Annotated in this window: 54 protein-coding genes, 1 pseudogene and 1 riboswitch (1 of these 56 running past the window's edge); of the genes and pseudogenes, 31 read left to right on the forward strand and 24 right to left on the reverse strand. The window is 41.9% G+C overall.

Annotated elements, in window-relative coordinates:
• Positions 1 to 756: 756 nt before the first annotated feature.
• Both QMG11_RS04085 and QMG11_RS04090 read left to right on the forward strand, forming a co-directional pair.
• The gene (locus QMG11_RS04085; RefSeq protein ID WP_281833658.1) at positions 757 to 1,614 is read left to right on the forward strand and encodes a hypothetical protein; all 858 of its coding nucleotides are present in this window, start codon (positions 757 to 759) and stop codon (positions 1,612 to 1,614) included.
• 103 nt (positions 1,615 to 1,717) lie between these two features.
• A complete protein-coding gene (locus tag QMG11_RS04090) occupies positions 1,718 to 2,344 on the forward strand; it encodes a hypothetical protein (RefSeq protein WP_281833660.1) in 627 nt (208 codons plus the stop codon).
• A gap of 47 nt (positions 2,345 to 2,391) precedes the next feature.
• Here the strand turns inward: QMG11_RS04090 and QMG11_RS04095 are convergent, their stop codons facing one another.
• Both QMG11_RS04095 and QMG11_RS04100 read right to left on the reverse strand, forming a co-directional pair.
• Positions 2,392 to 2,970, reverse strand: a complete 579-nt coding sequence (locus tag QMG11_RS04095) for a class I SAM-dependent methyltransferase (protein ID WP_281833662.1) — start codon at positions 2,968 to 2,970, stop codon at positions 2,392 to 2,394.
• On the reverse strand, positions 2,970 to 5,327 hold the full coding sequence (locus tag QMG11_RS04100) for a DEAD/DEAH box helicase family protein (RefSeq protein WP_281833664.1): 2,358 nt from the start codon (positions 5,325 to 5,327) through the stop codon (positions 2,970 to 2,972). Before QMG11_RS04100 ends, QMG11_RS04095 begins: the two co-directional genes overlap by 1 nt.
• A 260-nt stretch (positions 5,328 to 5,587) precedes the next feature.
• Between QMG11_RS04100 and gloA the strand changes: the two genes are divergently transcribed.
• Positions 5,588 to 5,977, forward strand: coding sequence for a lactoylglutathione lyase (gloA, locus tag QMG11_RS04105; protein ID WP_281833665.1), 390 nt, complete (start codon positions 5,588 to 5,590; stop codon positions 5,975 to 5,977).
• Between the two features lie 652 nt (positions 5,978 to 6,629).
• Here gloA and QMG11_RS04110 read toward each other — a convergent pair.
• Positions 6,630 to 6,980 (reverse strand): phosphatase PAP2 family protein, encoded by a 351-nt coding sequence (locus QMG11_RS04110; protein ID WP_496435331.1) that lies wholly within the window; start codon positions 6,978 to 6,980, stop codon positions 6,630 to 6,632.
• A gap of 70 nt (positions 6,981 to 7,050) precedes the next feature.
• Between QMG11_RS04110 and QMG11_RS04115 the strand changes: the two genes are divergently transcribed.
• Positions 7,051 to 7,335, forward strand: a complete 285-nt coding sequence (locus QMG11_RS04115) for a hypothetical protein (protein ID WP_281833869.1) — start codon at positions 7,051 to 7,053, stop codon at positions 7,333 to 7,335.
• Between the two features lie 45 nt (positions 7,336 to 7,380).
• Positions 7,381 to 8,259: a DMT family transporter gene (locus QMG11_RS04120; protein ID WP_281833667.1), complete on the forward strand. Its 879-nt coding sequence runs from the start codon at positions 7,381 to 7,383 to the stop codon at positions 8,257 to 8,259.
• An 88-nt stretch (positions 8,260 to 8,347) separates the two neighbouring features.
• Here the strand turns inward: QMG11_RS04120 and QMG11_RS04125 are convergent, their stop codons facing one another.
• On the reverse strand, positions 8,348 to 8,590 hold the full coding sequence (locus QMG11_RS04125) for an SHOCT domain-containing protein (RefSeq protein WP_281833669.1): 243 nt from the start codon (positions 8,588 to 8,590) through the stop codon (positions 8,348 to 8,350).
• A gap of 36 nt (positions 8,591 to 8,626) precedes the next feature.
• On the reverse strand, positions 8,627 to 9,064 hold the full coding sequence (locus QMG11_RS04130; RefSeq protein WP_281833670.1) for a hypothetical protein: 438 nt from the start codon (positions 9,062 to 9,064) through the stop codon (positions 8,627 to 8,629).
• Between the two features lie 180 nt (positions 9,065 to 9,244).
• On the opposite strand from QMG11_RS04130, the gene QMG11_RS04135 reads away from it, so the two are divergent.
• Positions 9,245 to 9,661 carry a periplasmic heavy metal sensor gene (locus tag QMG11_RS04135; RefSeq protein ID WP_281833679.1) on the forward strand — a complete coding sequence of 139 codons (417 nt, stop codon included), beginning with the start codon at positions 9,245 to 9,247 and terminating at the stop codon, positions 9,659 to 9,661.
• 128 nt (positions 9,662 to 9,789) lie between these two features.
• Here QMG11_RS04135 and QMG11_RS04140 read toward each other — a convergent pair whose 3' ends face one another.
• The 5 genes from QMG11_RS04140 to QMG11_RS04160 all read right to left on the reverse strand — a co-directional run bounded on the left by QMG11_RS04140 (position 9,790) and on the right by QMG11_RS04160 (position 15,081).
• The gene (locus QMG11_RS04140) at positions 9,790 to 10,176 is read right to left on the reverse strand and encodes a hypothetical protein (protein ID WP_281833680.1); all 387 of its coding nucleotides are present in this window, start codon (positions 10,174 to 10,176) and stop codon (positions 9,790 to 9,792) included.
• A 188-nt stretch (positions 10,177 to 10,364) separates the two neighbouring features.
• Positions 10,365 to 10,601, reverse strand: a complete 237-nt coding sequence (locus QMG11_RS04145) for an SHOCT domain-containing protein (protein WP_281833681.1) — start codon at positions 10,599 to 10,601, stop codon at positions 10,365 to 10,367.
• Positions 10,602 to 10,611: 10 nt separating this feature from the next.
• Positions 10,612 to 11,985 carry a multicopper oxidase family protein gene (locus QMG11_RS04150; protein ID WP_281833683.1) on the reverse strand — a complete coding sequence of 458 codons (1,374 nt, stop codon included), beginning with the start codon at positions 11,983 to 11,985 and terminating at the stop codon, positions 10,612 to 10,614.
• Between the two features lie 147 nt (positions 11,986 to 12,132).
• On the reverse strand, positions 12,133 to 12,693 hold the full coding sequence (locus QMG11_RS04155) for a manganese efflux pump MntP (RefSeq protein WP_281833684.1): 561 nt from the start codon (positions 12,691 to 12,693) through the stop codon (positions 12,133 to 12,135).
• Positions 12,694 to 12,813: 120 nt separating this feature from the next.
• Complete coding sequence (locus QMG11_RS04160; RefSeq protein ID WP_281833686.1) at positions 12,814 to 15,081, reverse strand: patatin-like phospholipase family protein; 2,268 nt, start codon at positions 15,079 to 15,081, stop codon at positions 12,814 to 12,816.
• Positions 15,082 to 15,343: 262 nt separating this feature from the next.
• Between QMG11_RS04160 and QMG11_RS04165 the strand changes: the two genes are divergently transcribed.
• A complete protein-coding gene (locus QMG11_RS04165) occupies positions 15,344 to 15,685 on the forward strand; it encodes an endonuclease domain-containing protein (RefSeq protein ID WP_281833688.1) in 342 nt (113 codons plus the stop codon).
• A 749-nt stretch (positions 15,686 to 16,434) separates the two neighbouring features.
• Here the strand turns inward: QMG11_RS04165 and QMG11_RS04170 are convergent.
• The 8 genes and pseudogenes from QMG11_RS04170 to QMG11_RS04205 all read right to left on the reverse strand — a co-directional run.
• A pseudogene (locus tag QMG11_RS04170) lies at positions 16,435 to 17,463 on the reverse strand (asparaginase); the annotation flags it as partial.
• Between the two features lie 25 nt (positions 17,464 to 17,488).
• Positions 17,489 to 18,610 (reverse strand): pyridoxal-phosphate-dependent aminotransferase family protein, encoded by a 1,122-nt coding sequence (locus QMG11_RS04175; protein WP_281833692.1) that lies wholly within the window; start codon positions 18,608 to 18,610, stop codon positions 17,489 to 17,491.
• A 138-nt stretch (positions 18,611 to 18,748) separates the two neighbouring features.
• A complete protein-coding gene (locus QMG11_RS04180; RefSeq protein ID WP_281833694.1) occupies positions 18,749 to 19,858 on the reverse strand; it encodes a sodium ion-translocating decarboxylase subunit beta in 1,110 nt (369 codons plus the stop codon).
• 10 nt (positions 19,859 to 19,868) lie between these two features.
• Entirely contained in the window at positions 19,869 to 20,231 is a 363-nt protein-coding gene (locus QMG11_RS04185; protein ID WP_281833696.1) for a biotin/lipoyl-containing protein, read from the reverse strand.
• A gap of 16 nt (positions 20,232 to 20,247) precedes the next feature.
• On the reverse strand, positions 20,248 to 20,565 hold the full coding sequence (locus QMG11_RS04190) for an OadG family protein (RefSeq protein WP_281833698.1): 318 nt from the start codon (positions 20,563 to 20,565) through the stop codon (positions 20,248 to 20,250).
• A gap of 249 nt (positions 20,566 to 20,814) precedes the next feature.
• A complete protein-coding gene (locus QMG11_RS04195) occupies positions 20,815 to 22,191 on the reverse strand; it encodes an oxaloacetate decarboxylase subunit alpha (RefSeq protein WP_281833699.1) in 1,377 nt (458 codons plus the stop codon).
• 157 nt (positions 22,192 to 22,348) lie between these two features.
• Positions 22,349 to 23,764, reverse strand: coding sequence for an aspartate ammonia-lyase (locus QMG11_RS04200; protein WP_281833700.1), 1,416 nt, complete (start codon positions 23,762 to 23,764; stop codon positions 22,349 to 22,351).
• Positions 23,765 to 23,775: 11 nt separating this feature from the next.
• A complete protein-coding gene (locus tag QMG11_RS04205; RefSeq protein ID WP_281833702.1) occupies positions 23,776 to 24,951 on the reverse strand; it encodes an NAD(P)-dependent malic enzyme in 1,176 nt (391 codons plus the stop codon).
• Positions 24,952 to 25,312: 361 nt separating this feature from the next.
• Here QMG11_RS04205 and QMG11_RS04210 point away from each other — a divergent pair, with 361 nt between their 5' ends.
• Positions 25,313 to 26,188, forward strand: coding sequence for a MurR/RpiR family transcriptional regulator (locus QMG11_RS04210; protein ID WP_281833703.1), 876 nt, complete (start codon positions 25,313 to 25,315; stop codon positions 26,186 to 26,188).
• Between the two features lie 50 nt (positions 26,189 to 26,238).
• Here QMG11_RS04210 and QMG11_RS04215 read toward each other — a convergent pair whose 3' ends face one another.
• Complete coding sequence (locus QMG11_RS04215) at positions 26,239 to 26,892, reverse strand: cyclic nucleotide-binding domain-containing protein (RefSeq protein WP_281833704.1); 654 nt, start codon at positions 26,890 to 26,892, stop codon at positions 26,239 to 26,241.
• 248 nt (positions 26,893 to 27,140) lie between these two features.
• On the opposite strand from QMG11_RS04215, the gene QMG11_RS04220 reads away from it, so the two are divergent.
• From QMG11_RS04220 to QMG11_RS04230, 3 genes are all read left to right on the forward strand, one after another.
• On the forward strand, positions 27,141 to 27,761 hold the full coding sequence (locus tag QMG11_RS04220) for a Crp/Fnr family transcriptional regulator (protein ID WP_281833705.1): 621 nt from the start codon (positions 27,141 to 27,143) through the stop codon (positions 27,759 to 27,761).
• 452 nt (positions 27,762 to 28,213) lie between these two features.
• The gene (locus QMG11_RS04225) at positions 28,214 to 29,398 is read left to right on the forward strand and encodes a reductive dehalogenase domain-containing protein (RefSeq protein ID WP_281833706.1); all 1,185 of its coding nucleotides are present in this window, start codon (positions 28,214 to 28,216) and stop codon (positions 29,396 to 29,398) included.
• Positions 29,399 to 29,408: 10 nt separating this feature from the next.
• Positions 29,409 to 31,331, forward strand: a complete 1,923-nt coding sequence (locus QMG11_RS04230) for an FAD-dependent oxidoreductase (protein WP_281833708.1) — start codon at positions 29,409 to 29,411, stop codon at positions 31,329 to 31,331.
• Positions 31,332 to 31,460: 129 nt separating this feature from the next.
• On the opposite strand, the gene QMG11_RS04235 is transcribed toward QMG11_RS04230, so the two are convergent.
• Complete coding sequence (locus QMG11_RS04235; protein WP_281833710.1) at positions 31,461 to 32,729, reverse strand: voltage-gated chloride channel family protein; 1,269 nt, start codon at positions 32,727 to 32,729, stop codon at positions 31,461 to 31,463.
• A 73-nt stretch (positions 32,730 to 32,802) separates the two neighbouring features.
• A riboswitch (Fluoride riboswitch) is annotated at positions 32,803 to 32,879 on the reverse strand.
• 160 nt (positions 32,880 to 33,039) lie between these two features.
• Entirely contained in the window at positions 33,040 to 34,728 is a 1,689-nt protein-coding gene (locus tag QMG11_RS04240; RefSeq protein ID WP_281833711.1) for an AMP-dependent synthetase/ligase, read from the reverse strand.
• A 533-nt stretch (positions 34,729 to 35,261) separates the two neighbouring features.
• On the opposite strand from QMG11_RS04240, the gene QMG11_RS04245 reads away from it, so the two are divergent.
• From QMG11_RS04245 to QMG11_RS04305, 13 genes are all read left to right on the forward strand, one after another.
• Positions 35,262 to 35,942, forward strand: coding sequence for a 4Fe-4S binding protein (locus QMG11_RS04245; protein ID WP_281833713.1), 681 nt, complete (start codon positions 35,262 to 35,264; stop codon positions 35,940 to 35,942).
• Positions 35,943 to 36,047: 105 nt separating this feature from the next.
• Positions 36,048 to 36,473 (forward strand): MarR family winged helix-turn-helix transcriptional regulator, encoded by a 426-nt coding sequence (locus QMG11_RS04250; RefSeq protein ID WP_281833715.1) that lies wholly within the window; start codon positions 36,048 to 36,050, stop codon positions 36,471 to 36,473.
• A 149-nt stretch (positions 36,474 to 36,622) separates the two neighbouring features.
• Positions 36,623 to 37,285, forward strand: coding sequence for a Crp/Fnr family transcriptional regulator (locus tag QMG11_RS04255; RefSeq protein ID WP_281833717.1), 663 nt, complete (start codon positions 36,623 to 36,625; stop codon positions 37,283 to 37,285).
• A 685-nt stretch (positions 37,286 to 37,970) separates the two neighbouring features.
• Positions 37,971 to 38,804 (forward strand): MurR/RpiR family transcriptional regulator, encoded by an 834-nt coding sequence (locus QMG11_RS04260; protein ID WP_281833718.1) that lies wholly within the window; start codon positions 37,971 to 37,973, stop codon positions 38,802 to 38,804.
• Positions 38,805 to 38,918: 114 nt separating this feature from the next.
• Entirely contained in the window at positions 38,919 to 40,364 is a 1,446-nt protein-coding gene (locus QMG11_RS04265; protein ID WP_281833720.1) for an SLC13 family permease, read from the forward strand.
• Between the two features lie 20 nt (positions 40,365 to 40,384).
• Positions 40,385 to 41,215, forward strand: coding sequence for a sugar phosphate isomerase/epimerase family protein (locus QMG11_RS04270; RefSeq protein ID WP_281833721.1), 831 nt, complete (start codon positions 40,385 to 40,387; stop codon positions 41,213 to 41,215).
• A 20-nt stretch (positions 41,216 to 41,235) separates the two neighbouring features.
• Entirely contained in the window at positions 41,236 to 42,177 is a 942-nt protein-coding gene (locus tag QMG11_RS04275; RefSeq protein ID WP_281833723.1) for a TonB-dependent receptor, read from the forward strand.
• Positions 42,178 to 42,338: 161 nt separating this feature from the next.
• The gene (gene pykF, locus QMG11_RS04280; protein ID WP_281833725.1) at positions 42,339 to 43,751 is read left to right on the forward strand and encodes a pyruvate kinase PykF; all 1,413 of its coding nucleotides are present in this window, start codon (positions 42,339 to 42,341) and stop codon (positions 43,749 to 43,751) included.
• Between the two features lie 254 nt (positions 43,752 to 44,005).
• The gene (locus QMG11_RS04285; RefSeq protein WP_281833726.1) at positions 44,006 to 46,387 is read left to right on the forward strand and encodes a fimbria/pilus outer membrane usher protein; all 2,382 of its coding nucleotides are present in this window, start codon (positions 44,006 to 44,008) and stop codon (positions 46,385 to 46,387) included.
• Positions 46,350 to 47,141, forward strand: coding sequence for a hypothetical protein (locus QMG11_RS04290; protein WP_281833727.1), 792 nt, complete (start codon positions 46,350 to 46,352; stop codon positions 47,139 to 47,141). Before QMG11_RS04285 ends, QMG11_RS04290 begins: the two co-directional genes overlap by 38 nt.
• Positions 47,142 to 47,229: 88 nt before the next feature.
• Positions 47,230 to 47,835 (forward strand): hypothetical protein, encoded by a 606-nt coding sequence (locus QMG11_RS04295; protein WP_281833728.1) that lies wholly within the window; start codon positions 47,230 to 47,232, stop codon positions 47,833 to 47,835.
• Between the two features lie 11 nt (positions 47,836 to 47,846).
• Complete coding sequence (locus tag QMG11_RS04300) at positions 47,847 to 48,344, forward strand: hypothetical protein (RefSeq protein WP_281833730.1); 498 nt, start codon at positions 47,847 to 47,849, stop codon at positions 48,342 to 48,344.
• Positions 48,345 to 48,426: 82 nt separating this feature from the next.
• Positions 48,427 to 48,891 carry a hypothetical protein gene (locus QMG11_RS04305; RefSeq protein WP_281833732.1) on the forward strand — a complete coding sequence of 155 codons (465 nt, stop codon included), beginning with the start codon at positions 48,427 to 48,429 and terminating at the stop codon, positions 48,889 to 48,891.
• Between the two features lie 69 nt (positions 48,892 to 48,960).
• Here QMG11_RS04305 and QMG11_RS04310 read toward each other — a convergent pair whose 3' ends face one another.
• Complete coding sequence (locus QMG11_RS04310) at positions 48,961 to 49,329, reverse strand: C-GCAxxG-C-C family protein (protein WP_281833733.1); 369 nt, start codon at positions 49,327 to 49,329, stop codon at positions 48,961 to 48,963.
• Between the two features lie 276 nt (positions 49,330 to 49,605).
• On the opposite strand from QMG11_RS04310, the gene QMG11_RS04315 reads away from it, so the two are divergent.
• The 7 genes from QMG11_RS04315 to QMG11_RS04345 all read left to right on the forward strand — a co-directional run bounded on the left by QMG11_RS04315 (position 49,606) and on the right by QMG11_RS04345 (position 54,706).
• Complete coding sequence (locus tag QMG11_RS04315; RefSeq protein ID WP_281833735.1) at positions 49,606 to 50,808, forward strand: iron-sulfur cluster carrier protein MrpORP; 1,203 nt, start codon at positions 49,606 to 49,608, stop codon at positions 50,806 to 50,808.
• Between the two features lie 138 nt (positions 50,809 to 50,946).
• Positions 50,947 to 51,321 carry a NifB/NifX family molybdenum-iron cluster-binding protein gene (locus QMG11_RS04320; protein WP_281833737.1) on the forward strand — a complete coding sequence of 125 codons (375 nt, stop codon included), beginning with the start codon at positions 50,947 to 50,949 and terminating at the stop codon, positions 51,319 to 51,321.
• An 8-nt stretch (positions 51,322 to 51,329) separates the two neighbouring features.
• Positions 51,330 to 52,184 carry an ATP-binding protein gene (locus tag QMG11_RS04325; protein ID WP_281833739.1) on the forward strand — a complete coding sequence of 285 codons (855 nt, stop codon included), beginning with the start codon at positions 51,330 to 51,332 and terminating at the stop codon, positions 52,182 to 52,184.
• On the forward strand, positions 52,174 to 53,034 hold the full coding sequence (locus tag QMG11_RS04330; protein WP_281833741.1) for an ATP-binding protein: 861 nt from the start codon (positions 52,174 to 52,176) through the stop codon (positions 53,032 to 53,034). The genes QMG11_RS04325 and QMG11_RS04330 overlap by 11 nt, the downstream gene beginning before the upstream one ends.
• A 5-nt stretch (positions 53,035 to 53,039) precedes the next feature.
• Positions 53,040 to 53,258 carry a DUF1858 domain-containing protein gene (locus QMG11_RS04335; RefSeq protein WP_281833742.1) on the forward strand — a complete coding sequence of 73 codons (219 nt, stop codon included), beginning with the start codon at positions 53,040 to 53,042 and terminating at the stop codon, positions 53,256 to 53,258.
• Positions 53,259 to 53,306: 48 nt separating this feature from the next.
• Entirely contained in the window at positions 53,307 to 53,798 is a 492-nt protein-coding gene (locus QMG11_RS04340) for a GDSL-type esterase/lipase family protein (RefSeq protein ID WP_281833743.1), read from the forward strand.
• Positions 53,799 to 53,857: 59 nt separating this feature from the next.
• Positions 53,858 to 54,706, forward strand: a complete 849-nt coding sequence (locus QMG11_RS04345; RefSeq protein WP_281833745.1) for an MBL fold metallo-hydrolase — start codon at positions 53,858 to 53,860, stop codon at positions 54,704 to 54,706.
• Positions 54,707 to 54,980: 274 nt separating this feature from the next.
• On the opposite strand, the gene QMG11_RS04350 is transcribed toward QMG11_RS04345, so the two are convergent.
• The gene (locus tag QMG11_RS04350) at positions 54,981 to 56,564 is read right to left on the reverse strand and encodes an L-lactate permease (RefSeq protein ID WP_281833747.1); all 1,584 of its coding nucleotides are present in this window, start codon (positions 56,562 to 56,564) and stop codon (positions 54,981 to 54,983) included.
• 119 nt (positions 56,565 to 56,683) lie between these two features.
• Positions 56,684 to 57,671, reverse strand: the 3' portion of a protein-coding gene (locus QMG11_RS04355) for an FAD-binding oxidoreductase (protein ID WP_281833751.1). 410 nt of this gene lie beyond the right edge of the window; the window shows 988 of its 1,398 coding nt (coding positions 411–1,398); its start codon lies off the right edge, out of view; the stop codon is at positions 56,684 to 56,686.

A 57,671-nucleotide genomic window follows, 5' to 3' on the forward strand; every position in this document is an offset into this window, starting at 1 on the left:
ATTGCGTAGAGCTCCTTTAGGCTCTGTAGAGAGTCCATGAGAGCAATGAAAAATCTGATTTAAACCTTTGCCACGAATTACACTAATTATCACGAATTTTTTCCCAAGTTCAAAAGCGTCCGAAGTAGTCGATATTACTTTGTACTCCCAAACTCACTAGGCCGTTATACATGTTAAGTTTATCGACTGCTATACATTATGTTGTTTTTCTCAAAAGGGAGATTGTAGCTGTGCTGGTAATCCGACCAAGATCTCATAAAACTTAAAACCCTTGCCACGAATTATCACAGATTTATGAATGGAGAATTATTGGGTTTATTTACACGAACTCTCTAATAAATTAAAGATATTTAAAGTAAAGAAAATCCCATAGCTCTCTTATTTTTATATTCATGGTCATTGGTGTAATTCGTGGTTCCTCTTTTGGATTATTTAGTTTGCTTTAGAAGAACGGTATATCGTGATAAGAAATGATTTTTTTATCCTTCAGAATTTTGAAATTTCTTTATCCATTAAAAAAGAAAGGTGGATTTTTTCATTAAAGTGGAATGTTAAAATAAAATTTTGATATTTTAAAGATATTTTAATTGAAATTTGTGAATTATTAAAGCTTGGAATAGTATAACTAACATGTGGATCTTTAGGCTAACTTCTACCCAACGATGGACTCCAATAGGATCCTTTATGGTTGGGGAGAAGTAGGAGTTCCACAGAGCAGCAGCTTATGTAGAATAGATAAGTGAGTAGGAGGAAAAAATGAAAAATCTATTTCTTTTTTTAGTGATCTTCACAAGCATTTTTTCAGAGGGCCCTCCTAGTGAGAAGAAGATAAGGAGAAGTGATTACTTCTGTCAGGACTATATAGAGGAGGAGGGAAGGTTTGGAGAGATGCTCCAGATGGGCAGCAGGGTCTATGACCTCAATGGAAACCCCCTGGAGGAAAACAGAAAGTACTATGGAACCATCGATGAGAAGATCAGGTATACCTTTGATGAGAAGAATAGACTAACCGAGGTGTTCATACTAAATGAAGCTACCGGCAGCAAGAGAAGGGAGGTATACCACTACAAGGGGGATAATCTCACTGGAAAGAGCATCTATAAGGACGGAAAACTTGTGGATGAGGAGACAAACATCTTTAACCCCAAGGGCAACCTGGCAAGAATTGAAAACAAGAGGGGAGAGATGGTGGGATACATCTACGACGATAAGGGTAGGGTGGTCATGTCCACCGACGGCGTGGTAAAAAACTACTACTCCTATGACAGTGCCGGCAGGATGAAGAGGGACAGGTGTGAGATAGATGACAAGCTTGTCTACAAGAGGGAGTATGAATACAACTCCTCGGACTACGTGGAAAAGGTAGTGGACTACAGACCCGAGGGTTTCAGAGGTCCAGAGTGCACCACAGTGACCCTCTATAAGTACAATGAGAGGGGAGATAAGACCGAGGAGAGATGGAAGAAGGGCGAGGAAGGCATCTGGTATATTAAGAGGCTGGAAAATAAGTACAATAAAAACGGTGATCTCGTAGCGGTGGTGGAGTATGAGACCAGAGATGATGGTATCGAGAGGCCCATAAGAGAGCATATCTACGTACATGAATACTTTTAATAGAAGGATCGGTGTAAAAACCGGTCTTTTTTCTTGTAAAAGAAATTAAAATTATGTTAAAATTTTAATTAAATTGACAGAGTAAACAAATAGAGGAGAGGGTATGCTACTTTATAGAAAGAAATACAGTTCGGAAAAGAGGGACGAGCAGGAGAATAGAGAGAGGGAGAAAAGGGCAGCCAGGGAGGTAGGGCTTCTGAGAGCAGAGCTTTCAAGCAGTGTCCAAAAGATAGAGGAGCTGGAGAGTGCTCTGAAAAAATCTGAAAATACAGAGAGTGGGGAAAACATCCAACCAGAAGAAGTTAAGGGAAGACCCGTAAAGAGGAGGAGGCTGAAGCACCTTCAGGAGTGGAGTATAGAGGACTGGGATCAGCTCCTTGAGTTTGACAGGGAGTATGGTCTCTTCTCTCCCATGGATAAGCAGAGGATAGGTAATATCTACAGTAAGCTGGAGATGGGGCTTACAGTGAAGATGTCCGTTCTCTCAGAGGGAGAGCAGTGCCTGAGAAAGGCCGTAAACAACGGCTATAAGCTCTACACCCTTGAAAAAGAAAGGTGGGAGGAGCTCCTTGCTGCAGCTGCAGAGGAAAAGCTTCTGCCTCAGTGGGACCTGGAGTTCTTAGAGGAACTTGCAGGGAAGCTTATGGTAGGGGAGATCAGCTCCAAGTTTGATATGGTAAAGGGGAAGGATCTTCTGAATATACTGGAAGAAAAACTGAGCAAAAGATAAAAAAGACCTGAGATTATCTCAGGTCTTTCTTACTCTTTAAAGAAACTTTATTTTTTCAAAACTACATTGAGCCAGAACTCATCTTCTCTTCCTGGTCTCACATCTGAAGTCTTCCAGAACTTTTCTACATTAAAAAGATCCAAGTCTTTCAACAATTGTGAAAATGAAGCCTCTGTAAAGTTGGAAAAATGTCTTCCCTTTCTCTGAATTTCCCCCTCACCATATTTAAAGCTTAGGTAAAGAACTCCGTTGGCTTTAAGGGCAGTATAACAATTTGTGAGAACCTTTGGTATCATCTTCATAGGGATATGAAGTACTGAAGCACAGGCCCAGATTGCGTCAAACTCATCCTTGAAATCCATTTCTGTCATATCCAGATGAATTACCTGCTGTTTGGTAAGCTCTGAAGCTCTCTTGACCATCTCCTCGGAATAGTCCGCCGATGTAACCCTATAGCCATTATCTATAAAATATCTGCTGTCTCTTCCACTTCCACATCCCAGATCCAGGATATGGGAATCTTTTTTCAGATACTCTTGAAATTTTTCATATGTCTCAGACATATCTGCCTCTACAGTGCCCTTATAAAATTCCTCAGCATTTTTATTGTAAAATTCAACTGACATTACTCCTCCTCTCCGTATTTCCTATTAAAATAATTTATGTTTCTATAATTAAGTCTTTCTCTTATCTCGCCTGCAAGCTCGTACTTTATTATCTCATTAAGGTAAGGTTCAGCTATACTGAATATTTTACTAGCTTTATCATACTCAAAGAATTTTCCCCTGCTAAGATATTTTACAGGGTTATCAAGTGCCAGTTTCTCAAAGTCGCCGGCCTGCCACTCCCTCCAGTTTTTATGCCTTTTATTGTTAAGATCCTTTCCATGAAGTTCATCTGAATAAAACTCCTTGAAAACCTTCCCTATTAAACCGCCTGAAGTATCTTTTTTAATTCCTTCTCCAGTGAGAAGGGAAAGTATCGCAGGAATCTTGTAGGATTTTGTCATGGAAGTTTTTTCCAGCTCATAGAGAAACTCTCCAGCAGGGGTATTTAAATATTCCTTTTGCTGAGGAGAGAGGTCATCCATTAGGCTTAGAAAATGCAGCCATCCCTTGAACTCCCTTATGTATGTACTCAACCCGTAGTTGGAAGACTCAAAAACTTCAGTGAGTGTGGGAACTCTTCCAAAATCTCTCTTGATCTCCAGGTACTCCTTCTTCAGCCTCTCCTTTAAATGAATCCTTGTATGAATTGTTTTAGCCAGATAGTCTATTATCCTAAGATCAAAACTTGCATTGCATCCAACGGGAAACTTCATCTCCGTTGGAAGAGATAAAACCTGTTTAGCATTTTTAGGGTTATATCCTCCGCTCAGAAACAGTGGTTTTAATTCAGCACCCTTATAGTTACCAACCATATCTATAACTGTGAGCTTTTCCTTGCCTAAGCTGGTCCTCAACCCCCTTCCCAGCTGCTGGATGAAGATAGTATATGAATTAGTAGGCCTTAAAAATAAAACAGTATCTATTCCAGGTATATCAACTCCCTCATTAAATATATCTACTGTGAAGATGACCTGCAGATCTCCCTTTTCAAATTCATCTATCACACTGCTTCTGCCACTGGTATTAGAGGTAATTGATTTAGCTTTTATCTTAGCCTTATTAAAGGCAGCGGTCATGTATTCAGCATGCTTGACACTGGCACAAAAAGCAACTGTCTTTTTTCTCCCATAGATCTTAAACTTACTTATAATCTGAGCTGTTCTCTCTTGAACCATAAGTTTATTTTCTAGTTCTTCCATATCATACTTTCCGCTTCTCCACGGGATAGCCTCATAGTCTACCTCATCATATATTCCGTAGTAGTCAAAGGGAACCAGCCATCCATTATTTATACCTGTTTTGAAGTTACACTCATAGGCTATATTGTAGTTGCACCATTTGTAGATATCCTTATTATCCATCCTGTCTGGGGTTGCAGTAAGTCCCAGAAGAAAACCAGGCTCAAAATACTCCATAAGTTTCTCATAGGATTTAGCTCCTGCATGGTGGAACTCATCCACCACAATATAGTCAAAGTGATCCTTGGGAAAGTATTTATCGTTAAGATACTCCTTCTTTCCTAGAGTCTGAATGCTGGCAAAGGTAATATCATTATCGATACACTTGGAATCGGCATTGAAAAGCCCAAGAGTTTTATCCCTATGGATAGTTTTAAAGGTCTTCATAGCCTGCTTTAGAATCTCCTCCCTATGGGCTACAAACAGTATCTTATTGTATTTGAGAGTGTCAAAAGCTGAGAGGTAGGTTTTTCCAAGTCCTGTAGCTACTATAACCATAGCTCTATCATACCCCTCCTCCCTCGTTTTGGAAAGTTCATAGAGAGCCGGCACCTGAAATTTTATGGGAGAAACTATCTTTTCTTCAGGAACAGCATCTATAATATCAGGATTTCTTTTATATGATTTTTCATACTTTCTTAGCCATTCTATACTCATATCAAAGCTGTTATTTTCATAGAGGTCGTTAAATTCATCTAAAAACTTTTGAAACTCATCCTGGTTTTGACTTTTCTTAAAGGCAAAGTTCCACTCTACTCCCTTTAATAGAGCTGAATATGATAGGTTTGAGGAACCAATCAGAACCTCCCCCTCTCCATTCTCATACTCAAAGATATAAGTTTTAGGATGGAAGGAAATAGAATTATTTTTATCGTTATCAAAGATCTTTATATCCTGCACTGCCTGAGATAACCTGTAGAGAGCATTGGGCTCGGTGACATTAAGATAATCACTGGTGATGACCTTAACTTCCTTTCCCTCCTCTACAGCTTTTTCAAGGGATTTTGTGAGAAGTTTTGCCCCACTATCCCTGATAAAGGAAACTACAAAATATATCTTCCTAGCTTTTTCTATACAGTGTTGAAGCTTAGGGAGTATCGGTTGTTTTTGACCTGTAAAAACAGAAGTATTTTCCATAATAAGCTCCTTTTTTCTTTTAATTCTATCAAATCAAAGGTTAAATTAAAAGAAACATTGTTTTACATGCTTAAGAATTAAAAATTAGTAGAAATTATAAAGTATTCTCATGGTTAAGCTTTATCTCTAAACCTTACTGGGAAGACTCTCATTAAAATTGACACTCCCTTCCGAAAGGTGATATTATCTTTAGTAAGATTGCAAGCCCTTCACCAATGAAGGAATGCGCAATTTAAAAAGCTGCAACTAGGAGGATATATATGAAGTATAAGTTAGAGCACGCATGTATCAGGGTAATGGACCTGGAAAAATCACTTGAGTTTTACAGGGGAGCCCTTGGACTTGAGGAAGTAAGAAGAAAGGATTTTCCAGAGTGGAAGTTTACCCTTGTGTATCTCAGCGATGAAGACAGAAACTTTGAGATAGAGCTGACATATAACTATGATCCTGAGAAGCCATATGAGCTGGGGAATGGATTCAGTCACTTTGCCCTTACAGTGGTAGATCTAGAGGGTTCTCACTCTGCTCACAAGGAAGCTGGATACACTGTAACAGACCTTAAGGGACTTCCTGGAGAGAAGCCTATGTACTACTTTGTTACCGATCCAGATGGTTATATGATCGAGATAATCAGAGGGGGATCCCTATAAAAGCAGGCTGAAAAGCCTGCTTTTTTTAATAAAAAGTATAGAATTTAAGGTATCTAACTGCAGATCATCGTCATGCTTCACTTATTATCCCTGCTTCACTTCTTCATACAGAATAGCTCCATTTTTTCTGCTTTTCCCCTATTTTACCTACTTTCTCCCTATAATCCTGTTTAAAAATAAAGCACTATATGACCTAAAGTTGTTTTTTAAAGGTACAGATGGTGGGCCCAAAGGGTTCTATAAACCCTTTAATATAAAATTCAACCGAACAGTTTTAAGTTATTAATTTCAAAGGTATAAACGAAGTCTTCATATCCATTTTAAGGGTTGTAAGGGTATAAACACAAGGGCACCCTTCTGGGTAAGGCTTAAATTCCAAATAAGAGAGGATTATTTTTTTGGACAACTGAAAAATCGGAGTTTATCTATTTTCTGGTTAGATTTCTTCCCTGGAACTTGTGAAATTCATGACTAAGGTAAGGTTTAAATAACCCGTTACAGACAGTCTTTAAGTAGCGCTCATCCCCTTTATTTAATTTTACCAAATTACACAAACTACTAAGCCCGCTCTGGGAAAGTATACTTACTAATAAAAACCTTATAAATTAGTGAATATTAGTGTAAATTCGTGGCAACATCTCCTTTTTTCATGTCATACCTTTCTATAGCGAAGGTAGAGCCAGCTAACTCCTCCTCCCAGTATGAGTCCTGCCGCCACATCCCTGAAATAGTGAAGGTGAAAGTAGACCCTGGAATAGGCCACTGAGACTACCATGAGGCCTCCCAGGATCCACGAGAGACGGTTTCTATACTTGAGGATATAGTAGCTGCAAAAAGCCCCTATTAGCTGGGAATGGCCGCTGGGGAAGGAATATCCCCCTGTCTTCTCAGTGAACCTGTTTGAAAGACTTTCATCCACAACAAAGGGTCTGGGAGCCTGAAAGAGATTTTTCAGAAGATGGTTCAGTGCCAGAGAAACCACAAGAACCAACAAAAGATCCATGGCTTCCTCCCTCCTTTTGAGTAAGAAATAAAGAGCTATTACAATAAAAATATATGAAATTGGCGATGTAATGGTGGTTATAGTTCCAAGGTATAGATCCATTGCCCGTGTAAATGTCATCATATGTCCTCCTGTTCTTTTTTCATATGATACCACAGATATTTTGAGAAAACCAAGGAAGTGTTATCTGCCAGGGGGGAATAGAATAAAAAAACAGGCTGACGCCCCTGTCCACAAAGGAGTCGAAACCACAAGGTATCTATCTGTTAAAAAAAGGATAAAGATCACTTTATGGGTGTTGGGAATAACCTCTTTTTACTACCTTGACTTAATAAGCTATGGAGGGATAATATAGAGTGATAGTGATAAATTTATTAGGGAGGGGATTAAGATTAATTATTTGGGAGAAGTAGCTGCACTGGGGGCAGCTCTGGGAATGGTGGTCTGCTCCATATCCTTTGAAGCAGCTGGGAAAAAGGTGGGATCGCTTACGGTGAATATAATGAGACTGTTGATGGGGTTTGGATTTTTAAGTATAACCGCCCTCTATACCAGGGGGATGCCGCTGCCCCTTGATGCCTCCATGAGGTCCTATACCTTTCTGGGGATATCGGGGTTCATAGGAATGTTTCTGGGGGACCTCTTTATGTTTGAAGCCTTCGTTGTGCTGGGGGCAAGGATTACCACCCTCATAATGACCCTGGTCCCTGTGGTAACGGCACTCTCTGCATGGCTTATCCTGGGGGAGACCCTTTCTCCCCGGGAGATCCTGGCGGTCCTTCTCACAGTGGGAGGGATATTTCTTGTGATGTATACAAAGGGAAGTGGAGGGGGAAGGGAGAAAAGCTTTCCTCTGAGGGGAATCCTCTGTGCAGCTGGGGGAGTATTGGGACAGGCTCTGGGGATGGTGTTCAGTAAGATGGGTGTTGAGAGCTATGATCCCATAGCAGCTACCCAGATAAGAATAGTGGTGGCCATAGTAGCCTTTATCCTCCTTATTACCTTTAGGAGAAGGTGGGGAGAGGTCGCAGATGGTCTGAAGAATAGAGGCGCTATGAAGTGGATAGGGGTTGGCTCCTTCTTCGGTCCCTTTCTGGGGGTGACGGCTATGCTAATAGCCCTTAAAAATGCCAGTGCAGGGATAGTCTCCACTATCTCCTCTACAAGTCCGGTTCTTGTGATCCCCTTCTCGGTCATGATCTTTAAGGACCGGGTATCCCCTGCTGAAGTAGCAGGAGCAGTTATCTCAGTAGGGGGAGTTTCCCTCTTCTTTCTCTGATAGCTTCTATTCTAAATATAGAGGTAGAATAAAGATTTTAAAAGGACCTCCCAAGGGAGGTCCTTTTAATTATTACGGAAAGTATAGATTAACCTCTAATCTCCTCCTTCATCCTCTGAAACTCCTCCCTAGAGATCTCTCCCCCGACATACCTCTCCTTCAGTATCTCTAAGGGATCCCTCTCACTTCTATAGCTCTGAACAGGAAGTAGGGAGTTCCCTCTACCGGTGAAAAACCTAAAAAGAATTAATATAACCATTAATGGAAAGACGAGGTGGATTACTCCCATGATCCATCCAAAGATCCCACTGCTATAATACATATGATGCATACTTTACCTCCTTATATCTTCTCAAAATAAAATATCTTAAATCCTTATAGTGATCAAGGACTTTATATAGTTGAACTGCTCCATGGAGACAACCGCATCCTCTACCTTGAACTCCAGAAGGTTGTAGGGTTTCTCAACACCTTTTTTGGAATATGTAAGTAGTAGCACCTCTCCCCTTCCCTGAACCATAACAATATTATTTCCAGAAAGGTCATCCATAAGGGTAACTCCAAGCTCCTCAGCCTCTGAAAGGACCTTCAGCCTCCCACTTCCATAAGCTATCTTAAGAAGCTCTGAGATATTCCCCTGCTCCTCCTCTATCCAGGAAAGAGTTGCCCTCTCCGTTTCCACCAGAGATATCCCCTGATACCTCTTTATAGCTGGAGAGTTGGTCTCATGGTCTGCCAGTACTATATCTTTAAGAAGAAGGGACACCCCCAACAAAAATAAACTTAATATTAACTTCCTCTTCATCTTTCTGCCTCCTAAATTTTTTATGTACTTAATTATAGATATTCTTTGTGGCAGAAGTGTGAAAATAGAAAGAAAAAGACGGAACTTCTTTTTTCATATCCCTGTCACAAATCTGACACATAAAATGAATACAATGACACTGTAAATAAAAAAGAGCAACAATAAATCAGGAGGATAACAATGAAGAAAATAGTAGCAATTTTAGCAGTAGTAGTAGTATCAGCAGGAGCTTTTGCACAGACGATGGATCACTCAGCCCACAGAAATATGGATAGGTCGGGACAGATGAATCACGGTGGAATGATGCAGCAGATGAACAACCTTACACCAGAGGAGCAGGCTGAGTTCAATGCCCTGCATGCAGAGCAGATGAGGGTAAAGCAGAAGTCCATGCTGGATATCAAGGAGATCAACCTTAAGATCCAGAGAGAGATGACAGCAGATATCCCTAATCAGAAAAATATCGATAAGTTAATCGACCAAAGAGCAAAGTTAAAGGCTCAGCACCAGAAGGATATGCTTAACTTCAGACTTGATATGAAGGAGAAGTTCGGTATCCAGATGGGTGGCGGTAAGAAGTGCGGAATGATGGGATAGATAGTCTCTAAAAAATACCCAATAAAAAGGGGATGTAGAGGACTCAACAGTTCAAGAATCACCCCCGAAAAGATAAAAGGTCTAAGTACAACTTAGACCTTTTTTAATAACTATAGAAAAATAAACTACTAGTAATTACTCCTCTGCATCTCAGTTCTCGCCTTAGCTTCCAACTTTGCGATCTCCTCGTTGAGTTTTTCTACCTTATTCCAGTTTGGTTTTTCATTCAATAATTCTCTCTCTACCTCTAATTGCTTCTGCTCTATCTGAACCCCGTACTTGTTATAGATTTCTACAGATCTTTCCCTGGCTTCCAGATACGCCTTCTCATCCTCTGGAGTTCTAACAGAGGCATTATATCCCCTTCCTCCCATATGCCATCCACCGCTCGATCTTCCCCAAAAACCACAGCCTCTACCATATCCATAACCTCTCCCCTGTCCGTAACCTCCCCAGGCAAGAGTTGTTGCAGAGATAACAATAAAAGCTCCCAACAGTAATGCACTCTTCTTCATCCTTTCTCTCCTTTCATTAAATAAATTTTTTAAAGAACCTCTATTTATGGTATACCCTCCCATTGTGTCAGTTTTGTGACAAAGTATCGATTAAATAAAAGTTTTAAAAAAAATAAAAGAAGAACTCAGCATGAAGGGGAGCTTGGAGAGGAAAAACTTCTTCAACTTAAAGGGGGGAATTAGCCAGGCTATCTGTCCAAATCCTCCTTCATCCTCTGAAACTCATCTCTTGTTATCTCCCCTCTGGCATACCTTTTCTTCAGTATCTCCAGGGAAGTTTCATGCTCTCTGTGGCAAACCCCTCTGCCCCCGAAAACACTCCTGATAATAAGGCAGACGATAACAATAAATATAATCCCCCCTGCCATATGCATCAGGGGCATAAACCACCAGATGTAACCTCCATGAAAAAATTCCGGATACATACTCCACCTCCTATCTGCTCACATTAAACTGACCCATCATGCCCATATCCTCGTGTTCAAGGATGTGGCAGTGATACATATATAGACCTACATGTCTGAACTCCACAAGGAGCTCTATGCTTTCTCCTGGAGAAACCAACACGGTATCCTTGTCACCCCTCTCCCACCTAGAGGGAGGTAACCCATTACGACTGAGGATTCTAAACTGGGTGTTGTGGATATGAAAGGGATGGGGTATATTCCCCATCATCCCCATCTGTCCTCCCATCATCATACCCATTCCCATATGGTGGGAGGAGTTGGTGACCACCCACACCTCCGTTTCACCTAATTTAACATACTCATCTATTCTCCTCATATCCATCTGCTTTCCGTTTATATTGACGCTCCTCCCCGTTCCCTGCATAACAAAGTACCTTCTCTTCAACTTAGAGGTGTCTATCGATTCAGCCCCTTTGACCAGTTCTTTTGGAAGCTTTTCGACTTCTCCCGGCTCCCTGCCCGGCATAAAGGTAAGAAGAGTATAATCCCCGTCTCTAAGTTGGAGGTCCTTATCGGAGGAGGTAAAGTTAACTATAATCTCCGCCCTCTCTCCAGGGGAGAGGATGAGCTCCCTTCTGCCCACTGGTTTTTCCAAAAAACCTCCATCTGTAGCTATCTGATAAAAGGTTCTGTTGTCGCTGAACCTCAGATAAAAAGTTCTTGCATTTGCTCCGTTTAATATTCTGAACCTGGTAACTCCCAGTCGCGGGCTAAATGTGGGAGCTAGAACCCCATTGACCACTCCTGTATCTCCAAGCATACCATCTATAATATCTTCAGGTCTTGTAAGATACTCCAGCCTCCCTTTAGAGTTGAACCTCCTGTCCTGAATAATAAGGGGAATATCATCTACCCCGTAATCCCTGGGAAGTTTTAGAGCCTCCGACCTCTCATCCTCAATTATAAGGAGACCTGCCAGTCCTCTATATACCTGGGGTCCCGTTCTATGAAGGAGGTGGGGATGATACCATAGGGTGGCTGCTCCCTGTTCTATGGGAAACCTCACCTTCCAGGTGGCGCCAGGAGGGATAACCTGGTGGGGGCCCCCATCCATTGCACTTATAACCCTCAGCCCGTGCCAGTGAACTGTAGTTTCATCCTCAAGGGTATTCTTTACATGGATCTCTACCTCATCTCCCTTTCTGACCCTCAGGGTGGGTCCCAGAATATCACCATTGTATCCCAGGGTTTCCTCCTCTATCCCCTGAAAAAATTCGTGTTTTCCCTCTACAACCTTCAGGTGAAATACTCCCTCCTCCCTTTCCAGCAGTGGAGGTATGGGAAGAACTTCCCCCAATGTAACTCTAATAACACATATAAATAGAAATATAATGACTTTCATATAATCCTCCCTATCCCTTAATATATCTTTTTTCGCAATAGACGGGAATAATCCTCCACACTAGATATTTTTAATAAATCCAGTGTGATTAAAAAACCTTTAGAAGTAAAGAAAAAAAAAGAAGCAGATCCAACGATCTGCTTCCACCTATGCTATATGTGAGGAAAGGATCCTGACTCCCATCCCTATAAGGATTATTCCTCCAGCATATTCAGCTCTGTAGCCCAGGAGTTCACCTGCTTTATTTCCTATATATACCCCCAGAGAGGAGATGATAAAGGTAATAACTCCTATTACAGTTACAGCTGAATATATATTTAGTCCTGGCAGCAGTGAAAAGGAGAATCCCACAGCCAGAGCATCGATACTTGTAGCTATTCCAAGAACAATAATATTTGATGCTATGTCACACTTTCCCTCTGTCTCACACTTCTGAGACTCTCTGGCTTCCCAGAGCATCTTCCCACCTATAAATGTCAGGAGTCCAAAGGCTATCCAGTGATCATATCTAGCGATCTTATCGTAGAACAATCCTCCCACTCCCCAGCCAATAAGGGGCATAATTCCTTGGAAGAATCCAAAGATCAGGGCCACCCTCAATATATGCTTCACATGGATCCTCTTAAGGGCAAGACCTTCACTGAGGGAAACAGCAAAGGCATCCATAGCCAGTCCCACAGATATGAAAAATAGTGATGTAAAGTTCATAAAAAACCTCCTGAAGAATTTTCTGCACAGAACATTATATCACAGGAGCGGTCTGAAAGATATTTGAAAATAATCTATCTTTCATCTACCATCTCTATTGGATCACCTGCTGCCCACCCATTAAAAATCATATCCCATAAATACCAGGAAGAGGACTCCTCCAGTATCCACATCATTGGAGAGGATAAACTCCATGGGACCTACAGCGGTATCCCATCCGATACCTACCCCTACTCCGTGCTTCCTGTCATCCCACACATCTACATCCTCCTCAGAGGTAGAGAGCTGATTGCTGTCATAGGTTACAACATTGTATCTCAGGTTGAGGTATAGGCTAGTAGCCAGCCTATATCTTCCGTTGATTCCTGCCATATAGAACTCATCTGTATACTTTCTCATGGCGTTCATTCCGTAGAAGGAGAACTGATTTATCTTCCAGTTACTTCTCACTCCACCTACCTTTAAATATTCATTCTCTGGAACAGTGTCCCCAGAGATCTTCCCTCCAGAGGCAAAGATCTCAAAGTTTAACTTCTCTCCCACTCCCAGATACCTCTGAAGCTCAAATACCGGACCGTAGAAGTCGGCTTCATCTCCTCCCCCCTTGAAGTATTCAAGACGATTTTTCACTCCGCTGTTGGGGAAGTATGAGCTGTCCCTGCTGTCGGAGACTATGAAGACCTTACTCTTGTAGTAGTCCCACTTGGATTCTGGCTCAAAGGCCTTACTACCGCTCTCATACTTATTGTTTACCTTGTTGTACCCGACCTGAGCTCCGATTACATAGGAGCTGAAGAGAACACTTCCCAGTGTTCCGTCGATATAGAGGTTGTAGTTGTTGTACTCCCCTATCTGATCGCTCTTATCGTAGATAAAGAGGGGGTTGGTTGTAAATCCCAATCCGAGGGATCCCAGGTACTGGGTTTCCCTCAGCCTATATCCCGTATAGCTTCTAAACTCCAGCTTTGGATACTTGGAGGCTTCACCTCTAACAGTGTAGTCCGTATCAAAGACTCCGTACCTGGTACGGTCAGCAGCAACTCCCAGGGCTGCACCAAAATCGGAGCTGTAGTTAAGCCCTGCCCTCACGTGCCTGGCCTCCCTCTCCTGTACCTCAAGCATAAGCTTGTTATCCTCTATGGTGTAAAAAAATCTGCTGATTATGAGCTGAGCCTTGAGCTTATCCATCCAGAGCTTTATCTCCTCCTGGGAGTATTCTCCAGGAACTTCCTTTCCAGAGAAGGCCAGTGCCTTCTCCTCTGTAAAGACCTTGTTCCCTGTGAGGACTACCTCATCTATCTCTATACTCTTCCTCTCTGGAAGCTCACTTCTCCTGCCTTGCTTACCTCCTAGCTTCGTGAGCTCCTCCTCATACTTTCTGGCCTCTGCCTCTCCCTTCCTTATTAGTTCCTCCAGACCTGTAAAGTCTGCTGTAGAGTGATCCTTTACGTCGGGAACGATGAGTATATCAGCCAGCTCGCTGGCCAGCTTAAACTGCTCCTCACTCCTGTAGGTAGTCATCTTGTCTATTACCTCAAGGAGGGTGGAGTCATCTGTAATCACAGTGGCATCTGCAGTTATATCCACGGCAATGACTATATCCGCACCCATCTCTATGACCTCCTGAACAGGGAGGTTCTGTACAAGTCCACCGTCCACATAGAACTCTCCTCCCTCCTCTACAGGATCGAGGATGGTAGGGATAGCCATACTCATAAAGGCTGCCTTTGCCAGATCTCCCTCTCCCACAACATACCTTTCTCCTGTATTCAGGTTGGTGGCCACAGCCCTGTATGGAATTGGCAGATCATCAAAATCAGTTATACCCTCGGTACGCCAGAGAAGGGATTTAAGCTTCAGGTAGAAATCCGTTCCGGTAAAAACCCCCTTGGGAAACTTCAGGTTAAAATCTTCATCTATCCCCATGGAAAGAAAGTACTTCTCATGCTGTCCCTTGGCAACTATTGAGGAGTGCTCCCTGGCCAGCTGATCCCCCTTGAAGGAATCCCAGTCCATGGTGAGGATTATCTCCTCCATCTCATCGGGGGTATATCCAGATGTATACAAGGCTCCAACTATACTTCCAAAACTGGTTCCAGTTATATAATCTATGGGGATCCCATACTCCTCCAGTACCCTTATTACTCCCACATGGGCAGCTCCCTTTGCTCCCCCGCCGCTCAGTACCAGTCCTATCTTAGGCCGGCTTTTATTCAGCCTAATGCTGCTGCTTATCTCCTCTCTCAGGAGCCTCAGCTCCTGCAGCTCACCTTCCAGCTTTTCTATACGCAGATCAACTGCCTCCAGCTGTGCCTGTTCATCCTTCACCTGGGCAAAGGAAAATAAAAAAATAATATTAAATACTAGGAGTACTGCCACTCTTCGCATAATACTCTCCCTCCTTCAGACCTTATCTCATTTAGAATATACTATAGATAGGGAAAATTTCCTAAATATATTGATATAAAGTTATTAAAATAATAGTATGGTAATCCTCCTGATTGAGATATAGTCTCCACCGATTATTTTTTACCTCCTCCCATATGGCTTTATAATCCGAGGGGAAATTTTATTGAGAGATCGATAACTTTAAAGGTTTTTTCTCTACACTTCCAATATTATATTTAAAGGAAACAGGGGAGGGAGGGCTATGAGGAATTTTCAGAAGGGCATAAGAAGAAGGGTCAAGAGGGAAACCTCTGCAGAGAGACTTCTGGAGAGGGAGTTGAGGAAGGTCTTGGGGGAGGGAGAGGTCATCAAGCAGTCTCCCATAGGTCCCTATATAGCGGATTTTTATCTACCAACTCCCAGAATTGTGGTAGAGGCAGATGGCAGGCAGCACTACACTGAAAGGGGACTTAAGCATGACAGGGAAAGGGGAGAGTATTTAGAGGAGCTGGGTATCAGAACTATGAGGTTTTCCAATAGGGAGATAATAGAGAGCACCGAGGAGGTTATTTTAAAGATAGTTAAAGCTGTTGAAGAATCCTGATCCTTTAATTTATATTTAAAAGTGTCCGAAGTAGCTGCTATGACTTTTTACTTCAAATCTTAACTAAACCGTCCAACAGACTAAGTTGCTGAAAATCAATGAAGATTTATCTGATTATGATTGTCAGTACTCAGACTTCTTCAGAAGCTCTGAGTTTTCTTAATTTACCAATATCTTGTAACTCTTAATAAGAAAGATTAGAGCTCTCAAAGGTCGTATATTAATATCCTGCTTATTAGACATTACGTAGGACTAGATTTTCTTTGGTTACTTTCTTACATCATGATAAGAAAGTAACACCATTAAATAGTTTATCTTCATACTAAAAAAGGGTCCTTTCTAGGACCTTTTTTTAGTTGTTACTATTAATTTTCAGAGTAGATGGAGAATGTTATAGATCCCCACTCTATCTTCCTGTCTGCCTTTAATCTTACTCTTATGGCCTCACAGTTGTCCACAAGCTTCTTGGTACAGTGATTGAAGCTCACGAGAATGTCATCTCCCAGATTATCCCTCGTCCTTCTTATCTCCTTGTGAGATCTGAAGTTTCTCAGGTTTTCCACTGGGATATCCCCTTCCAGCTCTATAGTGAGTCTTACGTCGGTAACCTCCTCCTCCAGAGGTACTATTCCCTTGACCCTTATGGAAGCCTCTACCAGATCATCCCCTACAATGCTCTTGGGGATATCAAAGGTAAAGGAACACTCCTCCTCCCTCTGGGTATGACTGTGCTCAAACTTATAATGGTTCAGAGTCTGCTCTCCACAGATATCTATCTGAAGCTGCCTCTTTACCTCCTCTACATCCTGAGTCTTCCCCAGAAGATGCATAAGCTTGGCTATAGCCGCTTCAGGAGTGAGATCCAGTCCGCTTACAACCCCTGCATCTAGAAGTCTGGCGCTGGCCTCATAGAGCCCCATCTTCACCCTTCCTGTGGTACACTGGGTAATATTCAATACCACTATACCCTTGGAGGTGATATATTCAATGACCTCGATAAACTCATCGCTTGTAGGGGCATTTCCATTTCCATAGGTCTTCAGGATTACTCCCCTTATATCCTCATTATTTTCAAAGATCTTCTTAATATAATTTGGCTTTAAGCCAGGGAAGATCTCTATGACAACCACCCTGTCCTCTAAAGAGGTGTCTATATGAAAGCCTTCGCTGCTCGGAGCAAGAATCCTGTTCTTCCTGATTTTCAGGTCTCCCCCTGCTTCCCCCAGACTTGGATAGTTGGGCGAGGAAAAGCCAAAGTAGTTGGTGGCATCCATCTTCCTGACCCTGTTTCCCCTTAAAAGAGTATCCCTGAAGAAGATACAAACCTCCGGCACCACACGGGCACCGTAGAGTTCATTTCCAGCTATCTGTATAGCCGTAACAAGGTTTTGAAGGGCATCACTCCTTGGACTCTGAAGAGGTACCTGTGATCCTGTAAGGACCACAGGTTTATCTAGATTCTTCAACATAAAGGAGAGAGCCGAAGAGGTAAATGCCATGGTATCCGTCCCGTGGAGCACTACAAAGCCCCTATAGGTATCATAGTTTTCAGCTATTACCTCAGCTATCCTTCCCCAGCTCTCAGGATGCATATCCGAGGAATCTATTAGGGGAGTAAACTGGTAGTAGTCTGTAGAAAACTTATTTAATATGGGATGCTCCTTGGCTATCTCATGCCAGTTTTCAGCTGGTCTAAGTGGGCTCAGGGGATTTCCCGCCTCACTGTTAACCATTCCAATTGTTCCACCTGTATTTATTATAAGAACCTTATCTAACATCTCTCCTCCTAAGTTGTTCATCCTTCTATTTCATCTCAGCCTTCATCTCATCGATTACTATCTTCATCTTAGAGATAAGGAAGTCGATATCGCTCTTCTCATACTTTCCTATATTTCCTACTCTCAGCATATGCGGCTGAAGGTGTCCATATCCTCCTGCAATTGTAATGTTGTGCTCCTCTGAAAGCTTCTTTCTCAGGTCGTTACAAGGAATTCCCTCGATTCCCCATACTGGCACCACTGTATTGGATCTTGTATCCTCATCCTCAACAAATAATCTGAATCCAAGGTTTATAAGCTCAGACTCTATATACTCTCTCAGCATCTTGTGGTGAGCTGTCATCCCCTCTATAGTCTTCCCTAACAGGTAGTCACATGCATAGTCCGTTGCTATTACAAGGTTAACTGCTGGTGTCTGTGGGTGTCTTCCCTGCTCCAGGAAATCAAAGTATCTCTGAAAGTCAAAGTAGAACTTAGGAAGATCAGATGTCTCCATAGCCTTCTTAGCCTTCTCAGACAGGGCAAAGTAGATAAGTCCAGGAGGAAGTAGGAATCCCTTCTGGCTGGCAGCCACTGCACAGTCGATCCCCCACTCATCAAACTTAAACTCATTTACAATAAGTCCGCTTATTGCATCTACAATAAGAAGCATATCTGTATCTCTTGTAAGCTCTCCTAGAGGTCTTACATCGTTAAGTACCCCAGTAGATGTTTCCGAGTGGTTTACGATAATTCCCCTTACATCGCTGTTTTCAGCTAGTGCCTTCTTTACATCCTCTAGCTTATATGCCTGTCCCCACTCATACTTTAGCTCCACTACATCCAGCCCGTAAGCATTACATATCTGTACATATCTGTTTCCAAAGTTTCCAGTATTAAGTACTATTACCTTATCTCCCCTTGAGAAGAAGTTTATTACAGATGTCTCCATCCCTGCACTTCCAGTTGCAGTTGTAGATAGTACATACTTTTCAGTTTTAAATACCTTCTTCAACTTGTCTGTAACTCCCCACAGTAGCTCAGCGTACTCTGGAGTTACGTGGTGGATAAGATCTCTCGCTACCTCTCTTCTGATATCCTCAGGTACATTTGTTGGCCCTGGGGCAAAAAGGTGTTTCTCACTTTTAGGTATTGTTAATTCAGACATGGTAAACCCTCCATTTTAATTTTATTTTTTGTAATGCTTTACTTTATATCTCTACAGAGTTGAAGAATAAACAGATATTGATTTAGAAATATCTGTTTAACCCCACTCCCTTTAAAATCAACTTACTTTAAAAAACTCTTAGAATACATTTAGAAGTACACCGGCTGCCACTGCAGATCCGATTACCCCTGCTACATTTGGTCCCATTGCGTGCATAAGAAGGAAGTTGTGAGGATTCTCATCCTGTCCCACCTTCTGTACTACTCTGGCTGCCATAGGTACTGCTGACACTCCCGCTGCTCCAATCATAGGGTTGATCTTTCCTCCAGTCGCTTTACACATTACCTTACCAAACAACACCCCGCTGGCTGTTCCTATAGAGAAGGCTGCAAGTCCAAGAGCTGTTATCTTCATCGTCTGTGGATTCAGGAAGGATTCAGCGTTAGCTGTAGCTCCAACTGTAATCCCCAGTAGAATAGTTACTATATACATAAGCGAATTTGTTGCTGCATCCACAAGCTTTGGTACCATTCCAGATTCCTTGATCAGGTTACCAAACATAAGCATTCCAACAAGCGGTGCCGCTGTAGGTAGTAGCATTACCACTAGGATAGTTACAATAATAGGAAAGGCTATCTTCTCATTCTTACTCACGTGCCTTGCCTGCTCCATCTTGATCTCTCTCTCCTCCTTAGTGGTAAGAGCCTTGATGATCGGCGGCTGGATAATTGGTACCAGGGCCATATATGAGTAGGCTGCCAGAGCTATTGGTCCCAGTAGCTGCGGCGCTAGCTGTGAAGTCAGGTAGATAGCTGTAGGTCCGTCTGCTCCTCCGATGATACCGATGGAAGCTGCTTCCGGTCCTAGGAATCCCATTGCGATAGCTCCAAGGAATGCAAAGAAGATTCCAAACTGTGCTGCTGCTCCAAGTAAGATACTCTTAGGGTTTGCTATAAGTGGTCCGAAGTCTGTACTTGCTCCCACACAAAGGAAGATAAGAGGAGGATATACTCCATACTTAGTTCCCTGATACAGATAATAAAATAGTCCGCCCTTTTCCATCAATCCTCCCCCAGGAAGGTTAACCAGTAACATTCCAAAGGCAATTGGGATCAACAGGTATGGCTCATATCCCTTTTTTACTGCTAGGTACAGGAACCCGCATGCAATAAGCATCATGATTACCTGCTGAATGGATAAAAGGGAAAATCCTGTACTGCTCATAAACTGAGCTATAATCTCTAACATTGCTTTCCTCCTATCCTAAAGATACTATTGCATCTCCTAAGTTTACTGCTGCTCCCTTTCCTACGTGGATCTCAGTTACAGTTCCCGCATCTGGAGCCAGGATCTCAGTCTCCATCTTCATAGCTTCCAGTACTGCCACAAGCTGTCCCTTAGCTACAGAGTCCCCTACTCTTACCTTAATGTCCACAATAGTTCCAGGCATTGGAGCTGTTACAGTCTCTCCCCCTACCATAGATTTCTTTGGAGTAGCTGGTGCCGGTGTCGTTTCTCCTAGGGTTGCAGGAGCTTCCACAGTCCCCTCTACAGTAGTTACCTCCTGTAACTCCACCTCATATGCCTTTCCATTTACCTTTATCTTATAGATCTTCTTCATCTCTTATAATCCTCCGTTAAAGCTTCGTTATTCTTGTTATCCTATAGTTTGTATCCTTATTCTCTCCTGCTGCTTCCATGGATGCCACAAGGGCTGCTACCATCATATCCTCATCGGCTTCCAGCTCGGCCCAGTCCACTCCTGCCGTCTCCACTGCTGGTACTTTTTGCACTGGAGCTGCCGGCTTTGTATCTGATTTCTTCTCCCCATGGGGAATGTGTCTGAACAGCTCTAAGGTTACCGATATGGCAAAGAGCAGTATAAATACTATACCCATGGCTATTGCTGTAAGCTGTAGACCCTCTGCAAAGGTCATTTGCTCTTGAAATATCAAGTTATTTCCTCCTTTTTCTTCTTCTTACAATGTCACACTAATGTCTATTTGAGATTTTTATCTGCCTTTAACAGTCGACGGTACTTTGATCAAGAGCGTTTTCTCAGCCGTTAAACAATTTAAGTTTCTGACCGAAGGAAAGACTGTAGCTCATAAAGGCGATAAAATTAATATTTAGCCATTAAGACATTGTTAAAGGATCTCTTTTCTTGGTTCGTTCTTTGGAGAAGCAAAGAATGAACTAAATTATTAAATTACAAGATTGATATGGTACTCCTCTACCTGAGGCTTTCCTCTGTTATCCAGGAACTTCTTGGCATTCTCCGGGAAGAGGGCATACATGAGTACATCCTCCTCAGATTTAGCCAGCTCCCCTATCTCTCCTGTGATCTTTTCAAACTCTGGCTCGATATCATCTGCAGGTCTGTGGTCGATGGGAGTTTCATCTCCGATTATTATCTTTTTTATCTCCTCGTCCACCGGTGCCGGGGATTGACCATACATTCCCATTACATAGTCCCTGATCTCCTTAGGTACTACCTTGTATCTGGACCCGGTAAGGACATTGAATACCGACTGGGTTCCCACCATCTGAGACAGTGGAGTTACCAGTGGTGGATAACCAAGGTCCCTTCTTACCCTGGGGATCTCATTGAGTACATCCTCATACTTGTCTGCTGCTCCCTGTCCCTCCAGCTGGGAAAGAAGGTTTGACAGCATTCCTCCTGGCACCTGATACTTCAGGGTCTTAGGCTCCGTGTCCATCACCTTGGGATTAAGTATTCCTTCTGCTCTATACTTCTCCTTGATTGGCTTGAAGTAGTCGGCTATCTCAGCGAGAATATCTAAGTCCAGCTTAGGATCCCTCTCATGCCCCTTGAATACCTGGGCAAACACCTCTGTAGATGGCTGGGCTGTTCCTCCAGAAAATGGAGATATTCCCGTATCTATAATATCCACTCCAGCTTCCACTGCCTTCATATAGAGCATAGACGCAATTCCCGAGGTACAGTGTGTGTGAAGCTGTACAGGAAGGTCCGATACCTCCTTGATCCTTCTTATGAGCTCATAGGCTACATTGGGAAGGAGGATTCCCGCCATATCCTTGATACAGATGGAATCTGCACCCATGGCTCCTATCTCCCTTACCTTCTCCACATAGTAGTCCACTGTGTGAACCTCACTTGTGGTATAAGCGATACACACCTGAGCGTGTCCCCCATACTTCTTTGTAGCTTCCACAGAGGTTCTTACATTTCTGTAGTCGTTTAGGGCATCGAAGATCCTTATTATGTCGATACCGTTTTCTATGGACTTCTCTACAAACTTCTCCACCACATCATCTCCGTAGTGTCTGTACCCAAGAAGGTTCTGACCTCTAAGGAGCATCTGAAGCTTGGTATTCTTTACCCTCTTCCTTATCTCACGGAGCCTCTCCCACGGATCCTCGTTGAGGAATCTGATGCAGGCATCAAAGGTAGCTCCTCCCCATACCTCCATGGCGTGGTATCCAGCCTGATCCATCTTCTCTAAGATTGGCAGGATCTCTTCAGTTTTAAGTCTGGTAGCTATGAGAGACTGGTGTCCGTCTCTCAGTGCCGTTTCCATTATCTTAAGCTTACTCAAAAAAACAACCTCCTGTTTTTATAGTCATTGAATAAATTATTAGTAAATTCTTTTGTCGATAATTCATATCACGAAAAGTTTATTCCTTTACCCTTTAAATAGATGGTAAAGGAATAAACTATATAATAAAACTTTTCTTTTTTTAATCGTCTAAATACTATCTTCTGAGAAGAACCTTCCCTGGGATACCAGGCCTTGTCATCTCAAATGGATTCAGGATAGTTTCAACCTCTGCCTGTGTCAGAAGTCCCTTCTCCACAGTAAGTTTTGCCACTGGGATACCAGTCTTCAGTGCTTCCTTAGCTATATCCGATGAGTTCTTGTATCCAATGTGTGGTGCAAGGGCTGTAATTATTCCAATACTTCCATCTACCATATCCTTACACACCTCTCTGTTGGCTGTGATACCTTCTATACAGTTAGTAGTAAGAGTCTTAACTCCATTTGTAAGTACCTCTATAGACTGGAATAGGTTGAAGAATAATACCGGCTCAAATACATTTAGCTCAAGCTGTCCAGCTTCTGCAGCCTTTGTGATAGTCTGGTCGTTACCAAATACCTGGAAGGAAACCTGGTTCATAACCTCTGGGATTACAGGGTTTACCTTTCCTGGCATGATAGATGATCCAGGCTGTCTCTGAGGCAGGTTGATCTCGTTGATTCCCGCCTTTGGTCCTGATGACATTAGTCTCAGGTCGTTGGACATCTTAGACAGGTTTACTGCTGCTATCTTAAGAGCTGATGACAGCCATACAAAGGAATCCAGGTTTCTTGTACCGTCTACAAGATCCTCTACCTGGTGGATATCGTAACCACTTACCTCTGCTAGGGTTCCAACGATGCTGTTTACATACTCAACATCTGCATTAAGACCAGTTCCCACAGCAGTAGCTCCCATATTTACGAACTTAAAGTCCTCCAATACATACTTAATTCTCTTTATATCTCTAGCAATAGGAAGAGCATATGCCTTGAACTCCTGTCCCAGTCTGATAGGGATAGCGTCCTGCAGGTGAGTTCTCCCCATCTTAATTACATCGTCAAACTCCTTGGATTTTTCCAGAAGGGCATTGTGGAGCTCTTCAAGAGCCTCTAGAAGTTTACCACTCTTCATCAGTACAGTAAGCTTTCCAGATGTTGGGATTACATCGTTGGTAGACTGACCATAGTTAGCGTGGTCGTTTGGGTGAACCCTATCGTAGGCTCCCTTCTCTCCCCCAAGGATCTCACCTGCTCTGTTGGCGATTACCTCATTTATATTCATGTTCATAGATGTTCCTGCTCCCCCCTGGATGGAATCAGTTATGAACTCGTCGAAAAATTTTCCCTCTAGTATCTCATCACAGGCCTCTACCATGGCATCTGCTATCTCCTTGGAGATCATCCCAGCCTTGAAGTTAGCAATAGCTGCAGCCTTCTTAACAGTAGCCATTGCTCTAATGAAGTCCTCAGATATTTTGTGCCCTGTAATAGGGAAGTTCATCTTACCTCTAAGGGTCTGTGCTCCGTAGTATGCTTCCTTTGGTACTTCCACTGCTCCCAGTGAATCTGATTCTATTCTATATCTATTCATTTTAATCACTCCTATTTTCTAATTAAGTTTTTTTCTACGGCAATTTTCTTTACTGAATCTGCTACAACCCTTGCAACCCTTTCATCAAAGGCATCTGGAAGGATGTAGTCATCCCTCAGCTCACCCTCTACAACAGAGGCTATTCCCTTGGCAGCGGCCATCTTCATCTCCTCGGTAATCTTAGTGGCTCCCACTTCCAGAGCTCCCTTAAATAGTCCCGGGAAGGCAAGCACATTGTTTACCTGGTTTGGGTAGTCCGATCTTCCAGTTCCTACTATTCTAGCTCCAGCCTCTAGAGCCTCCTCTGGCATGATCTCTGGTGTAGGGTTTGCCATGGCAAAGATTACAGCGTCTTTGTTCATAGTTTCCACCATTTCTTTTTTCAGGATTCCACCAGCTGAAACCCCTATGAAGATATCTGTTCCCCTTACTGCTTCTGCAAGTCCTCCAGTGATATTGTCAGTGTTTGTAATTTCAGAAAGTTCCTTAGTCAGAGGATCATACTCTCTGCTCTCATCTCCCCTGGAGATGATCCCGTGGATGTCCAGAGCCACAATGTCCTTAACTCCCAGGTCCCTTACCATCTTTATAATGGATGATCCCGCTGCTCCGGCTCCGCATACGACAACCTTGGCATCCTTCAGGTCCCTCTCCATAAGCTTGTAGGCATTTATAAGCCCTGCAGTTACAACTATAGCTGTTCCGTGCTGGTCATCGTGGAACACTGGAATATCCAGCTCCTCCTTTAGCCTTGTCTCTATCTCCACACACCTAGGTGCTGAGATATCCTCTAGGTTTATTCCTCCAAGGCCCGGTGCCAGAAGCTTACAGGTTTTCACGATCTCATCTACATCCTGTGTATCCAGGCAGATAGGTATAGCGTCTACTCCAGCAAACTCCTTAAAGAGGATAGCCTTTCCCTCCATAACAGGAAGAGCTGCTTCTGGCCCGATATTTCCAAGGCCCAATACAGCAGAACCATCTGTAACCACTGCTACAAGATTTCCCTTGGAAGTATATCTATAGACATCATTTTTATTCTCTGCTATCCTTCTGCAGGGCTCTGCTACCCCTGGAGAGTAAGCCAGGGACAGCTCCTCCCTGTTGGTAACCTTTACCTTAGATACAACCTCTATCTTACCCCTTCTGCTTTCATGCAGCTCCAATGCCTTTTCATAGACGCTCATTACTTCTTCCTCCTTGTTGAGTTCAAATCCGATATATTTATAAATAATTATCTAACAACTAAAAACGTCGGTTTTGTGACAAAAACTAACACAGTGAATTATTAATGCTTGTATATTATAAGATCTATTGGATAATGTCAATGAATTTTTGAAGGAATTTCTTCTTTTTTTTAAATTTGAAGAATTAAATTCTTCAAATCTTCAAATTGAGGGTATAATTGGATAGAGAAAGGGCTATATGGTGGCCCTCAGAGGGGAATCCTTGACAAATGGTGGGAAAGGTTATATCCTAAAATGAATGTAAATAATCAAAGGCCTTATTGGGTTAAGTCCTTATTTTATTGGTGATAAAGGAGGATACATGAAGAAGGATGAGTTTAGTTTAGCACATAAAATTCAAAGTATGGTGTCGGAGCTTCCCCCAAAACAGCGAAAGTTGGCGGGATATATTTTGAAGAATCAGAAGCAGTGCGCCTTCATGACCTCTACAGCTTTAGGAGTAGCTGCAGGGGTAAGTGAGTCCACGGTAATAAGATTTGCTTCCTATATGGGATACAAGGGTTATCCCGAATTTCAGTGGGAGCTGAGGGAATCTCTGAAGAATGAGCTCTCGGCTCTGGATAAGTTTTCCATAGAGAAGGTGGAGGATACAACAAATGCCTATCAGGATATCTTTGAGTCTGAGGTTGAGATAATCAACAGAACTCTGAAGGAACTCTCCACTGAAACATTTAACAGTGCTGTGGAGTCCCTCAATGAAAAGGAGAGTATCCTCACTGTGGGGTTTAAGGGGTCCTACTGCCTTTCCAGCTATGCAGGATACAACCTCAGCAAGATCCATCCCAAAGTGCAGATTATAGATGAATGGAATGAGAGGTGGTTTAACTACCTGAATGACCTCAACGAGAATACAGCTGCCATCCTTTTTGGGTTTCCAAGGTATCCTCAAAATGTAGTGACAATAGCTGAGATACTCAAGGAGAGGGGAGGAACCCTTATAGTTATTACAGACAGTGTGGTTTCACCTCTGGCCGAGCTGGCAGATTACCTCTTTATCATTCCCGTGAGGAAGGCATTTTTCGTGGACCACCTCTCTGCAGTGATGTGCCTCATCAATGCCCTGGTATTTTCTCTCTCCCACAAGGATAAGGAGAAGACGGAGAAGTACCTCAAGAGGTTTGAGAAGTTCTCAGATGAAAACAACATCTTTGTAAAGAGCAACAGAAAGAAGAGTTAGAAAAAGGAGTAACTGTAATTACAGTTACTCCTTTTTTGGTAAGCTGGATTTTATGAGGTCTCAAGGATCTCTCTGGCAGAATCCATATGAATTATTTTCAGTATTTTTCTACTTTTTTCAAGGGTCTTATTTTCAATAAGTCTTTTCAATGCCCTCTGCATTGTACGGATATCCATATTAAGCAGCTGGGCAAGCTCGCTGGTCGAGGTATAGGTGAAGGTACCTCCACTGGATATAAGAAAATCAACAAGGTACTGTTCATTGGAAAGGCTCAGCTTGGCAGCATGGGTCTTGATAAGCTTTAAAGTATTAAGCAGCAGATTTTTAATCATGATATTATATAGATTCAACAAAAATTGTATGTCTGTATTGTTGATAAGCTTCATTATTGGAAGCTCTAGAAGGGTAGCGGTGGGCATCCCCTTTAATATCAAGTCCATAGCTTCATCTAGAAAGAGATCTACATGCCCGAGACACTCCCCCTCCTTGAACTCCATATTAAACTCCAGACGCTCCTCAATAAATACAGTTGATATGACCTTACCGCTTTTAACGATATAGAGACAGTCATTCTTAGGTGTAAAGATCTCATCTTCAGAAAGCTGCCGAAGAACAAACAGTTCATTGAGGGATTTAGAAAAAATTATATTCAAGTCTTTAGAACTCAGTTCAGGTAATAATTTAGATAGTTTTTCGATGGTCATAGTTACTCCTTTGTTTCTTATTCCGTATAGCTATAATTATTTAATCTAAGAAAAATATTGCAGAACTCAAGATTCACTTATAATAACTATATTACCTATTGAAAAAAAATGTTATGACAGCGGTCATAATAGGACTGAGTTTAATTTTTTTTAGACCATTAAACTTGCAAAACTTCTTAAGGAACATTTGTGATATACTTATAGTAGGGATCCTAGAGAGAGTTCTTTAGGCAGAGAAAGGGGGAGCTATGGAAGATTTCAATATGCTGAAGGAGAGTTTTCTAACTACACCTGGAGTAAGGGAGTATAGATATCAAAAAAATGAGGAGATTGCATTTTCCAAGGAAGAGCTGGAAGGGATCTACCTGGTATTGGAGGGGGAGGTTGACATCAACTTCACATCTGAAAATGGAAATGTGATGCACCTTGTAACTGCTAAAAAAGGGGATCTGCTGGGGTCGGCGGACTTCTATTTTGATCAGTGGGAAGTAAATATGGTTGCAAAAACAGAGGTCGAGCTCCTGGGAGTGGAAAAATCAATCGTATTAACTCTGGACAAAAACTATTTCTTCTGGAAGTCTATGTATATGGATGTTGTCCGAAAGCTGGTAGATCTTGCAAGAAGAACTTTTATAAAATCCACAGCCATATCCCATGAAAACTACTTCCTCCTCTACCTCAAGGAAAAGGATTATGAGGTAGAATTCAGGTCCCTTACAGACCTCTCCTACTGTATGAACTTAGATTACAGAAACTTCCTGAGGGTAGTAGCAAAGCTCGTAGACAACCAGATCATCGTTAAGGAGAAAAACAGGATATATGTTTCCGATGTAGATAGGTTTAATAACTATCTCAAGGAGAGGCTTTAGAAAATTGACAGCAGCTTAAACCGATACAGGCACCCAGGGTGCCTTTTTTTATTGCCTGGAAAATTAAAAAATTATTAAATGATTTAACCTAAGTTGCTACTTAAGAAATCACTACTGAAAAATCTTAAAACCAAAATCTTTTTTAGCCACGAATTTACACGAATTTCTAAATAAAAGGACTTTAAACAATTGAGCAAAATTAAAAAGACCTCATTTGTGAAAATGCTTCCCACTTGTTTTACATTCTAATTTGTGTCATTAGTGGCAAATGTTTTGAATTTCACCTAAAGGTAGCAACTTGAGTTAATATATAAAACTTGATTATACCTATTGGGAGACAAGATCACCCTGCCTTTTTATTTGAAATATATCCGCCACTTCTATGACAGCTGTCACAGCTCCCTCCCTTGAGGGGGTGATAGTATTTTATAAAAAAGAGAGGTGACACTATCATGGGTATTATAAAGAAGAAATACAGACATTTTTTACCTTTTGCTCCAAGGCTTATAAAAAACTGTATTAAATACAAGATAAGGGGCTATGAACCTCCTGAATTTTCATATATGTGGGAATTGGAAAAGGGGAATAAGATATACAGGTGGGACTGGGAAGACTACGGAAGAAGTAAGTTTTCCCCTGAGAACTACGGGAAGGAGATAACCGACACCAATCCCTATTACGGCATCGATGTAGATGATTTTGATCTCTACAGTGAAACTTATCCTCCTGGTCTGATGCCTGCACCTCTATGGTCGGAGGACATGCACTATATAGGTGACGTATTTTATCCAACGCTGACCCGTGCCACTGGAAGGGCCATACCCTATCCAAAACTTTTAAAGGGGTTAAACAGGATGAATACAGAGTGGCCCAGGGGAAGGAAGAGTCCTCAGGTAGCAGAAGACAGGGAGAGGGATTTAAGTAGACTGGCTTGTGAAATAAAAAAGTATGGAGAAGGGGTAGGAGCAGCTGCCATAGGGATTACAAAAGTAGACAGAAGATCCATTGCAGAGGAATCCGATGAGCTGGTGCCCTACGACACTTTAATTATGATTGCCAATGAGATGGACTATGAACAGACCATGGAACTCCCTGAACCTGGGCATAAAACAAGGGAACACGCCATCTTCAAGGCCTATGAACAGGCTGGGAGCAGGGCACACCTTATAGCTGACTTTATAAGGGGCAGGGGGTATGAGGCTGTTGCATATGTAGGACTTGACGGCGTTATTAAATATCCACCCCATGCAGCAAATGCCGGCATGGGATCCTTTGGATCCCACGCTGTACTCATAACTCCTCAGGCGGGGATGAGAGCCAGGTTCTCTGCAGTTGCTGTTAACGCAGACCTTCCCCTTGATAAACCTAGGGATTACAATATCGAGCAGTTCTGCGGATACTGCAGGATGTGTCACAAGGTATGTCCCTCAAAGGCGGTTCCATGGGAATCCACCATGTGGAAGGGAATAAGAAGAAGAAAGATAAATCAAAAGAGGTGTCTGCCCATGTTTGAAAAACATGAGGATTGCGGTATCTGTCAGAAAAACTGTCCCTTCTCGGTCTTTGGATATGAAAAGATCCAAAAAAATATTGTGCCATCGTACTACCAGTATAATCAAATGAATTTAGAGGATTAGGTGAGTGTTTATGAATATAGATGTTTTTGGAGATATTAAAAATCCCGGCAGGTATAAATTGGATTCTGGAGTGACTTATTTTGATCTTCTGGAAAGATGCGGGGGACCTTCAAGGGGGAGAACTCCTAAGTTTGTACAGGTGGGGGGTCCCCTTGGGAGGGTCCTTCCCCTGGAAGGGATGGTAGAAGAGGTTTCCTTGGCAGGTGAGAAGCATTCCCTGCTTATGTTTATGTCGGATCGGTCATGTCCTGTAAATTTTACAAGGTTTCTTGTGAGATATGTAAAAAGGGAGATGGGTTTAAAGCCTCCTGTAATCCTTAAATTGGAGGAGCTCTTTGAAAAGTTCACCTCCAAAGAGGTTGTAAGGGATTATATGGTAGAGGACTTCTTTAAATATCTGGAGGAACTCAGGGGCCACCAGGAGAAACCCCTTAAAAAATTAGGAGTTCTCATTGAGGAGCTCTACAAGCTATTCAAGGATGAGTTTGAGGAACACATTAGGGAGGGGTTCTGCAGAAATCTCATCTGCAGAAGGACCTTTGATGCCAGGTGTATGTCCACCTGTCCTGCCCATGTAAATGTACCAGGTTACATCCACCTCATAAGAAACAATAGGGAGCTGGAAGCATACCAGCTCATGAGAAGAGAGAATCCTCTCCCCTTCATCTGTGGGGTTATCTGTGCAAGACCTTGTGAAACAATGTGTATGAGGGGAGAGCTGGACAGCCCAGTGGCAATAAGGGAAGTAAAGAGATACCTTGCTGATAAGTATAACGAGGTAGTGGTGGAAGACAGACTGGAGCCAAAGGGGAAAAAAGTTGCTGTCATCGGCGCGGGACCCGCAGGGCTTACAGCAGCCTACTATCTGGGTAAGACCGGCTATGATGTTCACCTCTATGAGAAAAACGACCGCCCTGGAGGTTATCTGGCTACAGGTATTCCTGAATACAGACTCCCTCAGGAGGTAATCCACAGGGAGGTAAGCCACCTTACAGATGTGGGGGTGAATATCACATATAATTTTCAGGTGACAAGGGAAAAGTACCTGGAACTCGCGGATAAATATGACGGGATAGTACTGAATACAGGTACTGTAGTGGGAAATAAGATAGGGCCAGATGCAGTTAATGTATTTACCTCTGTGGAGATCCTGAGAGATGTAAAGTACCTGCAGAAAAAATTATCTCTGGGCAGGGTTGTGGTCATCGGTGGCGGAGACGTGGCCCTGGATGCAGCCAGAACCTCCAGGAGGCTTGGATCGGAGGTAGAAGTCATCACCCTGGAAAGAAACTATAACGAGATGCCAGCATCCAAAGAGGAGATTCAGGGAGGAGTGGAAGAGGGAGTAATCCTTAGAAACGGCTGGAGATCGAAGGAGTTTATCAGGGAGGGTGACAGAGTTTCAAAAATAGTCTTTGAAAAGGTATCCCAGGTTTTCGACAGATTTGGAAGGTTTAGTATAGAGGTAACAGATGAAACTATGGAGGTGGAGTGTGACACCTTAATCTTCGCCATTGGACAATCCCCAGACTCTGGATACCTTGAGGGTATTGAAACCGACAGAAGAGGCTTTGTAGTTGCTGGGACAGATCTCGCTACAACCGACCCAAAGGTCTTTGTCTGCGGAGATGCCTATAAGCCTGGAATAGCAGTTAAGGCAGTGGCTGAAGGAAAGAAGGCAGCCCAATCTTTGGACAGATATCTGGGAGGAGAGGGACTCTATAAGGGAAGGAAGATCGACCTTGGAGATGAAAAACCTCTAAACTGGGATATATGGAAGATCCTAAGGGAGGAGGAAGAGGAACTCTCTGTCCAGGAAAGAAGGGATAAGTTTAAGCTCATATCCAAAACCATGGAAAGGGACTCCCTCCTGAGAGAGTGTGACAGGTGTATGAGGTGCGATATAAACACCAAAGAGCCGGACATCTGCTAAAAGATATTAGAATGAGGAGAGCATGAGCTTCTCAAACCTTCAATAGTAAAAACTAAATAAAGAGTAGCTGCCCGCGGGCAGCTACTCTTTTATTTACAGATAAGTTTTTTGGGGTCTTTCCAAATGTGACTAGTCATCTATCTCATGTATCTTCTTTCCCTCATGCTCATGAAAGGTTTCTCCCTTGCTCCTTCCTATGAGCTGCTTAGAATAGATGCTGGAATGACCTGAAAACAGATAGGCTGTGACACAGGCTATTCCCACGAAAAGTTCTACCCCTGTCCCAAAGAGTTCTATCCCCATGATTGTACAGGCAAGGGGAGTGTTGGAGGCAGCTCCAAAAACAGCCACAAACCCCATACCAGCTAATACTGCCATGGGCAGAGGAATAATGAGAGAAAGGGCATTTCCCAGAGTGGCTCCTATAAAGAATAGACAGGTAACCTCCCCTCCCTTATAACCTGCACCAAGGGTGATGGCGGTAAATAATATTTTCAGAGCAAAGTCATAGGGGTTCACATGAACAACAAATGTTTCTGAGATCACATCAAGCCCCAGACCATTGTATCTCGTGGTCCCTATTATTTCAGTCAGTAAAACTATTGCAATACCACCTATTACTGCATGAAGGGGCTTAAAAGTTGTAACCTTGCCTATAAGTCTCTTTACCTTTGAGATACTGAGGGAGAATACCTTTCCGGTAATTCCAAATAGTATCCCGGCCACACTGGCATAGAAGATGTTCAGCAGGGTAGCTTCTGGAACATCTACAATACTGTAAACTGAGTGGTGAACTCCCCACCACTTCTGGGTAACTTCATCTGCAATAATGGATGCTACAAAGGCTGGAAGGAGAGCTTCATAACTTAGTTTTCCCATGACATATACCTCTATCCCGAAGATTGCTCCTGCCAGGGGAGTTCCGAAAACAGAGCCAAATCCAGCTGCCATACCTGCTATGAGTATTATCTTTCTGTCCTTGGAGGTGAACTTAAATATTTTTGTGAGCTGATCGGCCAGGGAAGCTCCCATCTGAAGGGCACTCCCCTCTCTACCTGCTGACCCTCCAAAGAGGTGGGTTATGACGGTTCCAAATAAGACCATGGGAGCCATCCTCAGCTGCAGGATCTTCTTAGGGGTATGAATCTGCTCCAATATTAAATTGTTTCCAGCTTCAACGGATCTACCCCAGAAGTGGTATAGGATAGCCACTGCAAACCCTCCCAGGGGAAGAAAGTAGATCAGCACTCTGTTAGCCTGCCTTACCTCTGTTGCTCTTTCCAGCAGTGTGAGAAAAAATGCAGATGCTGTTCCAGAAAATATGCCAACCAAGCCTGCTATGAACAACCACTTCACAAGGTACTTCAAAAATATCTTTTCACTCTTAAAATTAATCATCTATTCAAATCCTCCTAGATAAAGATTACGCCAAAACAAAAAGGCTCCTACAAAATATACTTAAAAATAAGCATATTTTGTAGAAGCCATTAGTCACAAGACAGTTTAAAGCACTATTTGCTTTTGGAGAGCTTCATCTCCACTTCACTTTCATCAGTTTACTCCTAATGTCCTTGAAAGTCAATACAGATCTCAAAGAGAAATAGATTAAACCTCTTCCTTTAATTTTTACCAATTACAGCTATCCCTAGAGATAATTCTACAGGAAGTATCTAAATCCGAATATGACAAATGACACCTGGAAAGTTTTCTACGCTGTTTCCCTCTCCTCCCCCACAGACTTCAGGAGGGATCTTATCTCCTTTCTGTGAAGCTCCTTTATGGTATGTCTCCTGATCTTCATGGTTCCTGTATAGGTTCCGTTTTCAGGGTTAAAGTTGGGAAGAATGATGAAATCCTTGGGTTTCTGGTATGGGGCCAGGTGAAGGGTGTGCTCCTTGATCTCCCGCCATATATCTTCCTTTAGAGTGGCAGGACAGTGATCTGTATACTCCTCGGGAACTGTTACGCAGGCATAGAGGTTTTTACACTTCTCCCCCATGATCATCACATCATCGATGTAGTGGGATTTTTTTAGGATATCCTCTATATGCTCCGGGTGGATCTTCTCCCCTCCAGCAAGAACGATCATATTGCTTCTACGTCCCTTTATATGGAGTTTTCCGTCTTCATCCAGGTATCCCACGTCTCCAGTGTGAAGCCATCCATTCTCTATCTCCTTGGCTGTACCATCCTGAAAGTTCCAGTATCCAGCCATAACACAGTCTCCCTTTACAAGGAGCTCTCCCTCTATATCCTTGGATACCTTCCCCTCATCTGAAAGGAAGGTAAAGTCTCCTCCCCCTTGAGGGGTCATCCAGTCCAGCATAGGCCCTACACTTCCTAGAGTGATCCTATCTGGGTGATCCACACTTATTATAGGGGAGCTCTCGGAAAGTCCATATCCCTGAAGCACAGGCATTCCCATATTGTTAAAGAAGGCCTGCAGTTCTCTGTCCAGGGGAGCTCCCCCTGAAATGAAGAAACGGAAGTTCCCTCCAAAGGTCTCTCTGACCCTTCCAAAGATTGTTTTCTGAAGGACCTTCCCTATAGGAATCCTAATAGGCTTTATGGAATCCTCTACAGAGGAGGCCACTCTGTGGGCTCCTTCAAAGAGGGAACGAGCCCTACTTCCTGCACCGGAAACCTTCTTTGTAATTCCACCCTTCATTATCTCCAGAATCCTCGGTACAACCAGAATAATAGAGGGCTCAAAGCTTGGAATATTCCTTACAAAATCTCTCTGACCTCCGGCAAAGCATACGGAAGCTCCGGTCTCCATGGGAATAATCACCTCCACTGTAAGGGCAAAGGCATGCCAGAAAGGAAGAAGGGAGTAGAAACTGTCCTCTTTGTTAATTCCCACAAAATCTATGGCACTTCTGCTGTTTACAGCCAGGTTTTTATGGGTGAGCATAACCCCCTTGGGATTTCCCGTGGAACCACTGGTATAGATGAGGGCCGCCAGATCATCTGGAGAGATCTCCTCCGCACGAAGGTCTTCCTCTACAGGGCCCCCTCCTATCTCATCAAATATGAGAACCTCTGAAAATATCTCCGCTACCTTGGACCGAAACTTTCTGCTGGTAAGTATGAGAGCAGGGGAGCTGTCTTTTATGATAAAATCCGTCTCCTCCCTTCCCAAAGACTCATTTACTGGAAGGGCAACCCCTCCCAGGGACCAGATGGCATAGAAGGCCTTTAGCTGCTCGGGAGATTTTTCCGAGATGATCCCCACCCTGTCCCCCCTCTTTATTCCAAGTTCCAGGAGGTGCTTCTGCCAGGAAACTACCCCCCTTCCAAACTCCTCATAGGTCATAACCCCCTTGGAAGTTTTTATATATGTTCTGTTATGATATTTTTTGATATTCTCTTGCAAGATGCTGCATAAACTATTCAAAATTCTATCCTCCTTACTATCTCTTTACATTAAATAATCTATCACAAAATTGTAATTTTATCCACCACTGAAATCACCCCATGATTAAGTCTCAGAGATTCTCAAGAGGAATCTTACTTTACAAAAATAAAAAGAGAGAGAATTAAGGTCGGAGGAAGATATTCCTAATGGAGGGATATCTTAAAATAAATCCTTTGCAGCTTTTCCCTTTACTCTCTCTGCTCTATAAACCCGGAATAATAATGGTCCAGAAGTTAGTTATTTAGCCGATCCTTCTCAGGTCGAAAAATCTTTTTGAAAAAGTTGACCTACCAACTAATACCGTGTATAATATTGATGGTAGGCCAACTAACTTGACGGAGATGTTTTCTTTTACGAAAAGGTAATAGAGCTTCTTGCACCCTTTAACTTTATTGAAAAGAGGCATAACTTAATAATCAAGGCTAGGAGAACTGTTAGATATATGAGGAATAATTATTCAGTTCAATAGGAATTATATATAACTAAAATAATAGATATGTGGAGGTAATAATTTGAGTAGAAGGATACAAGTAATCAGAAATACTCTTCAACTTATATTTTTGGGTTTATTGTTGTTGGGGCTATACATGAAGTTCAAGGTAGTTTTTATTGCGCTACTCCCCCTCTCCCTTCTGACAGGAAACTTTTTCTGTGGATGGCTGTGCCCCTACGGAGCCGCCCAGGAGTTTTTCGGAGCTCTGGGGAAGAGGATTTTTAAAAGGAAGTATAGAATGCCGGAAGATATTCAAAATTACCTTCAATATTCCAGGTATATCCTTGCGATCCTTGCTCTCGCAGGCTTAGGTACGATATTTTTAGAAGATGTTAACAGCTATAAGGTATTTATGACTGCAGGAACCGATCTCTCCACTATAGTGGTTTCTCTCTCTGTGGTTGTCATGATAGGTTTTCTATTTATCTCCATGTTATTTGAAAGGCCCTTCTGTAACTACCTGTGTATAGAAGCAACCAAGTATGGTATTGCAAGCCTTACCAGAGTTTTTACCATCAAAAGAAGGAAAGATAGCTGTATAAACTGCAAGAGGTGCAATGGAGCATGTCCCATGAATATCTCCATCTCCCATGTAGATAGTGTGAGAAATGCCCAGTGCATCAACTGCTTTGAGTGTATAACTGCCTGCCCTAAAAGGGATACCCTTTCCTATGGAAGGGTTAAGGGAAGGAAGGAGTAGCTCATCCCAATTTTAGAGCTCCCTTTAATTTTGTGGAATTTGACATGACAAGCTATCCCTGTTATAATTTAGTTGATCTACCAACTATTTTAAAAGGGTGATTTTATGAAATTAACAGATCTAATTGGAACGAGTTTACTATACACCGCCAAGGAGCTTAAATGGTATATGGAAAAAAATACAATTTCCGAGCTTTCAGGAAGCGGACAGATGCCTCTCTTAGTAACTATAAGGGAGGAGAGGGGGATCAGCCAAAAAGATCTCGCGGAGAAACTAAAGAAGGATAAGACAACTATAGCTAAAGCCATTAAACGAATGGAAAGTGCTGGATATATTGAAAGAAGAAGAGGCGAGATCGATAAGAGGGTCTATAAGCTCTATCTTACCCCCAAGGGTGAGGAGGTATACCCAAAAGTAGTGGAATATCTGGGAGAAATAGAAGCTAAGCTGGATAAAGCCTTTACTCAGAATGAAAAGGAACAGTTCCTATCCTTTTTAGAGAAGGTAAGGAATACAATCACTGAGGATTAGCAGTTAAATAGGTAAAGAAGGTATTCATTATTTGAGATATCTTGCGGAACCTTTCGCAAGATATTTTTTATTTTTTTAGTTGGTTTACCAACTTATTGTAGTAGGGTTTTTATAGATTATTTTCAAGAGATGAAGGGTGAGATAGAAGGATGACTAAAGCAGAAATATTGTATGAAGTAAATTTAAAGGAGCTCATAGGAACTCCCTTTGAGGATATGATTACTGTCTCCCAGATGAAGAAGGGAGAATTTAACTTTCACGAAAATGTACGAAGCTTCAATGCATGCTATCTGATGGAGGGACATATCCAGCGTATAATATATACTCCTGAGGGGGGTGAGTTCTATATGGACCTCTTTGAAGGAGAGATCTCAGGAGCCAACTACTCCTTTTCCAAAAGGTTAGGACGTAGCGGGGAGGTCTTTGATATGGATGTAGTAGCAAAGGAGGACTCCAAGATTGCCTACCTACCCCTGGAGAAGATTATGGACCTTCAATTTAATGGAAAGAGTAGAGTTCTTGAAAAACTTATAATGATGAGTGTAGAGGAGTACTTTGAAAAAGCAAAGTATCTAATCCTTAAAAATGTATTCTCAGATGAAGAGTTCTTTATAAATTACCTGGAAAAGAATAAAACCATTAATACAGGAAGAACCAAAGAATTATCTGAGCTGTTAAATATAAAGGTAAGAAGCATCCAGAGGTTTATAAAGAAGCTTCAGGATCAGGAGATCATAGAAAAAGTTCAGGGAAAGATACGAATAGTAGACCAGGTTAAGCTGGAGGAGTATAAGAAAAGGTTTGATAGGTAGAAGGATTAGCAGAGTTTTAGGTGGAACAACTATTAAAATGTTACCTATAGCTGAATAGGATTTAATAAAAAGAAGATGAGTATTTCACTGATTGCTACCTAAGCTTTCTATAGGTAAAGGCAGTCATGAATCATAGATAAAAGATCTCTTCTCTTCAGAACTTCCTGAAGAGGAGAGTTTTTTTATTTTTAATATTTGAGTCTCCATCCAGGATACTTTTACGACCTTGAAAAATACGTAAATTAAGTGATGCATAAGCCACAGTTTTTATTCGATGGAGCTGGTATTCTAAAGGGATAAAGATTGTTTTAATACCCTATGAGGAGGTGAGGATATGGAGAATAAGTGCTGCAGATGCAGTTACAGGGAGGCTAGGTGGTGCCACCTCTATTCGATAAACCTAGAGGAGGCCAGTGAAATATGTAATTAATCCCCATTATTAAAGTAACTCTTAATAGGTCTTCAACTTCAATTGAAACTTTTTTATAAAGTAATCAGAAGTATGAAACTAAAGTTTCATCAACAGATCATACCATTCCCTTAGTTTTTATTGAAAAAATAGTTTCAAAGTCCCGAAAATTTTGTTACTATTATTTTATAAAAATAACTTTTGAACCTTTTTCTGAAAAAAAAGTTTCAAAAACGGTTGACTTAAGAAAAAAAAGTTGCTAATATGGTGGTGGATATGAGAGAAGAGTTAAATAAAAAGATTGCAAGCAGTTTAAGTAAGATGACTGAAAAGGAAAAACAGGTAGCAAAATTTTTCTTGGAGGAGCTTGAGAGTATTTCTATCTATACAGTTGATCAAATCTCAGAGAGGCTAAATGTGAGTAAGGCAACTGTAGTGAGGACTACAAAAAAAATAGGCTTCAAGGGATATTTGGACTTTAGAAGGGAAGCTACATCTTGCTTTTCAGAAAAGTTAACTACCAATAAAAAGATCATAAATACTATGGACAGAATAGATAGTGATCCTTATTTAAGTATAATCCAGGAGGATTTAAATAGACTTTTAGAATTTAGGGAAACATGGAGCAACAACTTAATGGAGAAGGTTACTGCCTCTCTAAACAACGCCAATAAAATATATTTAATTGGTTATGGGGTTTCAGAAGCTCTGGTTATCTTTATGAAGTTCAGGCTGGAACGTTTCGGAAAGGAAGTAAAGGTAATCAATAAATCAGGGAAGTACTTTGCAAGTGAATTAATGTCTCTAAAAAAGGAGGATCTCATTTTTGTATTCGGATTCCATAATCCGGCAAAGGAACTTACAGTTGCCCTGAAATATGGCAGAAATATAGGAGCCACAACCCTTGCCATGACCAATGATTACACCTCGCCACTGGCGGAACACGCCCAATACGTCATCCCGGCAAAGAGGGGAGATATAGAGACTCTTAACTCTCTTTCTCTTCCTATGGTCCTTTGCCACGCTATTACTCTTGGTCTGCTGAAGAAGAGAAGGGATGAGATGTACCAGATGACTGGTAAGTTAGAGGAGATATTAAACCTGTTTTAAACTTAGCTAAGTTTTTATATAGAGCACTCAATTTTTTGGATCGATCAGAAATTAAGGGGGTGCTTTTTATTTTACCAAAAAATCAACTTTATCATTAAAATTAGGAGGAAAGTAATGAACGCTGAAGCACTATCATCAGGTACGAGTTCCCCAAAAGAGGGATTCATGAAAAAAAATTCATTTTTAATCGCTTTAATATTAATGTTTGCCATTATGCTGGCTCCCCTTCCAGAGGGATTAACCAGTGCTGGAAAAAATTCAATAGCAGTATTTGTTTTTGCACTTATTGTGTGGCTCTTTAGACCCTTTGCAGAAGCAGCAAGCTCCCTGTTAATCTTAGCATTTTTAATTATATTTCAAGTAACCAAGCAAAAAGACGTCTTTGGAGCTCTGGGATCCGATACAAACTTCTTAGTCCTCTCCGGACTAATCATCTCCGTAGCCATGGCTAAGACGAATCTGGCTAAGAGAATGGCCCTTACAATCATTACTAAGTTCGGAAAAAACAGCTCTATGCTCCTTTTAAGCCTTATGGCAGTAAACTTTGCAATAGCATTTTTAATGCCTTCGGGAACAGCCAGAAGTACATTGCTGCTACCTATAGCTTTAGCTGTTATTGCTGCTTTAGGGGTAAAGGAGGGAGAGAAAAGCAATATTGCAAAACAGGTTACCCTGACAGTTCCTGCAGCAGATCACTTTGCTACCAGCTCAATCCTTACAGCTACAGGATCAAATATTCTAGCTATTGAAATGGTAAAGCAGGCAACTGGAACAACGGTATACTACTCGGACTGGCTTCTATGGGGATTAGTTCCTAACATTATGTTAGCCCTTATATGGTGGGTAATGATTAAAAGGATGTTCCCCTCTAAAAATAAGAGTATGGATATCAGCTCCTTTCAGACAGACCTCAAGGAGATGGGATCCCTCTCTAAAGATGAACTGAGAGTTTTAGCAATATTCGGAGGCACTGTAATCCTTTGGATGTGTGATCGTTGGACTGGTTTAAATGCAGCAGCAGTGGCTCTTCTAAGTGCTTCCCTGCTATTTGTTCCAAAGGTTGGAGTTCTTAACTGGAAGGAGACAAATAAAAAGATAAACTGGGGACTGATTGTTTTTAATGCAGCAGCAATTGCCTCTGGAGCAGCCCTAGGTAAAACCAAGGCAACTAACTGGGTTATCGATGGAATATTTGACAAGCTTAACCTTCATAATATGAGCCCATATATGGTACTGGGAGTAATCCTCGCAATTACAATGCTGATCATTGTTCTTACAAGCAGTAAAACCGGAAGAATAACTATGCTGGTACCTATCTTAATAGGTTTTGCACAGACACTGGAGATTAATCCACTATTCCTGATAATGCCGGTAGTAATGTTGAATGCACACCACTTTGTATTCCCATTTAATGCAAAATCCAACCTTATCTACTTTGGTACTGGACACATTCACATGGAGGATATGGTAAAGTCGGGAACCTATATAAGTTTAATCGGAATAATAGTATTTGTTTTAACTGCCATGACCTATTGGAAGGTTGTAGGGTTAACATTTTAATTTAATTTAGGAGGAACATGATGAAACTAGGTACATCAACAAGAGCAATTTGGAATATGGAAAATTTAGAGGCTTTGAGATACCTGAAAAAAGTTGGATATGATGAGGTGGAGCTGTGGGTAGAGTATCCAAGACTTTCTCTGGATCTTGCCACTGAAGAGGAGATTCTAGAGATAAGGAATGAATTAGATAATCTGCAGCTTGAGGTATCTGTTCATGCCCCAATAAGGGATCTCAACCTGTCATCCCTAAACTACGGAAACAGAAGAGAAGCAGTGAGGCAAATCTCTGATTCTATACGATTTGCAAGGAAGATAGGTTCTCCTGTGGTGATTATTCACCCTGGAAGAAACACCTCTCAAAAAGATCCCTTCTCAATGACAGAGGAATGTTTTTATGAGAGTCTCTCTGCAATTGTAAGGGTAGCAGAGGAGGAGGGTATTATCCTTGCCATGGAAAATATGGAAAGGAGAAAGGGTGAGTACATCCTTACTCCAAAGGATATGATAGAGGTTAAAAACAGGATAAACTCGGATAACTTAAAGTTTACCTTTGATATAGCCCATGCCTACACAATTACCGATGATATAGTCGGATTTTACAGAGAGATCATGGAGGATGTAGTGCACATACACATAAGTGATAATTTGGGCTATGGAAGCAAGACCCATATGAAGATGGGAGAGGGGGAGATAAACTTCAGGGAGATTCTGGAGGAAGTTTATAGAAGTAAATTCAATGGATATATAACCATTGAGGGCTACTATCCTGAAGCACCTGAGAAGACAGTGGAGGAAAATATTAAGTTTTTAAGAGATATTGTTGAAGATATTAAGAGAAAGGCAAGCTAAGACTATACTAGGGGGAGAAAATGAAAAAAAGAATAGCAGCAGGGTTTCTGTACGGAGTTATGGGATTGTCAGCAATGGGAGCAAGTGGGTATTTTGAAGCTGGAACGGAGATTGAAGACTTCACAAGCTCCTATGAAGAAAAAGATTTTGTATTACCATATATAAAGGGAAAATTGTCCCCTTATAACAATTCACCATTCTTTATAGAGGCAAAGTATTCATACAGGCTTCACGAGGATGATAAGGAACATGAAGGGGACAGAAGAAAGAGAACGGAGCTCTATTTAGGTTATGCATGGGAGATGGGAAGGTTTAAGTTTACTCCTAAAGCGGGGATAAGGTATGAGAACTATGCCAGCAGTGAGACTGGAGATTCCGCAAGAGAAGCAACCTATGATGAAATTATTCAATACAGAATTTATCCAAATATGTCATATACAATAAATGATAGCGTTGAATGGTTCTTTGAAGGATTCTTAGCGCCAACAACCTCTAAATTAAATGACACCAAAACAAGAGGTGGCGATGGGGTAGAGGGGAAGGAGTATGGCTCTGATTATAGACACGAACTTGATTCAGGATTAAAGTTTAAATTACCAAATGGACAAAAATTAAGCTTATCTCTATACAGTGAATATAAGAGGGAGGTCTATGCTTCCAGTACAGAGGAGTATCAGTTTAGAATTGTTTATGATCACAAACTGAAGAATGGAAAAACTACCTTAACACCTTTTGCCAGAATAGGACTAGAGCGTGAGCAGAGGTATAAGGATGGTTCGGATCTAGAAAAGGATAGGCTGAGACATAGATTCGGACTCAAGACCTCTCATAAGGTATCTGAAGACTTTACTTTACTGGGGGAGGTATATTATCAGACTGGAAGAGTAGAGGATTCCTCTGGAAACAGGGAGAGCGATGAAAATAAGATGTTCTATAAAGTAGGATTCAGACAAGCTTTTTAATTTGCCTAAAAAAGAGAACGAATAATCTCTAAAAGAGTGGTAGATAATTTTTAGGGTCCAGATAAGTTATTTTCTGGACCTTAATTCGATCTCTTAAGTCGATAATCAAAATCTTTAGAGTATATAATTCAACTTATTAAAATAGATGTGGAGGAGGATTAGTGAAAAAAACTAAGATTGTATGTACTATAGGACCTGATACTGGTAGTAAGGAGATGCTTACTAAGCTAGTTAGTGCCGGATTAAATGTTATGAGGCTTAACTTTTCCCACGGTGACTATGAGGAGCACGGGGAAAGAATCAAAAATATGAGGGAAGTTATGGCAGCAAACGGCAGGAGGGCTGCCATCCTTCTGGATACTAAGGGTCCTGAGATCAGAACAATCAAGCTAGAGGGAGGAAGGGACGTAGTTCTTGAGGCTGATCAGGACTTCACAGTTACTACTGATAAAACTGTAGTAGGAAACAAGAATATCGTAGCAGTTACCTATGAGGGACTTACAGCAGACCTTAATGAGGGAGACACAATCCTTATAGACGACGGACTTATTGATCTTACAGTTAAAGAGGTAGCAGGAGATGAAGTTAAGTGTATTGTAAACAATACCGGGGAACTCGGAGAGAATAAGGGAGTAAACCTTCCAGGAGTATCTGTAAACCTTCCGGCTCTTGCAGAGAAGGATATCAACGACCTTAAGTTCGGATGTGAGCAGGGAGTTGACTTCGTAGCTGCATCATTTATCAGAAAAGCCGAGGACGTAAAGGAAGTAAGAAGGGTTCTGGATGAGAATGACGGAAGGGAGATCATGATCATCTCCAAGATAGAAAACCAGGAGGGGGTAGATAATTTTGATGAGATCCTAGATCTTTCCGACGGAATCATGGTAGCAAGGGGAGACCTTGGAGTGGAGATACCAGTTGAAGAGGTTCCCTTTGCCCAAAAGATGATGATCGAGAAGTGTAATGAAGCGGGGAAGATGGTAATCACTGCAACTCAAATGCTTGACTCTATGATCAAGAACCCCAGACCTACAAGAGCAGAGGCTGGAGACGTGGCAAACGCCATCATCGACGGCACCGATGCTGTAATGCTTTCGGGAGAAACTGCAAAGGGAAGGTACCCTGTAGAGGCAGTAGCTATCATGGCTCAGATCGCTCACAAGACAGACTCTATGGTTCCTGCCTTCGATATGGAATTTGAGGGGGAGATCTCAATCACTGAGGCAGTGGCTAAGGGAACAGTTGAAGCAGCTGAGACTCTGGAAGCAGAGCTCATAGTTGTAGGAACTCAGTCTGGTAGAGCAGCAAGAGCCCTAAGAAAGTATTTCCCTACAGCTCCTATTCTGGCCATCACAAACAATGAGAAGGCTGCAAGCCAGCTGACTCTTTCCAGGGGGGTAATCACATCAGTTGAAAAGAATATAACTAATTTGGAGGAGTTTCACAAAGTTGCAGAGGTAAGAGCAAGGGAGATGGGTCTAGTTGGAAGTGGGGACATTATAGTAGCCACTTGTGGAGATGAAGTTTTTAAGACAGGAACTAGCAACTCATTTAAAGTTGTAGTGGTTAAATAAAAATCTGACTCTTTTGAAAAAGGAATTTTAGGGTTAAAAGGGAGCTCCAATTGGGGCTCCCTTTACTTTGATCTACTATGCTACAGAGATAACTTTTAATCTGCCCCTTATAACTATTCAACTTTACTATAAAAAATGTGTAAAATACTGAAAAAAATGAAAAAGTGTGGCATATGCAACATTTTTAATATCATTGATATAGTAAACTATCAAATTAATAAGTACTTTTGGGGTGTAAAACAGGACAATGATTTATGAATAAGTTTGCAAAAAATATAAAGTTTTTAAGAATCTTGATATTTATAGCAACAACTATGGAGGCTAGATCGGAAGATAACTATGTATTGTTTACAGTGAAAAAATACAACCATGGCTTTTTCAGGGTCATAGAGGAGGAGAAAAGATATATCGGCCTGGAAGATTTTGTCGAGGTTATCGAGGGAAGGATAACGGATACAGGGAGCGACCTCCTGGTGGAGCTCTCCCCTGTTACCTCCATGAGGATAGATCCAGAGAGAAAAACCCTCACCTTTAAAGAGGAGATGATAAAGGTTAAGGATGAGGACCTCATGGCAGTAGATGAGGAGCTCTATATATCTATAGAGCTTTTAAGAAGACTGGGTGAAGTGCACTACAATAAAAACGATCTCCTCCTGGAGTTTAAACCTGACTTTAAGCTAAGATATGAGTTTGAAGGGGATGTAAGGGATGAGAGAGTTATCTTTGACAGCCTGAAAAAAGCTGAGGAGAGGAAGGAGGAGAGGAGTGTAAGGAGGGTGGAAAATAGATTGTTTAGCCTGGGAAAGGTAAAGGGGACATACTCCAACACAGACCTTGAAACTGGGGAACACAGGTTTGACCTGGATTATACCAGCAGGATCTTAGGAGGGCAGTTTGCCACCTCTATAGACACAGTCGACGGAAAGGTCTCCTACTGGAACCATACCTATGACCAGATACTGGAGGATAAGGATATTGTAGTAGGGGAAACAAACTCCAACCTTGCCTACTTCCCCAACTCAAGCTTTAAGGGAATAGCTATAAAATCCGACAGCTACACCAAAGAGTTTGGTAGATCCACCATAGACGGCTTTGCTGCCACAGGAAGTGTGGTGGAGCTCTATAAAAACGGTAGCCTCTATGACTACCAGACCGTTAAAAATGGCCGTTACTCCTTTGAGGATGTGAGGGTCAACTCCACAACGGAGTTTACAGTGAGGATCTATGATGAAAGCTCCAACTACACCGAGGAGGAGATAGACCTCAAGTCATCCAGAAACCTCCAGGAAAAGGGTGGCTACGACTACAACCTCTTTTTAGGAGAGACTGAAGAGGAGGAGGAGCTCAGAGCTGGTGAGGTCTTTTATGGTATCACTGAAGATACAACCCTTGGAGGAGGGTATCTCTCCCTTGAGGATGAGTATGCTGAAGATTTTGGTCAGGGAAGCATAATACACAAATCAGACTACCTTCCCCTTACCTACCGATTTTCCTCCCAAAGCAACGGCAGGGAAGCGGATATTATGGGAAACATCTATCTGGAGGTACTAAACTACGATATAGACTATGAGTTTATAGAGGCTGAATCAGATATCTATGACTTCGAGAGTAAGAGGAGTCTCTCTGCAGGAAGCAAGCATGAGAATTTTTACTACGATCTGACCTATACAGAGGAGGATGAGAAGAGGGAGTATGAGGTGGACCTCTCCTACTACTACACCAATATCTCCTTTGAAACAGGTTATATTCATAGGATTGAGGAGGATGAAGGGAGGTCTCACATCTATAGGGGAAGGATCTCTGCCCCCCTTAAAGGTGGTGCCAGAGGAATTGCAGAGATGGACATCATCGATGAGGATGAGGGAACAGAGATTGAGTATGAGGTGAGATTACAAAACTATACCCAAAAAAGTCCCCTGGAGTATGCCATTTTTGTAAGAAAGGACACCGAGGAGGTCAGGGGAGGATTGGAGTTGAGCTACGACCTAGTAGAGGGGTTAACTGGTATTTTCAACTACTCCGATTCCCACGGAAGATTTGGTGTGAGAGCAGAAAAAACAATTATTCTAGACAGGATGGCTGTGGTGAGCGATGCCCTAGATGACAGCTGGATATATGGAAGGATCTACTACGATGAAAACCTCAATGGAATCTATGATAGTGGAGAAAAGTTGGCAGAGGGGACCATCCTCTTCAGGGATGAGGAGTTCGACGTAAGAGAGGGAGAGTACTTTATAGGTGAGGTAAGCAGCGAACATATAAATGAAATTAACATCTCCAGATTCAGAGTTCTCCCTGAGTGGAAGGCTGAATCCGACTACATCTATGTAGAGGGAAGGGCCGGAACAGGTCAGAGGATAGACATCCCCCTCACCAGAAGGGGAGATATTGCCGGGACCCTGGAAGGGGGACAATCCACCATAAGGGTATACCAGGGAGCTCTCCTTATAAGGGAGCAGGAGAGCGAAGCAGACGGATTCTTTATCCTGGAAAATCTCCCCTATGGGAACTATATCATCAAGGGAGGAGGCCTAGAGGCTGAGTATGGAGTAGAGGAGATGGAGAGGGGAGAATTTCTTAGATTGAGGGAGGAGAAGAGTGAAGAGAGTAATACTTCTGATGCTTATGGTATTTAGTGTGAAGGGGTTCTCAAGGGAGGAGATAAGAGAAAGGGGAAGCTTAAAGGCAGTGGCGGGAAGGGGAGTAATCGCAGAGACAAGATTTCACCTAGATAAACTAGGAGCCCTTGATTCTAAGGGGGATATCAAGCTCATCACCTCCAGGGGAAGGAGAGATCTTTTGAAGGAAAATACAAGGATAGAGGGGGATGGAAGGAGCTACATAATAAAAACCTTTATCTCCAAGGGGGAGATCGAAGCCCTTTTAAAGGAAGAGGTGGACATTGAAAGTTTCAATAGGGGCTTTGTTTTTGAGGTGAGCTACCCCTTTATAACAGATGGAGTTCCCCAAAGGTTAAAGGGCTACTTTCTCTATAAACCAGAGGATCCCGTAGAGCTCAGGTGGGAGAATAAAAATCTGGATATCCTGACCAACCTGGCTCCCGAAGAAAGCTTTGCCATGGATGATATCAAGATATTGACCATTGAAAATATCGGAAGATACAGCCATCTGAAAAAGATGGTGAATATCTCCATAAAGGGAAGGCAGAGGGAGGGCAGGGAGCTGAAATTTAATGTGGAGAGGACCTATGGGGAAAGGAGGATCAATCCCAAGGGAGAGGGTGGAGAATCCTTTGGAGAGGTGGATCTATCCTATGAACTTGTACAGGAGGGAAGGGAGTTAGCCCTATACTTCAGTCACTCTGGAAAGGCTCCTAAAAAGCCTGGAAGGTATGAACATATTGAAGTCATAGAAGTGACCTTCAGGTAGGAATACTTTCAGAAAGCGGAAAGAGCTTCAGAGATAAGATTTAATAAAAAATATATTGTTAAAAAGGAATTAGAAAGGAGAGTTGATTATGCTAGAAAGAGCTGGATTGATATTTTTCCTTATCTACAGTATCTCATTTTCAATAAAGCTGTCTCCCCCTGTGGTTGAGGGAAGGTTTGAGGGAAGGGAGATATTCAAGGAGGTAACTATTATAAATGATTCTGCTGTGGTAAAGAGGTATGAGGTAAATGTGGTTAAACCTGAAAATATTATGGAGGAGGCATACTACCTGGGTAAGACTATGAAGGTCTTCCCCAAGTTTCTCTCCATCCAGCCTGGTGAATCTAAGAAGGTGAGGATCCTCATCGAGGATTCAGAGAGATATTCAGAGGGGGAGTATAGAGCTTATATCTCCTTTGAAGAACTGGAAAAGCCCGGACAGAAGGGAATACAGTTCCTCATGAATATGAGAACCTCTGTATATGCCCTCAAGGGAAGGGTTACCGAGGAGTATAGGATGCAGGGGGGAGAGATTATAAACACCGGAAACAGCTCCCTCAGGCTTATTGTGGAAAATGGTGAGGAAAAATCTGAACTCTTTGTTCCTAGGGGAGGAAGTGCTTCAGCTGAAATCATCTCTAAGGATTCCAAGGTCTTTAGTAGGAGAAGCGAGAGGTACCTAAATTTTAATTAAGGGGAGGAGCTATGAAAAAAATAATCTGTGGCCTTCTTATTCTTTGTTCCCTCATCTACGCAGGGGGAGATAATACAGCTGAACTAAGGCTGGTATATGAGGTTCAGGAGAGCGTTGGAGTAAGGTTTGTAAGGGAGGGAAAGGCCGGTACGGGACAGGGCAATGAGCTAAACGAGATCGTCCTTCTAAGTGGTGAGGTAAAGAAGGCAGATCTTGAGATAGAGTTTAGTGGTGATAGGGACAGCATAAAGATAGATTATACAGGGAGTGGAAATTTCAATGTAGATTCAGGTGAGAATGGTTTTAATGGGAGCCTTCCCCTCTTTTTGGTGGGAGATGCCCAGAAGGTAATTACAGCAACAATGGAAGGGGAGGAGGTAGAGGAGGTCAGAAATAAGGATGATTTCTATCAGCAAAAACTGAGCTTTCAAGTGGATGAGGAATCCACAGAGGGAGCTACCTCAGGAGTATATGCCAGTATCATAGAGGCAACTGTAACTATTCAGTAAAGGTTATAACAGCTGTTAAGGCTGAGTAACATAAAATCTATTGGTGGAATAATAGATAATAAACTTAAGGAGGGTATTAATTATGAGGAAGATCTTGGTGGGATTGATGACACTGGCTGCGGTGTGTTCCTATGGAGCAGAAGCTGAACTTGAGGTATATCATCAGGTCCCAGAAGTCTTGGAGGTAAAGTTTGCAGAGAGTGGTCAAGATGAGGTAATTCTTAGTAAGAATATCAAGACGGGGGAAAATAATTTTGATCTGGTAGTTAAATCCAACAGCCACGATGTGATAAACAAAGCCCACATCGAATATGAGGTAGATGGTCAGAACTTAGATGGGGTTGGAAGTGATACCTTTAATATGGTTCACGAGGAGGTGGCTGAGGAATCTATAGAGGTGGTATTTGACAGGGTAGGATTGGTTAGTGGTGAGGAACCAAATATCTACAGGCAGAGGCTGAATATTACCCTCCCTGAGGAAAATACCCAGGAGAAGATTCACGGAATGTATTCAACTATACTTAAGACAACAGTTACTATAAATTAAACCTTAGCAAGCCATGGGAGCCCTTTATCAGAGGGCTCCTTTTTATATAGTTGCAAGATTATCCAAAGCCTAGAGGAGTTCCTCCAGTATCCCTGCTGAATCCTGTACAAGCTCCCTGCAGTCTCTCTTATGGACACTTTTAAGCTCCTTACAGTTCATGGAAATATTTTTTTCCTTAAAAAGGTTCTCATACTCCTTTACCCTTTTAAAAACCTCCTTAGCTTTGCCCTTGTCACTTCCACCATACTTCAATCCCAGGGCAATAAATGCAGCGCTTACAGCTCCACATGTCTCCCCGGAATACATCCCCACCCCAAGGCCTGAGGCCAGCTTCATTGCAGTTTCATCATCGATCTCCAGCTGTTGGGAAAATGTTTTTAATATTGCCTGGGCACAGTTACACCCATTCTTATAGTTATTTAGCGCTCTATCCTTCATCTACTTCCTCCTGATTTTATTTTTAATTTTTTTATGAGAATACACCTCATAATCCGTGCATATGCACGAATTAAATTTACATGTATTTATTGTTTTTGTCAATAAAAAAAGGGGATACATAACTTTTAAAAATTTATTTTTTGTTGACAAAGGTGTAGGATAGGAGTATAGTTTAAGTGTGCATATGCACATTAATTGACAGAGTATAGTTTTAGGAAAGGATCATTAAGCCCACTGGCTTAAAATAAATTTATTAATTAAAGGAGGATGGGTCACATGAGTTGCCAGGGTAGCAATAATTTTTATGATCAGGAAGTTAAGATCAGGGAAACAATGGGTAAGGTAAAGCATAAGATAGTTGTTATGAGCGGAAAGGGGGGAGTAGGTAAATCTACACTCTCTACAAATATAGCTTATGGTCTGGCGCTGGCTGGAAAAAAGGTGGGACTACTGGATGCAGATCTTCACGGTCCAAATATCCCTCTTATGCTGGGAGTAGAGGGAATGAAGCTGACCTCTCTGGACGAACCTTTAAAGCTGAGCGATAATTTAAAGGTGGTTTCACTGAGTTTTTATTTAGAAAAACCCGACGATCCAATTATCTGGAGGGGACCGGCAAAGATAGGTGCCATAAGACAGCTTCTTGGGGATGTAAACTGGGGAGAGATCGATTACCTTGTAGTGGACCTTCCTCCGGGAACGGGAGATGAACCCCTTACAGTTGCCCAGACCCTTGGAGATACAGATGGAAGTGTCATAGTGACAACTCCTCAGGAAGTTTCCATCCTGGATTCCAGAAAATCTGTAAAATTCTCCCAGATGGTAGGTATGCCAATCCTGGGAATAGTTGAAAATATGAGTGGTTTTGTGTGCCCTCACTGCGATGAGAGGATAGACATATTCAAGAGCGGGGGAGGCGAAAGGGCAGCAGAGGAGATGGAGGTAGATCTTCTAGGTAAGATTCCTATGACTCCTGAGATGGTTCAGGCAGGGGATGAGGGTAAACCTTATATATTCTCCAGAAGAGAGGGAGTGGCATACAGCGCTTTAAACTCAGTGGTAGAAAAGATTATAGATAAAGTAGAGGGAGGTAGTGAGGATATGAAAAATTCAGATGGTATCAGGATAGCTTTTCCAACAAATAACGGTGAGACAGTTGAAACCCACTTTGGACACTGCAAGAGGTTTGCAATCTACACTGTAAAGGGACAGGAGATAGTGAATAGGGAGATCGTTGATGCTCCTCCACACCAGCCAGGACTTCTTCCTAGATTCTTAGGGGAACTCAAGGCAAACACCATAATTACCGGAGGAATGGGACAGAGAGCTATAGACTTCTTCAAGGCTCAGGATATAGAGGTAATCCTTGGGGCTACAGGAGGTATCGAAGGGAACCTAAAGGAGTATATGGGTGGAGCACTCTACTCCAAGGGATCTGCCTGCTCCCACGACCACGGAGATCACGCCTGCAGTCACTAAGATAGAAACCGGGTATCCGGTTTTTATCTGTAAAATAAAGTTGGATTATCAAATAATATAAGAAGCTAAAAAGAAGGAGGGAAGGCCCGGAAATTGAGCACCTTCTTCCATAGTAAGCTAATTTAAGGGAGGGTTTTTATGAAGATAGCAGTTGCCTCTAAGGGTGAGGGATTAAAAGCAAAAATAGATGACAGGTTTGGAAGAGCAGATTATTTTGTAATAGTGGATTTAAAAGATATGAGTGAAAGAACAATTGAAAACACAGCCAAAAACGAGTCCACCGGTGCAGGTGGGAGGGCTGTGAGAGCCCTTGCAAATGAAGGGGTGGAGGTTATCGTTGCCCCAGAGCTTGGTCCAAAAGCCATTACAGCGGTAAAAGCCTTTGAGATGAAGGTATATAAGAGAGTCGGTTTTGAAGTTGTGGAGGATGCTGTAAAGGGATATCAGGAGGGAAGGTTAGAGGAGATGAAGATTGCAACAGTAGAGGAGCATTCAGGGCTCAGAAGAGCATAGGAGGAAGGATGAAGATAGCTGTTTTAAGCGGAAAGGGCGGTACTGGAAAAACAACTGTAACTGCCAATTTGGCTGTTAATCTTCCTGGCTGTATTGCTGTAGACACAGATGTGGAGGAGCCAAATCTACATATCTTTTTAAGTCCCGAGATCAACATCCAGGAGGGGGTAGAGACAGAGTACCCTGTGGTGGATGCTGAAAAGTGTATTCTCTGCGGAAGGTGTGGGGACTTTTGCAGGTACAACGCAATAATCCCTGCCAAGAATCAGGTACTTGTCTTCAAGGAGAGCTGTCACGACTGTGGAGGATGTAAGGTTGTCTGTCCGTCAGGAGCAATTGAATATAAAAAAAGGGAGATAGGCAGGATCTCCACTGGCAGCTCAGGTTCAGGAATACCTGTGAAATACGGGGAGCTGAATGTGGGTGAGATGTCCGGGGTGAAAATAATCGGGCAGATGAAGAACTCTGTAGAAGATGAGGAACTAGTGATTATAGATTCTCCCCCTGGGACATCCTGTGCAACAGTTGCTGCAGTTGAGAATGTGGACTACGCTCTTGTAGTATCGGAACCTACCCCCTTTGGTGTCAGCGATATGAAGATGGTTGTGGAGATGCTGAGAAACCTGGAAATTCCCTTTGGAGTAGTTGTAAATAAAGCAGGACTTGGAGACAAGGAGATATATGAATACTGTGAGGTAGAAGGAATCCAGATACTGGAGGAGATACCCTACAACCGAAAAATTGCTGAGCTCTATGCCCGGGGAGTTCTCTTCAGTGAAAAAATCCAGGGCTATAACAAAAGGTTCCTTGACCTGTATAGGAAGATCACAGAGTTTGAAGGGAGGAAGGACAGTGATAGATGAGATCGTTGTAATCTCCGGAAAGGGAGGAACAGGTAAAACAACCCTTACAGCTTCCCTCATACCATATTTTGAAGAAAGTGTAGTAGGGGACTGTGATGTAGATGCTCCCGATTTAAATATACTTTTTGATACTCAGTTGAGATCCCAGAGAAATTTTGTAGGTTTACAGAAAGCCTTTCTGGATAAAGGCAGTTGTATTAATTGTGGAAAGTGTTATGAGCTTTGTAAGTTTAATGCCATTTCAGCTAATATAGAGATAAGGTTAGGAAGGTGCGAAGGTTGCGGCTTGTGTGAATATATATGCCCGGCATCAGCTATTACCATGGGAGATGCCACTATAGGTAAGCTCTATGTTTCGGAAACATCCTTTGGGGAGATGGTACACGCCAGACTCATACCGGGAGAGGAAGCTTCAGGAAAACTAGTAGCTGAAGTAAGAAGGACAGCCAAGAGAATAGCTGAAAGGGAGGGGAAGAAAAATATATTGATCGATGGTTCCCCGGGAGTCGCCTGCAATGTAATAAGTTCCATAACAGGGTCAAAAAAAGTAGTTATAGTAACTGAACCCACCTTTTCGGGAATTCATGACCTAAAGAGGGTATATGAGCTGACAAAAAAGTTCAGATTAAAAGCCTATGTGGTCATCAATAAGTATGATATCTCGGTGGAACACACTGAAGAGATAGAGAGGTATTGCAGGGAGGAGGGAATTGATATGGCTCTGAAGATCCCATTCAAAAAGGAGATAGTGGAGTCCATAACAAGAAAAAAGATTCCATCCCTGGATCGGAGAGATCTTTTTAATGAAATTGGATTCTTTGGGTTTGTAGAGAAGCTTAAGAGGGAGTAAGGATTATGATAGATGAAAATCTTCTTTTAGAGATGAATGTTCAGAAAATTTTTAAAAAGTATCCCTTTATCCTTGAGATCTTTGGTAATTATGGTTTGAAGTGCAGGGGGTGTCCTTTTGCTGAAAAGGTAAGTTTAAAGGAGGCTTTGAAAAGTTCTGGTTTGCCTTCAGAGGAAATCACCCAGGAGATAGTGAGGTACTTAGAGGACAGGTCAGAGAGATAAGCTTAGTGAGATGTGAAGTTTATCTTTCACAGGTTAGGAGGAGAAATTATGAAGGGAACAATTTTACTGGGGGACAGCATAACCCAGTGGAATCCACTGAAACACGATGAAATACTAAATCTAGGTATTGCAGGGAACACCACTGAGGATATCCTCCTGCGAATCAAAAAGGTAGAGGGATCCAGGTGCCAGAGAGTAATTTTTAGTGCGGGAATAAATGATATTTTAAATAAGTTCTCCCTGGAAAAAAGCTGTGAGCTCTACAGTAAAATTGTTGAGGTGCTCCAGAGAAACTTTCAGGAGGTCTCTCTTCTCTCTGTGCTTCCCATAGAGGACCGGAGGAGAATAAATATGAAGGTGAGAAGGCTAAATGAACACATCCAGGAGATAGCTGCAGGGAGCAAGGTGAATTACCTGGACATACATCCCCTTTTCTGTGACGAGGAGCTCAATCTAAAGAAGGAGTACTCCACAGATGGTATCCACCTTTCATCCAGAGGATATGATATACTTAATAGAGAGATATCCAAGCTGCTTTAAGCAACTGAAGGTAAGGAATTTAATGGCTAAACAAGTGTGCAGGAAAGGGAGGAATCGCCATGGAGGTAGTGACTTTAATTGAAAATTTAGTCTACAAGGGAGGCTTGAAGGGTGAACACGGTCTGTCATTTTTAATTAAAACCAGGGAACATAAGATACTCTTTGATGCAGGTCAGAGTAGAGCGCTTTTAGATAATGCAAGGGCTCTGGGAGAAGATTTGAAGGATGTGGATTTCATTATATTAAGCCACAGCCACTACGACCATACCGGGGGACTGGAGAAGGTTTTGGAGATCAACAAAAATGCAAGGATTATTATGAAGAGGAGTATACTAGAGGAAAAGTACTCCAATTCCAGTGGAAGTATGAAGGAAATTGGTTTTAAGCTGAGAGGGAGATACAGGGAGTACCCCAATGAATTTATCCTCCTGGATGGGGACTATAACTTAAGGGATGGGATCAGAGTTGTAGGTGATATAGGGAAGTATTCAGATTTTGAAGGGACCCAGGAGGGGCTCTTTGTCAAGGAAGAAGATAAGTATGTAAGGGACAGATTCTCCGATGAACTCTTTTTAATTGTTGAAAAGGATGATAAATTAAATATAATCACAGGGTGCTCCCACAGGGGAATCATAAATATTCTCAGGTCTGCCATGGATAAAACCGGCATAGAAAGGATAAACCTCCTCCTGGGAGGGATGCATCTGAGCGGGATGAAGATCCAGGATAAAGATCTTAGGGAGGAAAACGATGATAGGCTGTTAAGAACCATCCAGGAGATGAAGAAGATAGATATAGAAAGGATCTATACCAACCACTGTACAGGGATAGATGGCTTTATGAGGTTGAAAACTGCAATGGAAGAGAAGGTTTATTATAGCTACACAGGAAGCAGGATAAGGGTGTAGCAGAGAAAACTCAAAAACGATCCTCTTATTTAGAATTTAAAGGCCTCTCAAAAGAGGCCTTTTGTATTTATAAGTTTAGGGTTCTTAAAATCAAAACTATAAAACCTCAAGTAAACAAGTAATTAAAGATATGATGAACGAGGGGAAGTTTGACTATTAAAGCGACTCCCCCCTCTATATAAAGGAAGTTAAGGAAAAGCAAATTCATGTTAGTTTTAGATACCCTACTATCAAATCTCAAAGGGTCAAAATGTCTAAAACCATATTAATTCTATTAACTGTATACGCTAAAGGCAACAACACCTATTCCCAGAGAGTAGAGTAGACTAGGAACTAAGACCTTTCTAATAACAATCCCCTCCTTGCCAGAGAGACCAACAACTGTACATGCAGATACCACTACATTTACACATACAATATGTCCTACACCTGCTCCAAGAGTTTGTTCAGCTAGTATCAAAGTAGGGTTCAAACTAATAATATTCGCTACATCATTTTGAATTGCTGCAAATGTTAAATTTGATACAGTACCGCTTCCAGAGATAAAAGTCCCCAACATTCCAATAAATGGAGCTATAAAGATCCAGGATTCAGAAAATGATGAACTCATAGTTGTAGCGATAAATTGTGGCATGGACACGTATCCTGACCCATTCATCCAAGAGTTTGAAAATATTTGAACTAAAGCTAAAGTCGGAAATAGTATTAAGGTAGTATTCTTAACCTGACCAAAGGAAGTAGAGCAGGAACTTTTAAATGAATCAAAGTTTGAATTTTGAATAAAGATAGTTAAAAAGGCTACTAAGATTAATACAGTACCTGGTGAATGTAGTAGAGGCCATTTACCAGAGATACTTTCAAAACCAAGTATGTGCTTCCACGACAGGTCTATTGAAGTCAGGGTAAACTTTTTTATGCTGGGGAAGATCCTTGTACAAAGTAGAGTTACTACAACCAGAATATATGGTACCCAGGCCCTGAAGAGTGACATCTCTGCACCTTGTGGCTCCTCCTTCTTCCCACTCTCATCCTCTGCATCCAGCCACACATGCTTGGGGATTAAGAAGTTAAATTTACAGGTAATAGTCGCTATCAAGAGTCCAGTTATTGGAGCCAAGATTGAAACAAACTCAGGACCAACTAAGGTGGCATATAGGTATGCTGACAGAGTATAGACTAAACCAATCATAAGAGACCATGGAGCTACCTCTATTATAGACTTAATCTTATCCTTTTTGCCAAAGGAGAGAACCAAAACAGCAACAAGAAGCAGGGGCATAAAAGTTCCAACAAACAGATCCAGCTTAGTCACCAGTATGGCAACATTACCCAGCTCCTCTGAACTCAGCTCAGAAAGGTTACTAAGCCCAACAAAGATAGGAGTCCCCACCGCTCCAAAGGGAACCGGAGTACTATTGGCAATTAACACCAATATGGCAGCTGTTAATGGCTGAAAGTTTAGAGCTACCATTAAAGCACCAACAACTGCAACAGGGGCGCCAAAACCTGAAACTCCTTCTAATAAACCTCCAAAAAGAAAGGCCAGGATTACAGCGAGTATCCTCATATCCTTAGATAATGCTTTAAACCCCTTGTTTAACCTGGTTATTGCTCCTGTATTTTTAAGCATATTTAAAAGAACCATAGCTCCCAATAAAATAAGCAGTATAGTCAGTGCCTTATGAATTCCCTGAAGGGAAGATGCCATTAAAACCATTAGATCCATATCCCAAATAAAAAATGCCCCAACAAATAAGATTAAGAAACTTAGTATCATTCCCTTCTTAGCAGGCATCTTTAAAACAACGAGAAAGAGCAGGGGAAAGACAACTGCAATTAAGGATGTAAATAGTAACATATTTTCCTCCTTTTTATAATAAATTGCTATAAAAAAATACCCCCATCTTAAAATGGCGACGGGAGTATTAAAATTTCAAAGTGAAAGCTCCTAAAAGGTTCCTATAAGTATGATTTTATTTATTGGCAGACTTTACCAGGGTTAAGAATATTTTTAGGGTCAAATACCTGCTTGATTCCCTTCATGATGTTAATATTGTTATCGCAAAGCTGATCAAATAGATACTCCTTCTTAGCATAACCAATACCATGCTCTCCAGATACCATTCCGCCGTACTCATCAGCTCTTTTATACATCTTGTCAAAGATCTCTTTAAGCTTTTTATCCCAAGTCTCTTGGTCTAATCCGTCTCTACAGATATAGATGTGAAGGTTTCCGTCTCCAGCGTGACCAAAACTTGGTATTCTTATGCTGTACTCTTCCTGAAGTTCCTTAGTGTACTTGATGAAGTCAGCGATCCTGTGCCTAGGAACAACAACGTCACACTCATCCATCTCATCTGTAGAAGCATGGATAGCCTCAAGGAAGGCTCCCCTTGCAGACCAAACGCTTTCCATTCTTTCCTCTGTATCTACAATATATGCATCAAGGGCTCCTAAGTCTATACATAGGTCAGCTACTATTGCATAGTCGTGTTCTACCTGCTCCCTTGTATTTCCGTCAAAAGTCAGAAGAAGATAGGCTTCACTTGAGGAATCTGGGAATGTCTTACCTAAAAATTCTTCAGATGAAAGGATAACCTCTCTCTGCATAAATTCGATAGCTGTAGGAATAACTCTTGATTTTATAATTTGAGGTACAGCTTCTATAGCACCATCGATATCCTCAAATGGGATCAAAAGACTTATAGAAAATTTAGGAAGAGGCAGTAGTTTTAATGTTGCTTTTGTTATTATTCCAAGGGTTCCTTCGGACCCAATAATAAGATCCTTTAAGCTGTAGCCTGAAGAGTTTTTAACAACCTTTCCACCAAACTCTGCAATATCTCCATTTGGTAAAACAACCTCTAGAGCTCTCACATAGTCTCTGGTAACTCCATACTTAACAGCTCTCATTCCACCGGCATTGGTACTTATATTACCACCGATTGTAGCACTCTTCTCACCT

It is taken from the genome of Propionigenium maris DSM 9537, from assembly GCF_027925155.1.
In the GTDB taxonomy this organism is placed as follows: Bacteria; Fusobacteriota; Fusobacteriia; order Fusobacteriales; family Fusobacteriaceae; genus Propionigenium; species Propionigenium maris.

Coding starts and splice junctions, on each gene's coding strand:
- QMG11_RS04085 (WP_281833658.1), top strand. CDS start 757: ATGAAAAATCTATTTCTTTTTTTAGTGATCTTCACAAGCATTTTTTCA.
- QMG11_RS04090 (WP_281833660.1), top strand. CDS start 1,718: ATGCTACTTTATAGAAAGAAATACAGTTCGGAAAAGAGGGACGAGCAG.
- QMG11_RS04095 (WP_281833662.1), bottom strand. CDS start 2,970: ATGTCAGTTGAATTTTACAATAAAAATGCTGAGGAATTTTATAAGGGC.
- QMG11_RS04100 (WP_281833664.1), bottom strand. CDS start 5,327: ATGGAAAATACTTCTGTTTTTACAGGTCAAAAACAACCGATACTCCCT.
- gloA (WP_281833665.1), top strand. CDS start 5,588: ATGAAGTATAAGTTAGAGCACGCATGTATCAGGGTAATGGACCTGGAA.
- QMG11_RS04110 (WP_496435331.1), bottom strand. CDS start 6,980: ATGGATCTTTTGTTGGTTCTTGTGGTTTCTCTGGCACTGAACCATCTT.
- QMG11_RS04115 (WP_281833869.1), top strand. CDS start 7,051: ATGGTGGTTATAGTTCCAAGGTATAGATCCATTGCCCGTGTAAATGTC.
- QMG11_RS04125 (WP_281833669.1), bottom strand. CDS start 8,590: ATGCATCATATGTATTATAGCAGTGGGATCTTTGGATGGATCATGGGA.
- QMG11_RS04130 (WP_281833670.1), bottom strand. CDS start 9,064: ATGAAGAGGAAGTTAATATTAAGTTTATTTTTGTTGGGGGTGTCCCTT.
- QMG11_RS04135 (WP_281833679.1), top strand. CDS start 9,245: ATGAAGAAAATAGTAGCAATTTTAGCAGTAGTAGTAGTATCAGCAGGA.
- QMG11_RS04140 (WP_281833680.1), bottom strand. CDS start 10,176: ATGAAGAAGAGTGCATTACTGTTGGGAGCTTTTATTGTTATCTCTGCA.
- QMG11_RS04145 (WP_281833681.1), bottom strand. CDS start 10,601: ATGTATCCGGAATTTTTTCATGGAGGTTACATCTGGTGGTTTATGCCC.
- QMG11_RS04150 (WP_281833683.1), bottom strand. CDS start 11,985: ATGAAAGTCATTATATTTCTATTTATATGTGTTATTAGAGTTACATTG.
- QMG11_RS04155 (WP_281833684.1), bottom strand. CDS start 12,693: ATGAACTTTACATCACTATTTTTCATATCTGTGGGACTGGCTATGGAT.
- QMG11_RS04160 (WP_281833686.1), bottom strand. CDS start 15,081: ATGCGAAGAGTGGCAGTACTCCTAGTATTTAATATTATTTTTTTATTT.
- QMG11_RS04165 (WP_281833688.1), top strand. CDS start 15,344: ATGAGGAATTTTCAGAAGGGCATAAGAAGAAGGGTCAAGAGGGAAACC.
- QMG11_RS04175 (WP_281833692.1), bottom strand. CDS start 18,610: ATGTCTGAATTAACAATACCTAAAAGTGAGAAACACCTTTTTGCCCCA.
- QMG11_RS04180 (WP_281833694.1), bottom strand. CDS start 19,858: ATGTTAGAGATTATAGCTCAGTTTATGAGCAGTACAGGATTTTCCCTT.
- QMG11_RS04185 (WP_281833696.1), bottom strand. CDS start 20,231: ATGAAGAAGATCTATAAGATAAAGGTAAATGGAAAGGCATATGAGGTG.
- QMG11_RS04200 (WP_281833700.1), bottom strand. CDS start 23,764: ATGAATAGATATAGAATAGAATCAGATTCACTGGGAGCAGTGGAAGTA.
- QMG11_RS04205 (WP_281833702.1), bottom strand. CDS start 24,951: ATGAGCGTCTATGAAAAGGCATTGGAGCTGCATGAAAGCAGAAGGGGT.
- QMG11_RS04210 (WP_281833703.1), top strand. CDS start 25,313: ATGAAGAAGGATGAGTTTAGTTTAGCACATAAAATTCAAAGTATGGTG.
- QMG11_RS04215 (WP_281833704.1), bottom strand. CDS start 26,892: ATGACCATCGAAAAACTATCTAAATTATTACCTGAACTGAGTTCTAAA.
- QMG11_RS04220 (WP_281833705.1), top strand. CDS start 27,141: ATGGAAGATTTCAATATGCTGAAGGAGAGTTTTCTAACTACACCTGGA.
- QMG11_RS04225 (WP_281833706.1), top strand. CDS start 28,214: ATGGGTATTATAAAGAAGAAATACAGACATTTTTTACCTTTTGCTCCA.
- QMG11_RS04230 (WP_281833708.1), top strand. CDS start 29,409: ATGAATATAGATGTTTTTGGAGATATTAAAAATCCCGGCAGGTATAAA.
- QMG11_RS04235 (WP_281833710.1), bottom strand. CDS start 32,729: ATGATTAATTTTAAGAGTGAAAAGATATTTTTGAAGTACCTTGTGAAG.
- QMG11_RS04250 (WP_281833715.1), top strand. CDS start 36,048: ATGAAATTAACAGATCTAATTGGAACGAGTTTACTATACACCGCCAAG.
- QMG11_RS04255 (WP_281833717.1), top strand. CDS start 36,623: ATGACTAAAGCAGAAATATTGTATGAAGTAAATTTAAAGGAGCTCATA.
- QMG11_RS04260 (WP_281833718.1), top strand. CDS start 37,971: ATGAGAGAAGAGTTAAATAAAAAGATTGCAAGCAGTTTAAGTAAGATG.
- QMG11_RS04265 (WP_281833720.1), top strand. CDS start 38,919: ATGAACGCTGAAGCACTATCATCAGGTACGAGTTCCCCAAAAGAGGGA.
- QMG11_RS04270 (WP_281833721.1), top strand. CDS start 40,385: ATGAAACTAGGTACATCAACAAGAGCAATTTGGAATATGGAAAATTTA.
- QMG11_RS04275 (WP_281833723.1), top strand. CDS start 41,236: ATGAAAAAAAGAATAGCAGCAGGGTTTCTGTACGGAGTTATGGGATTG.
- QMG11_RS04285 (WP_281833726.1), top strand. CDS start 44,006: ATGAATAAGTTTGCAAAAAATATAAAGTTTTTAAGAATCTTGATATTT.
- QMG11_RS04295 (WP_281833728.1), top strand. CDS start 47,230: ATGCTAGAAAGAGCTGGATTGATATTTTTCCTTATCTACAGTATCTCA.
- QMG11_RS04300 (WP_281833730.1), top strand. CDS start 47,847: ATGAAAAAAATAATCTGTGGCCTTCTTATTCTTTGTTCCCTCATCTAC.
- QMG11_RS04305 (WP_281833732.1), top strand. CDS start 48,427: ATGAGGAAGATCTTGGTGGGATTGATGACACTGGCTGCGGTGTGTTCC.
- QMG11_RS04310 (WP_281833733.1), bottom strand. CDS start 49,329: ATGAAGGATAGAGCGCTAAATAACTATAAGAATGGGTGTAACTGTGCC.
- QMG11_RS04315 (WP_281833735.1), top strand. CDS start 49,606: ATGAGTTGCCAGGGTAGCAATAATTTTTATGATCAGGAAGTTAAGATC.
- QMG11_RS04320 (WP_281833737.1), top strand. CDS start 50,947: ATGAAGATAGCAGTTGCCTCTAAGGGTGAGGGATTAAAAGCAAAAATA.
- QMG11_RS04325 (WP_281833739.1), top strand. CDS start 51,330: ATGAAGATAGCTGTTTTAAGCGGAAAGGGCGGTACTGGAAAAACAACT.
- QMG11_RS04335 (WP_281833742.1), top strand. CDS start 53,040: ATGATAGATGAAAATCTTCTTTTAGAGATGAATGTTCAGAAAATTTTT.
- QMG11_RS04340 (WP_281833743.1), top strand. CDS start 53,307: ATGAAGGGAACAATTTTACTGGGGGACAGCATAACCCAGTGGAATCCA.
- QMG11_RS04345 (WP_281833745.1), top strand. CDS start 53,858: ATGGAGGTAGTGACTTTAATTGAAAATTTAGTCTACAAGGGAGGCTTG.
- QMG11_RS04350 (WP_281833747.1), bottom strand. CDS start 56,564: ATGTTACTATTTACATCCTTAATTGCAGTTGTCTTTCCCCTGCTCTTT.